Origin of the sequence: Kineococcus lubricus (genome assembly GCF_050871965.1) — a bacterium.
Lineage (GTDB): Bacteria > Actinomycetota > Actinomycetes > Actinomycetales > Kineococcaceae > Kineococcus.
On the sequence record NZ_JBJLSK010000018.1, the window covers coordinates 55840 to 112195 of the forward strand.

At 75.4% G+C, this 56356-nt stretch carries 53 protein-coding genes, 2 tRNA genes and 1 riboswitch (2 of these 56 running past the window's edge); of the genes, 27 read left to right on the forward strand and 28 right to left on the reverse strand.

Annotation, left to right across the window (positions count from 1 at the left end):
* Positions 1–781 carry the 3' portion of a LysR family transcriptional regulator gene (locus ACRYRX_RS14975; RefSeq protein ID WP_432512989.1) on the forward strand. 131 nt of this gene lie to the left of the window's left edge, so 781 of the gene's 912 nt are visible here — the last part of the coding sequence; its start codon lies off the left edge, out of view; the stop codon is at positions 779–781.
* Here ACRYRX_RS14975 and ACRYRX_RS14980 read toward each other — a convergent pair.
* Positions 750–1676, reverse strand: coding sequence for an SDR family NAD(P)-dependent oxidoreductase (locus ACRYRX_RS14980; protein WP_432512991.1), 927 nt, complete (start codon positions 1674–1676; stop codon positions 750–752). The genes ACRYRX_RS14975 and ACRYRX_RS14980 overlap by 32 nt on opposite strands.
* A 90-nt stretch (positions 1677–1766) precedes the next feature.
* Between ACRYRX_RS14980 and ACRYRX_RS14985 the strand changes: the two genes are divergently transcribed.
* From ACRYRX_RS14985 to ACRYRX_RS14995, 3 genes are all read left to right on the forward strand, one after another.
* Positions 1767–2327, forward strand: a complete 561-nt coding sequence (locus tag ACRYRX_RS14985; RefSeq protein ID WP_432512992.1) for a TetR/AcrR family transcriptional regulator — start codon at positions 1767–1769, stop codon at positions 2325–2327.
* Between the two features lie 154 nt (positions 2328–2481).
* Positions 2482–3261, forward strand: coding sequence for an alpha/beta fold hydrolase (locus tag ACRYRX_RS14990; RefSeq protein ID WP_432512994.1), 780 nt, complete (start codon positions 2482–2484; stop codon positions 3259–3261).
* 21 nt (positions 3262–3282) lie between these two features.
* A complete protein-coding gene (locus ACRYRX_RS14995; protein ID WP_432512996.1) occupies positions 3283–3972 on the forward strand; it encodes an O-methyltransferase in 690 nt (229 codons plus the stop codon).
* A 60-nt stretch (positions 3973–4032) separates the two neighbouring features.
* Here the strand turns inward: ACRYRX_RS14995 and ACRYRX_RS15000 are convergent, their stop codons facing one another.
* Together ACRYRX_RS15000 and ACRYRX_RS15005 are read right to left on the reverse strand one after the other, a co-directional pair.
* The gene (locus tag ACRYRX_RS15000; protein ID WP_432512997.1) at positions 4033–4710 is read right to left on the reverse strand and encodes a response regulator; all 678 of its coding nucleotides are present in this window, start codon (positions 4708–4710) and stop codon (positions 4033–4035) included.
* Positions 4711–4741: 31 nt separating this feature from the next.
* Positions 4742–6073: a sensor histidine kinase gene (locus ACRYRX_RS15005; RefSeq protein WP_432512999.1), complete on the reverse strand. Its 1332-nt coding sequence runs from the start codon at positions 6071–6073 to the stop codon at positions 4742–4744.
* A 169-nt stretch (positions 6074–6242) separates the two neighbouring features.
* Between ACRYRX_RS15005 and ACRYRX_RS15010 the strand changes: the two genes are divergently transcribed.
* The 3 genes from ACRYRX_RS15010 to ACRYRX_RS15020 all read left to right on the forward strand — a co-directional run bounded on the left by ACRYRX_RS15010 (position 6243) and on the right by ACRYRX_RS15020 (position 8523).
* Positions 6243–6315: transfer RNA gene (locus ACRYRX_RS15010), tRNA-Glu, on the forward strand.
* A gap of 187 nt (positions 6316–6502) precedes the next feature.
* Positions 6503–8050, forward strand: coding sequence for a methyl-accepting chemotaxis protein (locus ACRYRX_RS15015; RefSeq protein ID WP_432513001.1), 1548 nt, complete (start codon positions 6503–6505; stop codon positions 8048–8050).
* Positions 8051–8154: 104 nt separating this feature from the next.
* Positions 8155–8523 carry a helix-turn-helix domain-containing protein gene (locus tag ACRYRX_RS15020; RefSeq protein WP_432513002.1) on the forward strand — a complete coding sequence of 123 codons (369 nt, stop codon included), beginning with the start codon at positions 8155–8157 and terminating at the stop codon, positions 8521–8523.
* Between the two features lie 87 nt (positions 8524–8610).
* Here the strand turns inward: ACRYRX_RS15020 and ACRYRX_RS15025 are convergent, their stop codons facing one another.
* A complete protein-coding gene (locus ACRYRX_RS15025; protein WP_432513004.1) occupies positions 8611–9207 on the reverse strand; it encodes a ClpP family protease in 597 nt (198 codons plus the stop codon).
* Entirely contained in the window at positions 9207–9809 is a 603-nt protein-coding gene (locus ACRYRX_RS15030) for a ClpP family protease (RefSeq protein ID WP_432513006.1), read from the reverse strand. The genes ACRYRX_RS15025 and ACRYRX_RS15030 overlap by 1 nt, the downstream gene beginning before the upstream one ends.
* Before the next feature lie 210 nt (positions 9810–10019).
* On the opposite strand from ACRYRX_RS15030, the gene ACRYRX_RS15035 reads away from it, so the two are divergent.
* Positions 10020–10805: an acetoin reductase gene (locus ACRYRX_RS15035; RefSeq protein ID WP_432513007.1), complete on the forward strand. Its 786-nt coding sequence runs from the start codon at positions 10020–10022 to the stop codon at positions 10803–10805.
* Between the two features lie 12 nt (positions 10806–10817).
* On the opposite strand, the gene ACRYRX_RS15040 is transcribed toward ACRYRX_RS15035, so the two are convergent.
* From ACRYRX_RS15040 to ACRYRX_RS15050, 3 genes are all read right to left on the reverse strand, one after another.
* Positions 10818–11642, reverse strand: coding sequence for an IclR family transcriptional regulator (locus ACRYRX_RS15040; RefSeq protein ID WP_432513009.1), 825 nt, complete (start codon positions 11640–11642; stop codon positions 10818–10820).
* A 64-nt stretch (positions 11643–11706) separates the two neighbouring features.
* On the reverse strand, positions 11707–12609 hold the full coding sequence (locus ACRYRX_RS15045; protein ID WP_432513011.1) for a phosphatidylinositol-specific phospholipase C/glycerophosphodiester phosphodiesterase family protein: 903 nt from the start codon (positions 12607–12609) through the stop codon (positions 11707–11709).
* A 106-nt stretch (positions 12610–12715) separates the two neighbouring features.
* On the reverse strand, positions 12716–14284 hold the full coding sequence (locus ACRYRX_RS15050) for an MFS transporter (protein ID WP_432513013.1): 1569 nt from the start codon (positions 14282–14284) through the stop codon (positions 12716–12718).
* A gap of 103 nt (positions 14285–14387) precedes the next feature.
* On the opposite strand from ACRYRX_RS15050, the gene ACRYRX_RS15055 reads away from it, so the two are divergent.
* Positions 14388–15059, forward strand: a complete 672-nt coding sequence (locus ACRYRX_RS15055) for a TetR/AcrR family transcriptional regulator (protein WP_432513014.1) — start codon at positions 14388–14390, stop codon at positions 15057–15059.
* Between the two features lie 4 nt (positions 15060–15063).
* Here ACRYRX_RS15055 and ACRYRX_RS15060 read toward each other — a convergent pair whose 3' ends face one another.
* Together ACRYRX_RS15060 and ACRYRX_RS15065 are read right to left on the reverse strand one after the other, a co-directional pair.
* Positions 15064–15819, reverse strand: a complete 756-nt coding sequence (locus tag ACRYRX_RS15060) for an SDR family oxidoreductase (RefSeq protein WP_432513015.1) — start codon at positions 15817–15819, stop codon at positions 15064–15066.
* 45 nt (positions 15820–15864) lie between these two features.
* Positions 15865–16110 (reverse strand): DUF2630 family protein, encoded by a 246-nt coding sequence (locus ACRYRX_RS15065; RefSeq protein ID WP_432513017.1) that lies wholly within the window; start codon positions 16108–16110, stop codon positions 15865–15867.
* Between the two features lie 135 nt (positions 16111–16245).
* On the opposite strand from ACRYRX_RS15065, the gene ACRYRX_RS15070 reads away from it, so the two are divergent.
* Positions 16246–16725, forward strand: a complete 480-nt coding sequence (locus tag ACRYRX_RS15070) for a MarR family winged helix-turn-helix transcriptional regulator (protein ID WP_432513019.1) — start codon at positions 16246–16248, stop codon at positions 16723–16725.
* Between the two features lie 9 nt (positions 16726–16734).
* Here ACRYRX_RS15070 and ACRYRX_RS15075 read toward each other — a convergent pair whose 3' ends face one another.
* Complete coding sequence (locus ACRYRX_RS15075) at positions 16735–17964, reverse strand: MFS transporter (protein ID WP_432513020.1); 1230 nt, start codon at positions 17962–17964, stop codon at positions 16735–16737.
* Positions 17965–18036: 72 nt separating this feature from the next.
* Between ACRYRX_RS15075 and ACRYRX_RS15080 the strand changes: the two genes are divergently transcribed.
* Positions 18037–18222 (forward strand): hypothetical protein, encoded by a 186-nt coding sequence (locus ACRYRX_RS15080; protein WP_432513022.1) that lies wholly within the window; start codon positions 18037–18039, stop codon positions 18220–18222.
* A 25-nt stretch (positions 18223–18247) separates the two neighbouring features.
* On the opposite strand, the gene ACRYRX_RS15085 is transcribed toward ACRYRX_RS15080, so the two are convergent.
* The 5 genes from ACRYRX_RS15085 to dcd all read right to left on the reverse strand — a co-directional run bounded on the left by ACRYRX_RS15085 (position 18248) and on the right by dcd (position 22842).
* On the reverse strand, positions 18248–18889 hold the full coding sequence (locus tag ACRYRX_RS15085; protein ID WP_432513023.1) for a potassium channel family protein: 642 nt from the start codon (positions 18887–18889) through the stop codon (positions 18248–18250).
* Between the two features lie 31 nt (positions 18890–18920).
* On the reverse strand, positions 18921–20318 hold the full coding sequence (locus ACRYRX_RS15090) for a TrkH family potassium uptake protein (protein ID WP_432513025.1): 1398 nt from the start codon (positions 20316–20318) through the stop codon (positions 18921–18923).
* 47 nt (positions 20319–20365) lie between these two features.
* On the reverse strand, positions 20366–20821 hold the full coding sequence (locus ACRYRX_RS15095; protein ID WP_432513026.1) for an ankyrin repeat domain-containing protein: 456 nt from the start codon (positions 20819–20821) through the stop codon (positions 20366–20368).
* Positions 20822–20876: 55 nt separating this feature from the next.
* Positions 20877–22184: an EAL and HDOD domain-containing protein gene (locus tag ACRYRX_RS15100; RefSeq protein WP_432513028.1), complete on the reverse strand. Its 1308-nt coding sequence runs from the start codon at positions 22182–22184 to the stop codon at positions 20877–20879.
* An 82-nt stretch (positions 22185–22266) separates the two neighbouring features.
* Positions 22267–22842: a dCTP deaminase gene (dcd, locus tag ACRYRX_RS15105; protein WP_432513029.1), complete on the reverse strand. Its 576-nt coding sequence runs from the start codon at positions 22840–22842 to the stop codon at positions 22267–22269.
* A 75-nt stretch (positions 22843–22917) separates the two neighbouring features.
* Between dcd and ACRYRX_RS15110 the strand changes: the two genes are divergently transcribed.
* Positions 22918–22988, forward strand: a tRNA-Gly gene (locus ACRYRX_RS15110).
* A gap of 69 nt (positions 22989–23057) precedes the next feature.
* Here the strand turns inward: ACRYRX_RS15110 and ACRYRX_RS15115 are convergent.
* The 3 genes from ACRYRX_RS15115 to ACRYRX_RS15125 all read right to left on the reverse strand — a co-directional run bounded on the left by ACRYRX_RS15115 (position 23058) and on the right by ACRYRX_RS15125 (position 25865).
* On the reverse strand, positions 23058–23786 hold the full coding sequence (locus ACRYRX_RS15115; RefSeq protein ID WP_432513030.1) for a hypothetical protein: 729 nt from the start codon (positions 23784–23786) through the stop codon (positions 23058–23060).
* Between the two features lie 133 nt (positions 23787–23919).
* Positions 23920–25335: a DNA-binding protein gene (locus ACRYRX_RS15120; protein WP_432513031.1), complete on the reverse strand. Its 1416-nt coding sequence runs from the start codon at positions 25333–25335 to the stop codon at positions 23920–23922.
* A 263-nt stretch (positions 25336–25598) separates the two neighbouring features.
* Positions 25599–25865, reverse strand: coding sequence for a hypothetical protein (locus tag ACRYRX_RS15125; RefSeq protein ID WP_432513033.1), 267 nt, complete (start codon positions 25863–25865; stop codon positions 25599–25601).
* Between the two features lie 109 nt (positions 25866–25974).
* Here ACRYRX_RS15125 and ACRYRX_RS15130 point away from each other — a divergent pair, with 109 nt between their 5' ends.
* The gene (locus tag ACRYRX_RS15130) at positions 25975–26952 is read left to right on the forward strand and encodes an NAD-dependent epimerase/dehydratase family protein (protein ID WP_432513035.1); all 978 of its coding nucleotides are present in this window, start codon (positions 25975–25977) and stop codon (positions 26950–26952) included.
* On the opposite strand, the gene ACRYRX_RS15135 is transcribed toward ACRYRX_RS15130, so the two are convergent.
* The 3 genes from ACRYRX_RS15135 to ACRYRX_RS15145 form a co-directional block, all read right to left on the reverse strand.
* Positions 26949–27122: a CsbD family protein gene (locus tag ACRYRX_RS15135; protein WP_432513036.1), complete on the reverse strand. Its 174-nt coding sequence runs from the start codon at positions 27120–27122 to the stop codon at positions 26949–26951. The two genes, ACRYRX_RS15130 and ACRYRX_RS15135, sit on opposite strands and share 4 nt — an antisense overlap.
* Before the next feature lie 82 nt (positions 27123–27204).
* Positions 27205–27507, reverse strand: a complete 303-nt coding sequence (locus ACRYRX_RS15140; RefSeq protein WP_432513038.1) for a DUF4235 domain-containing protein — start codon at positions 27505–27507, stop codon at positions 27205–27207.
* Positions 27508–27522: 15 nt separating this feature from the next.
* Positions 27523–27663, reverse strand: a complete 141-nt coding sequence (locus ACRYRX_RS15145; RefSeq protein ID WP_432513040.1) for a hypothetical protein — start codon at positions 27661–27663, stop codon at positions 27523–27525.
* Between the two features lie 74 nt (positions 27664–27737).
* Positions 27738–27842: riboswitch (TPP riboswitch) on the forward strand.
* 48 nt (positions 27843–27890) lie between these two features.
* On the opposite strand from ACRYRX_RS15145, the gene ACRYRX_RS15150 reads away from it, so the two are divergent.
* The 3 genes from ACRYRX_RS15150 to ACRYRX_RS15160 all read left to right on the forward strand — a co-directional run bounded on the left by ACRYRX_RS15150 (position 27891) and on the right by ACRYRX_RS15160 (position 30800).
* The gene (locus tag ACRYRX_RS15150) at positions 27891–28493 is read left to right on the forward strand and encodes an ECF transporter S component (protein WP_432513041.1); all 603 of its coding nucleotides are present in this window, start codon (positions 27891–27893) and stop codon (positions 28491–28493) included.
* Positions 28486–29940, forward strand: a complete 1455-nt coding sequence (locus ACRYRX_RS15155) for an ATP-binding cassette domain-containing protein (protein WP_432513043.1) — start codon at positions 28486–28488, stop codon at positions 29938–29940. Before ACRYRX_RS15150 ends, ACRYRX_RS15155 begins: the two co-directional genes overlap by 8 nt.
* An 80-nt stretch (positions 29941–30020) precedes the next feature.
* Positions 30021–30800 (forward strand): energy-coupling factor transporter transmembrane component T family protein, encoded by a 780-nt coding sequence (locus ACRYRX_RS15160; RefSeq protein WP_432513044.1) that lies wholly within the window; start codon positions 30021–30023, stop codon positions 30798–30800.
* Between the two features lie 9 nt (positions 30801–30809).
* On the opposite strand, the gene ACRYRX_RS15165 is transcribed toward ACRYRX_RS15160, so the two are convergent.
* Complete coding sequence (locus ACRYRX_RS15165; RefSeq protein WP_432513045.1) at positions 30810–31886, reverse strand: DUF3616 domain-containing protein; 1077 nt, start codon at positions 31884–31886, stop codon at positions 30810–30812.
* A 165-nt stretch (positions 31887–32051) separates the two neighbouring features.
* Between ACRYRX_RS15165 and dnaK the strand changes: the two genes are divergently transcribed.
* The 4 genes from dnaK to ACRYRX_RS15185 are packed head-to-tail and all read left to right on the forward strand — an operon-like array spanning position 32052 to position 36054.
* A complete protein-coding gene (dnaK, locus tag ACRYRX_RS15170) occupies positions 32052–33923 on the forward strand; it encodes a molecular chaperone DnaK (protein WP_432513047.1) in 1872 nt (623 codons plus the stop codon).
* The gene (grpE, locus tag ACRYRX_RS15175; RefSeq protein WP_432513048.1) at positions 33923–34522 is read left to right on the forward strand and encodes a nucleotide exchange factor GrpE; all 600 of its coding nucleotides are present in this window, start codon (positions 33923–33925) and stop codon (positions 34520–34522) included. The genes dnaK and grpE overlap by 1 nt, the downstream gene beginning before the upstream one ends.
* Before the next feature lie 31 nt (positions 34523–34553).
* Positions 34554–35594: a DnaJ C-terminal domain-containing protein gene (locus ACRYRX_RS15180; protein WP_432513050.1), complete on the forward strand. Its 1041-nt coding sequence runs from the start codon at positions 34554–34556 to the stop codon at positions 35592–35594.
* Positions 35595–35631: 37 nt separating this feature from the next.
* Positions 35632–36054 carry a heat shock protein transcriptional repressor HspR gene (locus tag ACRYRX_RS15185; RefSeq protein WP_432513051.1) on the forward strand — a complete coding sequence of 141 codons (423 nt, stop codon included), beginning with the start codon at positions 35632–35634 and terminating at the stop codon, positions 36052–36054.
* Positions 36055–36096: 42 nt separating this feature from the next.
* On the opposite strand, the gene ACRYRX_RS15190 is transcribed toward ACRYRX_RS15185, so the two are convergent.
* Both ACRYRX_RS15190 and ACRYRX_RS15195 read right to left on the reverse strand, forming a co-directional pair.
* Positions 36097–37674 carry a hydantoinase/oxoprolinase N-terminal domain-containing protein gene (locus tag ACRYRX_RS15190; protein ID WP_432513053.1) on the reverse strand — a complete coding sequence of 526 codons (1578 nt, stop codon included), beginning with the start codon at positions 37672–37674 and terminating at the stop codon, positions 36097–36099.
* A complete protein-coding gene (locus ACRYRX_RS15195) occupies positions 37671–38774 on the reverse strand; it encodes a DUF917 domain-containing protein (protein WP_432513054.1) in 1104 nt (367 codons plus the stop codon). Before ACRYRX_RS15195 ends, ACRYRX_RS15190 begins: the two co-directional genes overlap by 4 nt.
* Positions 38775–38847: 73 nt before the next feature.
* Between ACRYRX_RS15195 and ACRYRX_RS15200 the strand changes: the two genes are divergently transcribed.
* From ACRYRX_RS15200 to ACRYRX_RS15230, 7 genes are all read left to right on the forward strand, one after another.
* Positions 38848–40332: a PucR family transcriptional regulator gene (locus ACRYRX_RS15200; RefSeq protein ID WP_432513055.1), complete on the forward strand. Its 1485-nt coding sequence runs from the start codon at positions 38848–38850 to the stop codon at positions 40330–40332.
* Between the two features lie 365 nt (positions 40333–40697).
* Complete coding sequence (locus ACRYRX_RS15205; protein ID WP_432513056.1) at positions 40698–41156, forward strand: hypothetical protein; 459 nt, start codon at positions 40698–40700, stop codon at positions 41154–41156.
* Positions 41143–42303, forward strand: coding sequence for a M64 family metallopeptidase (locus ACRYRX_RS15210; protein ID WP_432513058.1), 1161 nt, complete (start codon positions 41143–41145; stop codon positions 42301–42303). The genes ACRYRX_RS15205 and ACRYRX_RS15210 overlap by 14 nt, the downstream gene beginning before the upstream one ends.
* The gene (locus ACRYRX_RS15215) at positions 42303–45602 is read left to right on the forward strand and encodes a DUF6603 domain-containing protein (protein WP_432513060.1); all 3300 of its coding nucleotides are present in this window, start codon (positions 42303–42305) and stop codon (positions 45600–45602) included. The genes ACRYRX_RS15210 and ACRYRX_RS15215 overlap by 1 nt, the downstream gene beginning before the upstream one ends.
* 9 nt (positions 45603–45611) lie before the next feature.
* Positions 45612–48248: a hypothetical protein gene (locus tag ACRYRX_RS15220; protein WP_432513062.1), complete on the forward strand. Its 2637-nt coding sequence runs from the start codon at positions 45612–45614 to the stop codon at positions 48246–48248.
* Complete coding sequence (locus ACRYRX_RS15225) at positions 48248–52798, forward strand: hypothetical protein (RefSeq protein WP_432513064.1); 4551 nt, start codon at positions 48248–48250, stop codon at positions 52796–52798. The genes ACRYRX_RS15220 and ACRYRX_RS15225 overlap by 1 nt, the downstream gene beginning before the upstream one ends.
* A 2-nt stretch (positions 52799–52800) precedes the next feature.
* Positions 52801–54318, forward strand: a complete 1518-nt coding sequence (locus tag ACRYRX_RS15230; protein WP_432513065.1) for a hypothetical protein — start codon at positions 52801–52803, stop codon at positions 54316–54318.
* Between the two features lie 186 nt (positions 54319–54504).
* On the opposite strand, the gene ACRYRX_RS15235 is transcribed toward ACRYRX_RS15230, so the two are convergent.
* The 3 genes in view from ACRYRX_RS15235 to ACRYRX_RS15245 are tightly spaced (at most 4 nt apart) and all read right to left on the reverse strand, a layout consistent with a single transcriptional unit that may run on beyond the window.
* Positions 54505–55365 carry an alpha/beta fold hydrolase gene (locus ACRYRX_RS15235; protein ID WP_432513066.1) on the reverse strand — a complete coding sequence of 287 codons (861 nt, stop codon included), beginning with the start codon at positions 55363–55365 and terminating at the stop codon, positions 54505–54507.
* A gap of 4 nt (positions 55366–55369) precedes the next feature.
* Positions 55370–56158, reverse strand: a complete 789-nt coding sequence (locus tag ACRYRX_RS15240; protein WP_432513068.1) for an ABC transporter ATP-binding protein — start codon at positions 56156–56158, stop codon at positions 55370–55372.
* Positions 56155–56356, reverse strand: the 3' end of a protein-coding gene (locus tag ACRYRX_RS15245; protein ID WP_432513069.1) for an ABC transporter ATP-binding protein. Its footprint extends 632 nt past the window's final position; 202 of the gene's 834 nt are visible here — the last part of the coding sequence; its start codon lies off the right edge, out of view; the stop codon is at positions 56155–56157. The genes ACRYRX_RS15240 and ACRYRX_RS15245 overlap by 4 nt, the downstream gene beginning before the upstream one ends.

The following is a 56356-nucleotide window of genomic DNA, read 5'->3' on the forward strand; positions in this document are numbered from 1 at the left end:
GACGCAGCTGTTCGTCCGCGGTCCGCGCCGCCACCCCGTGCTGACGCCGTCGGGTCGTGTCCTCCTGCGCGAGGGTCGGCGCGTGCTGGAGGCGCTGGCGGAGACCGAGAACCTCGTGCGGTCCCTGCACCACGAGGTCGAGCCCCTGCGGGTGGGGTGCATCCCCTCGGTGATGTCCGGCCTGATGCCGAAGGTCGTCCCGCAGTTCCAGGCCGAACGGCCCCGTGGGGGGATCCACCTGTACGAGATCGAGGAGGCGCAGCTCCTCGACGACGTCCGCGCCGGGGTCGTCGACGTCGGGCTCTGCCGGTTGCGCGAGCAGGAGCCGGGGCTCGACGTGGAACTGCTGCACCTGGAACCTCTCGTCTGCGCGCTGCCGCAGGCGCACCCGCTGGCCGCCCTGGAGGTCGTGCCACTCGCCGAGCTGGCCGGGGAGGAGTTCGTGATCTTCCGGCGTGAGGACGCTCCGCGGGCCTACGACGCCATCGTCGCGGCCTGCCACCTCGCGGGCTTCTCCCCCCGCAACTCCCTCGTGGGGGTCCACGACCTGTCGGAGCTCTCGATCGTCGCCTGCGGGCTGGCGGTAGCGCTCATGCCGCGGTGCAGCACGGTGATCTCGATGGACGGGGTCGTCCACCGGCCGCTCGCCGAGGAGTTCGCGGTGACGCCGCTGGCGCTGGTGCGGGCCGCGGGGGTGCGGTCGCCGGTCCTGGAGGAGTTCGCCGGGCTGGTCCGCGACGTCCTCGGGGTCACCCCACCCGGTCGGCGTCGGGCGCGGTGACCCCCGCGAGCTCGTGCAGCTGGGCCCAGACCCGGGCGATCCGGGCCGGGTCGGGGCGGGCGGTGTGGGGGTTGGAGGCGACCGGTCCGGGTCGTCCGCGGCGGCCGTCGGGCGGGCCCACGAGCTCCCCGCCGCGCAGGCCGGGGTCGAGCAGGCCGCGGACCCCGGCCCAGGCGGCGGTGTCCTTGCCCTGGGCCCACGGGGTGAACGGGTTGCGCCGGCCCTGGGTGCGGGGGTCGAAGACGCCGTCGCGGGCGGGGGTCCGCGCGTCGACGCCCACGCCGGGGAAGGTGAGGACCGAGGCGACGGGGGAGCCCGCCGCCCGCAGCCGGTGGTCGAGCTCGTGGGCGTAGAGCTCGGTCACGGTCTTGGCCCAGGTGTAGCTGCGGAAGAACCCGCGGTGCGGTGTCGTGACGTCGGTGACGGGCGGTCGCCAGCGCCGGACGAAACCCGTCGTGGTGTGCACGACGCGCCCGCCGCTGCGGGTCAGGGCGGGCAGCAGCGCCGTGGTGAGGGCGACGTTGGCGACGACGTGGGTCCCGAGCAGCTCGGGGTGCCCGTCCTCGGTGGTGGTCCCGCGGGCGGTGCTCATGGAGCCGCCATTGAGCAGGACGCCGTCGAGGCGGTCGAGCCCGGCGATCTCCTCCCCGGCGCGGCGGACCGAGCTCAGCGAGGCCAGGTCGAGGACCACCGTGGAGACGGCGGCGCCGGGCACCTGGTGCCGGATCGAGGCGGCGGCGCGGTCGAGCTTGGCCCGCGACCGCGAGGCGAGCACGACGTGGGCGCCGGTGGAGGCGAGCTGCTCGGCGGCGAAGTAGCCGATGCCGGCGGTGGCGCCGGTGACGGCGAACGTGCGCCCGCGGGCGTCGGGGAGGGCGGTGGGGTCCCAGGTCACGGTCGGCTCCTGACGGTGGTGGATGGAGTATCCGTTCCGGACGCTAGCACGCTGGCGGATGAGTTATCCGCTCACGGGTAGCCTGGTCCCGTGACCCCCCGCCCGGACGCCACCCGCAGCCGCGCCCGCATCCTCGACGCCGCCCGCGACCTGCCTCCCGAGAGCCTGCGGCTCAACGACGTCGCCCACCGGGCCGGCGTCGGGGTGGCGACCGTCTACCGGCACTTCCCCACCGTCCACGCCCTCGTCGAAGCGCTCACCGAGACCGACCTCGCCCGCTACTCCGACCTCGCCCGGCGGGCCTGCGCCGAACCCGACGCGCTGCGCGGGCTCGACCTGCTGGTGCGCGACGGGCTCGCGCTGCAACTGGCCGGCGACGGCCTGCAGGCGGTCCTGCTCGCCGACCGCGACACCAGCGCGGACGTCACCGCGGTCAAGGACGAGCTGCTCGCCGCGGTCGCGGCCGTCGTGACGCGGGCGGTCGCGGCGGGCGTCGTCCGGCCCGACCTGACGCCGGGCCGCCTGCAGCACCTCGTCTGCGGCGTCGAGCACGCCGTCCGCGTCGCCGGCGGCGGCCCGGACGAGCGGGAGTTCCACCTCGCCGCCGCCCTGGCCGGGCTGCGCGCCGGAGCCCCCGCCCCTGAGCGGTGAGCCGCCCCCCCACGGCGATCAAGGACAGCTGTGTCCTTGATCGGCGTGCGGGTGTCCTCGATCGCCGTGCGGGTGTCCTCGATCGGCGGAGGGGTGGCCGGGCGGGCGGGCGATGAGTCGCCCCCGCGCGGGCGGTCACCCCGGCGTGGGGACCGTGAGGACCGAGTACGTGCTCGCACCCGACGGCACCCGCATCGCCTTCGACCGGCGCGGTGCGGGGCCCGTCCTGGTGCTCGTGGACGGTGCGCTCAGCGAGCGCCGCACCGGCCCGATGCGCCCGCTCGCCGAGCACCTCGCGCCGCGGTTCACCGTCGTCACCTACGACCGGCGCGGCCGGGGGCAGAGCACCGACGGCACCGGGCCGGTGCGCGGGTACACGGTCGGGCACGAGGTGGGGGACCTGCGCCGGCTGCTGGAGGAGGTCGGTGCGCCGGGGACCGGCGCGGCCCTGCACGGGGCCTCCACGGGGGCGCTGCTCGCGCTGCACGCCGTCGCGGCGGGGCTGCCCGTGCGGTCGGTGTCGCTGTTCGAACCGCCCTTCGGGGCGGGCGCCCGGCTCGGCGGCGGGTTCGCGCGGACCCTGACGGCGCTGCTGGAGGAGGGTCGGCGGGCCGAGGTCGTCCGCACCTTCCAGCGCGCGGTCGGGGTCCCGGAGGCGGTCGTCGCGGCCGGGGCGGCGGGTTTCGCCGCGAGCGCCCAGACGCTGGTGTACGACTGCGCGCTGACGTGCGCCCTGACGCGCGCGGTCGCGGCCCGCGTCGGGGTGCCGGCGCTCGTGGTGCGGTCCGCGGCGACGGGCGGCCGGTGGCCGCAGGCGGCGCGGGACGCGGTGGCCGCGCTGCCCCGGGGGGAGCTGGTGGCGCTGCCGGCGGTGTGGCACGGGGTGCCGGACGCCGACCTCGCGGCGGTCCTGTCGGCCTTCCACCGGCGGTGAGCCTGCTGGCAGAGTGCGCCCATGCGCACCTCGCCGGTGGACCGTGACCCGTCTGCGGACTGGGCGGAGGTCGACGAGTACCTCGCCCAGACGCTGCTGCCCGAGGACGAGACGCTGGAACTCGTCCTCGACGAGAACCAGGCGGCGGGGTTGCCCGCCATCGACGTGTCGCCGTTGCAGGGGCAGCTGCTGTCGCTGCTGGTGCGGATCAGCGGGGCCCGCCGGGTCCTGGAGATCGGCACCCTCGGCGGGTACAGCACGATCCACCTGGCCCGCGCACTGCCCGCCGGCGGTCGGGTCGTGACGCTGGAGCAGGCGCCCGACCACGCCGAGGTCGCGCGCCGGAACCTGGAGCGGGCCGGCTTCGGCGACGTCGTGGACGTGCGGGTCGGCGCGGCGCTCGACACCCTGCCGGAGCTGGCCGCCGAGGGCGGCGAGCCCTTCGACCTGGTGTTCATCGACGCGGACAAGCCGAACAACCCGCACTACCTGGAGTGGGCGCTGCGGCTCACCCGCCCGGGCAGCCTCATCGTCGGGGACAACGTGGTGCGCGCCGGGCGGGTGGCGCGCGAGGAGGACACCGAACCGGCGATCACCGGCACCCGCGAGTTCCTCACCGCGCTGGGGGAGGACCCGCGGCTGGAGGTGACGGCGCTGCAGACGGTCGGGGCGAAGGGCTGGGACGGGTTCACCCTGGCCGTCGTGCGCTGAGGGCCGGTCCCGGCGGCGCCCCCGGGAACCCCGCCGCCACCCGGCGGCGCGGACGGCCCCTCAGGCGTCGAGCAGCCCCGCGTCGTGGGCGACGATCGCGACCTGCACGCGGTTGTGCGCACCCAGCTTCGTCAGCAGCCGCGACACGTGGGTCTTCACGGTCGCCTCGCTCATGAACAGCTCCCGGCCGATCTCCGCGTTCGACAACCCGCGCCCCACCGCGCCCAGCACCTCGCGCTCGCGGTCGGTCAGCAGCTGCAGCCGCTCGGCGGCCTCCCGGCGGCGCGGGTTCACCGCGTCGGCCGCGTAGTGCCCCACCAGCCGCCGCGTCACCGTCGGCGACAGCATCGCCTCCCCGGCCGCGACGACCCGCACGGCGGCGACCAGTTCCCGCGGCGGGGTGTCCTTCAGCAGGAACCCCGTCGCCCCGGCCTGCAGCGCCTGGAACACGTACTCGTCGAGGTCGAACGTCGTCAGCATCACCACGCTCGGCGCCTGCGGCCGCTCCGTGATGGCCTTCGCCGCGGTCAGCCCGTCCATCACGGGCATCCGGACGTCCATCAGGACGATGTCGGGACGGTGCGCCGCGACACCCTCCACGGCCTGCGCGCCGTTCTCCGCCTCGCCCACGACCTCGACGTCGTCGGCGCTGGACAGGATCATCCGCAGCCCCGCGCGCACCAGCGCGTCGTCGTCCACCAGCAGGACCCTCGTCGGCCTGCCCTGCTGCTCGCTCACGCCCACCTCCACCTCGTCCACCCGCTCGACCTCACTCCTGCCCCCGGCCCGAACCCGCCGGGGTGCGCACGATCCTCGCATCCGGTGGGGTCCACGCCGCCGACGCGCCGGTCCGCGGGCGGTCGTCCGGCGCCGGCCACGGCAGCCGGGCCCGCACCGCGAAACCCCCGCCCGGCTCGGGGCCGGAGGTGATGGTGCCGTCGGCCAGCACCACCCGCTCGGACAACCCGACCAGACCCGACCCGGCGCCGGGCAGCCCCGCCGACCGTCCCCGCGGCGGGGCGTTGACCACCGAGACGATCATGTCGCGGCCCACCTCGCCGGAGACCGTGACCACCGTCTGCGCCGACGGGGCGTGCTTGTGGACGTTCGTCAGCGCCTCCTGCACCACCCGGTAGACCGTCCGCCCCAGCTCGGCGGGGACCTCGGCGTGCACCGGGACGTCGGTGCGGAACTCCGCGGCGACCCCCGCCTCCCGGGTCGACTCCACCAGCCGCCGCACGTCCACCAGCGTGGGCTGCGGCGCCAGCTCGGCCGCCGACTCCGCCGCCGAGACCGTGCTCGGGGCCCGCAGCACGCCCAGCACCCGGCGCAGGTCCTCCAGCGCCGTGCGGGCCGTCTCGCGGATCGTCGCCGCCGTCGCCTCCACCTGGTCCGCGCCCACGTCGGGGCGCACCTCCAGGCCCCCCGCGTGCAGGGCCACCAGCGAGATGCGGTGCGCCAGGACGTCGTGCATCTCCCGCGCGATCCGGGTGCGCTCGGCCAGCCGGGCCTGGTCGGCCCGCAGCACCTGCTCGTGCTCGGCGCGCTCGGCGCGCTCGCGCAGGGACGTGACCAGGTCGCGGCGGGCGCCGACGAAGGCCCCCACGAACACGCACAGCGCCACCGCGACGACCGAGAACGTCAGCGCCACGACGACGCCGTCGTACGTCGTGCGCAGGGCCGTCGTCGTCGCCGCCACCGTGCCGACCGAGGCCAGCAGCACCAGCAGCCGGTCGCGGCGGCGCACCGCCAGCGTCAGCAGCGCGAACAGCAGCGCCCCGTCGAACGCGACGACGAACGCGACGGCCAGCGACACCACGCACAGCAGCACGGGGTGGCTGCGCCGCCACCACAGCGCCACGCAGTTCGCGACGACGACGAGCGCGAGGAGGACGTCGCCCACCCCGACCTGCGACCACCAGCCGAAGGCCTCGGCGAACGACGGCGGACCCTGCACCTGGCTGCGCGACGGGCCCAGGACGGCGGAGCGGAACCACGCCAGCCCCAGGAGCAGGGACGTCAGGACCGCCAGGACGTCGCGCGCGCGGGGCGCGAACCGCCAGCGACTCACCCACGGGTCGGCGGGGGGGACCGTGCTCACCGCCACAGCGTAGGGACGTCCGCGGGCCCGGCACGTCCCCCGATCGTCCCTGGGCGTCTCCCGCGTCCGTCGCACCCCTGCCCGCCGCGGGGGTGCCGTGGTCCACCGCACCCCGCGGCAGCGGGTAGACTCTTCCCCGGCGGTTCCCGCGAGGGGACCTGTCCGCTGGGGCCCCGTTGTGTAGCGGCCCAGCACGCCGCCCTCTCACGGCGGTAGCGCGGGTTCGAATCCCGTCGGGGCTACGCGCACGAGGCCCCCGGTCACCGACCGGGGGCCTCGTCCTTTCCCCCACCTCCTCGTCGCGCGAGCTCAAGACCGGTCCCGTGACCGCCGACACACCCGGTGCGAGCCGCCCGGGCTGCCGCCCCCGCCCGCCGGGGGGGACGACCCCGAGTACCTGAGCCGCCGGTGTCGTCGTGGGGAGTACCAGTGTTCGGACGCAAGCAGGCCGCCGTCGGCCGGTTCCCCGCCGGGCCCGTGCCCCGCGACGTCGAGTCCCTCGAGGCCGTGCTCGCCGCCCTCGACTCCGGTGTCACCACCGAGCTCGACGCGCAGCTGGCCTGCGTCCGCGCCCTCGTCCAGGCCCTCGACCTCAGCTACGGCGGCGTCTGGCTGCCCGGCCCCGACGGCCGGTTCCACCTCGCGGCCGAGGTCGGCCCGCTCGCCCGGGCGCTGGCCGCCACCAGGGACGTCGTCGCCGCCGGGGCCGGTGACGGCTGCGTCGGCAAGGCCCTCTCCACCCGCCAGCCCGTCCAGTGCGACGACTCCGCGCAGGTGCGGGACTGCCCCCGCTGGCGCGCCGCCCGCGCCGCCGGGGCGGGCAGCGGCGGGCACCTGCCCGTCGTGGAGGACGGCCGGGTCGTCGCCGTCCACGAGTACTACGCCGTCGCCGAGCTGCCGTTCTTCGGCGGCCGCGCCGAGAAGTGGCAGGCCATCACCCGGGTCGCCGCCCACGCCCGCCGCCGCGCGCTCGACACCGCCCTGCTCCAGGAGACGCTGAACGACCGCGCCGCCGTCACCACCGTCGTCACCGAGGTCGGCGCCGCCGCCGACCAGGACGGGGCCCTGCGCAAGGCCCTGGAGACCGTCCGCAAGGCGTTCGGCTGGGCGTACGGGTCGTACTGGGCGCTGGACCCCGCCACCGGCACCCTGAGGTTCAAGGTCGAGTCCGGGTCGGCCGGTGAGGAGTTCCGCCGCGTCACCCTGTCCGCCAGCTTCGCCGAGGGCGTCGGGCTGTCCGGCCGCGCCTGGCGCCAGCGGGACCTCGTGTTCGTCCGCGACCTGGCCGAGGTGACGGACTGCGTGCGCGCGCCCGCGGCCCAGCGCGCCGGGGTGAAGTCCGGCGTCTGCTTCCCGATCCTGTCCGAGGGCCAGGTGGTCGGGACGATGGACTTCTTCGCGACCGACGTCATCGAGCTGTCCGAGTCCCGGGCCTCGTCGCTGCGCAACGTGCAGCAGCTCGTCTCCCAGCGCCTGGACGTGCTGCGCCGCGTGGAGGACGAGGCGGCGAACTCCGCCGCCCTGCTCGACACCGTCTCCCGCCTGCGCGACGCCGTCCTGGACGCCGGCCGCGTCGCCGACTCCGCCAACGGGCGCGCGTCGAGCATGACCGGTGAGGTCGACGCGCTGACCGCCGCCTCGGCCGCCGTGGGGGAGGTCATCCGGATCATCTCCGGCATCGCCGACCAGACGAACCTGCTGGCCCTCAACGCGACCATCGAGGCCGCCCGCGCCGGGGAGCTGGGCCGCGGTTTCGCCGTCGTCGCCAGCGAGGTGAAGGACCTGGCGCGGGAGACCGCCGACGCCACCCAGCGCGTCTCGCAGCAGATCGCCGGGATCCAGGCGTCCAGCTCGTCGGTCTCGACGGGCATCACCGAGACCGCCGCGATCATCCACGAGCTCGACGCCGTGCAGGCCCGGATCTCCGACGTCATCGAGGAGCAGGTCGCCATGGCGACCGCCTACGGACGTCGCTGACCCGCCCCCCGACCCGCCGCACCGCCGTCCGCTCGCAGCGGACGGCGGTGCGGCGGCCCCACCCCGGGCGTAGCGTCGGGGGGAACCGACCGCCGGAGGTTGCCGTGCCGAAGCTGGTGCTCGTCCCCGCGCGTCCCGCGCCGCTGCTGCGCAACGCGTTCGGCGCGGTCCTGCGCGCCGAGCGCACCGCGCAGCGCCGGACGCTGTCCGACGTCGCCGACGCGGCGCGGGTCTCCCTGCCGTACCTGTCGGAGGTCGAGCGCGGGCGCAAGGAGCCGTCCTCGGAGGTCCTGGCCGCGATCTGCGGCGCGCTGGACCTGACCCTGGCCGACCTGCTGCTGCGGGCCAGCGCGCACGTCACGGAGCTCACCAGCGCCCCCGCGCGCCCGCTCGCCCCGGTCCGGTCGGCGCGCCCGGCCCCCTCCCGAGCCCCCTCCCGCGCCCCCGACGTGCACCTCTCGCTCGCCGCCTGACCGCCCCGCACCCCTCTCGGCGATCAAGGACTCACGTGTCCTCGATCGCCGTGTGTCCTTGATCGCCGGGGTGGGTCGGCGGGTGGGTCAGCGGGGCAGGGAGGTGGGGGCGATGACGCGGTCCGCGACGCCGTAGGCGACGGCCTCGGCGCCGGGCAGGACGAGGTCGCGGTCGAGGTCGGCGCGCAGCCGCTCCACCGAGTGCCCCGTGTGCCGGGCCAGGACCTGCTCGATCTCCGAGCGGATCCGCAGCACCTCCTTCGCCTGGATCTGCAGGTCGGCCGCCGTGCCCTGCGCACCCCCGGACGGCTGGTGCAGCAGGACCCGCGAGTGCTCCAGCACCGACCGCTTCCCCGGGGCGCCGGCCGCGAGCAGGACGGCCGCCGCCGACGCCGCCTGGCCCACGCAGAACGTCGCGACGTCCGGGGCGATGAACTGCACCGTGTCGTAGACCGCCATCAGCGCCGTCGCCGAACCCCCGGGGGAGTTGATGTACAGGCTGATCTCCGCGGTCGGGGACTCCGAGGCCAGGTGCACCAGCTGGGCGATGACGACGTTCGCGACCGCGTCGTCGATCTCCCCGTGCAGGAACACGATCCGGTCCGACAGCAACCGGCTGAACACGTCCGAGGTGCGTTCCCCGCGCGGGGTCGTCTCCACGACGTACGGGATCGGGTAACCCATCACAGACCCACCTTCCGGGCCGAGCCCAGCCGCACGTCGGAGACGCCGGTGACCACGTGGTCGACCAGCCCGTACTCCTTCGCCTCCGCGGCGGTGAACCAGCGGTCGCGCTGGGAGTCGGCCTCGATCGTCGCGACGTCCTGGCCGGTGTGCTCGGCGATGAGCCGCTGCATCGTGGCCTTCGTGTGCGCGAGGTTCTCGGCCTGGATCGCGATGTCGGCCGCCGTGCCGCCGATCCCGCCGGACGGCTGGTGCATCATGACCCGCGCGTGCGGCAGGGCGTAGCGCTTGCCCGCGGTCCCCGCGCACAGCAGGAACTGGCCCATGCTCGCGGCCATCCCCATGACGAGCGTCGAGACGTCGTTGGGGATCAGCCGCATCGTGTCGTAGATCGCCAGGCCGGCGCTGATGGAACCGCCGGGGGAGTTGATGTAGAGCGCGATGTCGCTGCGCGGGTCGTCGGCCGACAGCAGCAGCAGCTGGGCGGCGATGCGGTTCGCGATCGCGTCGTCGACCTCCTGCCCGAGGACGACGATCCGCTGGAACAGCAGGCGCTGCGACAGCTGGTCGTCGAACGGGCCGGCCAGGGTGGCGGTGGTCATGTCCGATCTCCTCTCCGTGGTGGGGACCGGCGTCCCCGCACCACCACCGTCGTCCCGCCGGCCCGCGACGGGGAGGGGTTTCTGCCCGCAGGAGATCCCCTCCCGGCGAACGGCGGCTTCTCACACGGTGAGAACGGCGCTGGACCCGGTGCCGGACCGGCGGGTTGGCTGCGGCGCACGGCAAGACCCGACTGGTCGAGGAGGACTGGAATGAGTTCGGACGCACGTGTCGCGGTGGTCACCGGAGCGGCTCGCGGGATCGGGCGAGGGATCGCCGAACGGCTCGGGCGGGACGGCCTGCACGTCGTGGTGGCCGACCTGCCCGTCATGAAGGAAGGCATCGACGAGACCGTCCAGGCCATCCAGGCCGCCGGGGGCACCGCCACCGGCGCCGAGGTCGACGTCACCAGCGAGGAGTCGAACGAGCTGCTGGTGCGCGCGGCCGTCGAGGCCGGCGGGCACCTCGACGTGTTCGTCGCCAACGCCGGGATCGCGCAGGTCGAGGAACTGCTGGAGTACGACGCGGCCGACTTCGAGAAGATCTTCGACGTCAACGTCAAGGGGGTGTTCTTCGGCTACCGCGCCGCGGCGAAGCAGTTCATCGCCCAGGGCGGCGGCGGGAAGATCATCGGCGCCGCGTCGATCGTCGCGTTCCGGCCGTTCGCGCTGCTCGGGCCGTACTCGGCGACGAAGTGGGCCGTCCGCGGTCTGACGCAGGCCGCCGCGATGGAGTGGGCCGAGCACGGCATCACCGTCAACGCCTACGGCCCCGGCATCGTCGGCACGGCGATGTGGGACCTCATCGACGAGAAGCTCGCCGCCAAGCACGGGCAGCAGAAGGGCGAGGCGCTGGCCGAGAACGCGCAGTCGATCCTGCTCGGGCGGGTGTCGGTGCCCGACGACGTCGCGAAGATGGTGAGTTTCCTGGCGTCCCCGGACTCCGACTACGTCACGGGCCAGACGATGCTGGTCGACGGCGGGATCCAGTTCTCCTGAGCGGTCCGCGGGTCAGCCGGTGCGCAGCCACCGGCTGACCCGGTTCGCGCTCTCGCGCAGCGCGCGTTCGAGCTCGGCGGCCCGGCGGCGGTCCACCTCGCCGTCCACGGTGCTGATGGCCACCGCCCCCACCACCGACCCCGCGGGACCGTGCACGGCGACGGCCGCGCACGCCGCGCCGGGCACGAACTCCTCGCGCTCCCAGGCCAGGCCGCGCCGGGACACCTCGGCGAGGTGGGCGCTCAGCGCGGCCCGGTCGGTGATCGTCGTCGGCGTCAGCGGCGGGGTGCCGTGCGCGTCCAGGTACTCGGCGGCGTCCTCGGCGGGCATCCCGGCGAGCAGGATCTTGCCGAAGGCCGTCGCGTGCGCGGCCTCGTGGAACCCGAAGCTCATGGGCGTCAGCCGCGGGTGCGCCGGGGAGTCCGCGACGTGGGCGACGACGACGTCGGCCCCCCGGTACACCGCGTAGTACGCCGCGGCCCGGACCGACTCGTGCAGCCGGTGGACCTCCTGCCGCACCGCGGCGGGGACGCCGACCTGGCGGTGCAGGCTGACGCCGAGCCGGTCCAGCTTGTAGCCCAGCTCGAAGCGCTTCTCGGCGCGCAGGTGCACGAGGTAGTCCAGGCCGACGAGGACCTGCAGCAGGCGGTAGGTGGTCGGCAGCGGCAGCCGCAGGACCTCCGAGACCTCCTTGGCGCTGGCGCCGCCGCGCTCGGCGACCACCTCGAGGACCGCCAGGGTCTTCTCGACCGTGGCGACCCCGGTCTCCCGGGCCCGCCGGGGCCGCGCCGCCGGTCCCGCCGCCGGTCCCGCGGTCACGGTGTCGTCGTCGAGCACGCCCGCAGTCTGGCGCGCCCACCCCGGTCCGTCCAGGGCGGGGCGCCGGACCGCGGGGGCGGGATCAGGCCTGCGGCTGGGCGAGCAGGAAGTCGCGCAACCCGTCGAGGTCGTCGGTGTTGATCTGGTCCACCTGCGCGGCCACGAGCTCGGCCCAGACGGCGTCGCGGGCCGGGCCGGGGGTGTCGGGGGTGTTCCAGAACCGGACCTCGCGCCCGGCGAGGTGGGCGGCGGTGACGAAGTCGGCGAGCTTGCTCCGCTCCGCGGCGGGCATCTCGCCCTCCCCGCGCCAGGTGAACTGGTTGGCCCAGTTGTCGCTGACCAGCGGCATGAAGTCGGGGTCGGAGCCGTTGAGCAGGTCCCCCGAGCGGCCGTCGTAGGCCGACCAGCGCAGGTGGTCGCGGGCCATGAGGTCGACCGGGCGGTTGCCGGAGATCACGGCGGTCGCCGCGCGGGGGGTGGCGTCGTAGCCGGTGTCGGTCATGGTGAACGACGTCATGGTCGTGGGGTACTGGGCCAGGACGTCCTCGATCGCCAGCCAGGTCGCGACGGCGTCGCCCTTGACGTCGATGAGCAGCTGGACCGGTTCCCCGTCGCCGTGCACGCTGCCGCCGCCGGCCTCGGCGAGGTCCTCCAGCGGTTCCAGGTAGAGCGACTGGAGGGTGCGGGAGGGGTCGAGGTCCTCGGGGTCGTGGGCGACCAGGAGCTGCCCGTCGACGAGGTACACGTCGGCCTCGACGCTGGTGAAGCCCCGGTCGAGGGCGTCGAGCAGCGGGCGTTCGTGCTCGTAGTCGTTGTGCGCGTGGGCCTGCCGCAGCGGCTGGACGGGGGCGGCCGCGTCGAGGACGACGGGGTCGGCCGCGAGGGGGCGGGTGGTGGCGGCGGCGCCGCCCGCGCCCAGCGGGAGGAGGACGGCGGCGCCGGCCAGGGCCAGGACGAGGGTGGGACGGCGACGGGGGGTGCGCATCGGGGTTCTCCGCTCGGTTCGGTGGTGCCGCGAACCTAGGGAGCGCGCCCCAACCCCCGGCGACGCTGCCGGGAGCGGGCGGTGAACCGCCCGTGACCGCGCCGTGTCAGTGCGCGATGACGGGTGCGGCGTCGGGGTCGACGACCGGGGCGCCGGGGCGCAGCAGCAGCAGCGTCACGACGGCGCCGGCGGCGAACAGGCCCGCCGACCACCAGAACGCGGTGTGGTAGCTGGCGACGGCGGCCTGCGCGGCGTCGGCCGCGGTGGGCGCGCCGGTGACGTTCCCGGCGATCCAGTCCGCCGCCGCGCTGCCGGCGAAGGCGGACAGCAGGGCGGTCCCGATGGACCCGCCGATCTGCTGGGAGGTGTTCGCCATCGCCGAGCCGACCCCGGCGTCGGCGGCCTGCACGCCCAGCGTCGCGGTCGCCATCGCCGAGGCGAACACGAACCCGAGGCCGAGGCCGGTGACGACCAGGCCGGGCAGGATCGTCCCGGCGTAGCCGGAGTCGACCTGGATGCGGGTCAGCCAGGCCATGCCGAGCGCGGCCAGCAGCAGACCGGTGGGGGTGAGGGGTTTGGGGCCGACGCGGGGCATGAGCACCGACCCGACGACGCCGGCGGCGACCGAGATGGCCGCGATCATCGGCAGGAACCCGAGCCCGGTCTGGACGGGGGAGTACCCCAGCGTCGAGGTCATGTAGTAGGTCAGGAACAGGAAGATGCCGAACATCCCCGCGCCCACGACGGCGATGCCGAGGAGCGCGCCCCCGCGGTCGCGGTCGAGGACGACGCGCATCGGCAGCAGCGGGTGCGCGGCGCGGGTCTGCCACCAGCAGAACACCGCGAGCAGGACGAGCCCGGCGGCGAGGAAGCCCCAGGTGGTGGGGGCCGACCAGCCGTTCGACTCGGCGTTCGCCAGGCCGTAGACGACGCCGACGAGGCCGAGGACGGCCAGGGCGGTCCCGGCCCAGTCGAGGGCGGGGCGCTCGCCGGAGCGCTCGTGCTTGAGCAGCAGCGCCCCCGCGACGACGGCGACCACGGCGAGCACGACGTTGATGTAGAGGCACCAGCGCCACGACAGGTGCTCGGTGAGCAGGCCGCCGAGCAGCAGGCCGATGCCGCCGCCGGCGCCGGAGACGCCGCCGAAGATGCCGAACGCCTTGGTGCGCGCGGCGGGGTCGGTGAAGGTGGTGGTCAGCAGGGACAGCGCGGCGGGGGCCAGCAGCGCACCGGAGACGCCCTGCAGGGCGCGGGCGGCGATGAGGACCTCGAAGCTCTGCGCGGCGCCGCCGAGGGCGGAGGCCAGGCCGAAGCCGACGAGGCCGACGAGGAACGTGGGCTTGCGGCCCAGCAGGTCGGACAGGCGCCCGCCGAGCAGCAGCAGGCTGCCGAAGGCGAGGGCGTAGGAGGTGACGACCCACTGGCGGTCCTCGTCGGAGAACCCGAGCGCGTGCTGGGCGGTGGGCAGCGCGATGTTCACGATGGTGGCGTCGAGGACGACCATCAGCTGGGCCAGCGACAGGACGGCCAGGACGACCCACTGCGCCCGTCCGGTGGTGGGGCCGGGTGCGGTGTGCCGGCCCTCGGGGCTGGTGCGCGGGCGGGGGGTGCGGCTCCCGGTGGGGCCGGTCGCGTCGAGGGGCGCGAGGTGCCGGCCCTGCTCGGTGCTGCTCATCCTGGACTGTCCTCCACTCAGCGGAGACGACTTCTCCGCTTCTGTGTCCAGGGTAGCAGCGGAAACGGAGGTGCCACCTCCTCTTGATGGGTACGATGGGCCGGTGACCACCCTCGAGGCGCCGGAGCCGCGACCGCTGCGGCGCGACGCCGAGCGCAACCGCCAGCGGATCCTCGCCGCGGCCGTCGAGGTCTTCGCCGACCGCGGCCTGGCCGCCACCCTCGACGACGTCGCCCACCACGCCGGCCTGGGCGTGGGCACCGTCTACCGCCGCTTCGCCGACAAGGACGCCCTCGTCGAGGCGCTGTTCGAGGAGCGCATCCGCGACCTCGTCGGTCTGGCCGAGACCGCCTGCGCCGCGACCGACCCGTGGGCGGGGTTCGTCGGTTACCTGGAGGCCGCGAGCGCCCGGATGGCCACCGACCGCGGCCTGCGCGAGGCGGTCCTGACCCCCCGGCACGGGCAGGTCGGGGTCACGCTGGCCCGGGCCGAGCTCGGCCCCCGCGTCGAACGGCTCACCGCCCGCTGCCGCGACGCCGGCGTCCTGCGCCCCGACGTCGCCGGCACCGACGTCGCCACCCTCCTGCACGCCGTCCAGGCCGCCGCGGACATCGGCGGCGCCGCCAGCCCGCAGCACTGGCGCCGCACGCTGGGTCTCCTGCTGGACGGCCTGACCCCCGCCCGGACCACCCACCACCCGCTGCCCGGGGCGCCGCTGTCGGACGACGAGCTGCACGAGGCCCTGAGCCCGAGGCGGCGCGCCGGGGGCCGCTGACCCCTCAGGCCTTCCAGCCGCCGTCGGAGGACAGCAGCTGACCGTTGATCCAGCCGCCCTGCTCCGAGAGCAGGAACGCCACGAGGTTCGCGGTGTCCCGCGGCGTGCCGAGCCGGCCCAGCGGGTTGCGGGCCAGCCCGCTCGCGCGGACCTCCTCGTCCATCCAGCCGGTGTCGATCGGCCCGGGGTTGACCACGTTCGCGGTGATCCGCTGGTCCTGCAGCTCCCGCGCGGCCGCCAGGACGATCCGGTCCAGCGCCCCCTTGCTCGCGCCGTAGGGCAGGTTGTGGACGGTGTGGTCGCTGGTGAGGGCCACGATCCGCCCGGCGCCCGGGGCGGCGCGCAGGCGCCGGGAGAACTCCGCGATGAGCAGCCACGGGGCCCGCGCGTTGACCGCGACGTGCCGGTCGAAGCTCTCGACCGTGGTGTCCAGGATCGAGGAGTCCACCGACTCGCAGTGGCACAGCACCAGCGCCGTCACGGGCCCCAGCGCGGCCTCGACCTCGTCGAACAGCCGCGCGGGAGCCGCGGGGTCGGCCAGGTCGGCGGGGACGGCGACCGTGCGGGCCCCGGCCTCGCGCAGCTGCGCGTGCACGTGGCCGGGGTCGTCGGGTTGCCGGCCCCACGGCATCCGGTCGTCGTAGGGGGTCCAGTGGCTCGTCGCGACGTCCCAGCCGTCGTGGGCCAGCCGGGTCGCGATGCCGGCCCCGATGCCGACCCGTCGTCCGACCCCCGTCACGAGCACCACCGGTCGCGTCACGCCCCCACTGTGGACGACGTCGCCGGTGGCCCGCGAGGGGTTTCCCTACTGCTGGTAGTGCTCGACCTCGCTGACGGGCCGCGCCTCGGCGTCGTCGGGGTCCTGCCCGGCGGCGCGGCGGGCGTCGCGCTGGCGCAGCAGGTCCCAGCACTGGTCGAGGGCCTCCTCGGCGGCCCGCAGCTGGGCGTGCTCCTCCTCGGCGCTCAGCTCACCGGCCGCCAGCGCCTCGCGCAGGCGGTGCTCGGTGGCGACCAGGTCGTTGATCTGACGGTGGATGTCGCGCTCGTCCATGGCGGCATCCTGCTCCGCGCCGCGCCGGAGCGCGCGACCGGGTCCGGGACGCAGGATCAGGGGCCCGGGAGCAGGGGTTCGGGAGTTGACCGGACTCACCTCGCGCGCCGCGGCGCGGCCACTAGCATCCGCTGCGTGCCACCACCCGATCAGCAGGTCGACGACGACGTCGAAGCCGTGCTCGCGGGATCCCGTGCCGTCGTGGGCATCAGCGTCCGTTCCCTCGCGGGCGCCATGGAATCCCTCACCCTGCAGCAGTACCGCGTCCTGGTGCTGATCTGCTCCCGCGGCCCGTTGCGCAGCGGTGCGCTGGCCGCCGCCATCGGCGTCCACCCCTCCACGTTCACCCGCGCCGTCGACCGGCTGGTCGCGGCCGGGTGGGTCACCCGCGAGGACAACCCCGACACCCGCCGGGAGGTGCTCGTCGCCCCGACCGCGCGGGCGCGGGTCCTCGTGGCGGAGGTGCTGGAGCGCCGCCGCGCGGAGTTCGAGGCCGTGCTGTCCCGGATGAGCCCGCAGGACCGGGCCGCCGTGGGCGAGGGGTTCGCCCGGTTCGCGCGGGCCGTGGGCGACGCCGACCTGCCCGAGGCGGCGACGCTGGGGTACCCGGCCTGACGGTCCGGTTCAGGCGTCGCCGACGGTCAGGGCCTGCGCCTGCGCCGGGGAGCCCGCGGCGGGGCCGTCGTGCCCGACGGCGAGGTGCCGGCGTCCGGCGAGCAGGACGAGGAGCCCGGCGAGCACGCCGACGGCCCCGAGCGCGAACGGGGACCAGTCGGTGAACACCTCGCCGAGCTCGCCCGCGGCCCAGGCCGCGATCGCCCCGCCGAGGAACCGGACGAAGGAGTAGGCCGCCGACGCCGTCGCGCGCGGGACGGGGGAGACCTCCATGACGAGCTCGGTGACGATCGTGTTGTTCACGCCCAGGGGGATCCCGGCGACGACGGTGCCGACGACGAGGACGGCCTGCGAGTGGACGAACACGGCCTCGACGGCGAGGACGAGCGCGAACGCGGCCAGCACCCCGGCGACGACGGGCGCGGCCCCGAACCGGTGCCGCAGCCGCGGGGCGAGGACGACGGAGGCGAGCGCGAGGCAGACGCCCCAGCCGAAGAACACGAGCCCGAGGTGGACGGGGGAGGTGATGCCGAGCGCGAACGGCGTGTAGGCCAGGAGGGTGAAGAACCCGACGTTGTAGAGGAACGCCGTGATCGCGACGGTGCGCAGACCGGGGTGCCGCAGCGCCCGGACGGGGTCCTTGACGGAGGTGCGCACGGCCGGTCGCGGGGTGGTGGGCAGCAGGGTGGCGATGGCGACGAACGCGACGGCCATGAGGGCGGCGGTGCCGAAGAACGGCCCGCGCCAGGAGACCTCGCCGAGCAGGCCGCCCAGGAGGGGGCCGGTGGCGATGCCCAGGCCGAGGGCGGCCTCGTAGAGGATGATCGCGGCGGCGGTGCCGCCGCTGGCCGCGCCGACGATGGTCGCGAGGGCGGTGGCGATGAACAGCGAGTTCCCCAGGCCCCAGCCGGCGCGGAAGCCGACGATCTGGCCGATGGACCCGGCGGACCCGGCGAGGGCGGCGAAGACGACGATGAGCGCCAGCCCGGCCATGAGCGTCTTCTTGGCCCCGAAGCGGCTGGAGACCCAGCCGGTCAGCAGCATCGCCAGGCCGGTGATGCCGAGGTAGGAGGTGAACAGCAGCAGCGTCTGGGCCTTGGTGGCGCCGAGCTGGCCGGCGATGGCGGGCAGGATCGGGTCGACGAGGCCGATGCCCATGAAGGAGACGACGGCCGCGAAGGCGACGGCCCACACGGCGACGGGTTGCTTCAGCAGGCTCGGCTCCCTATTTAGTTGCATAGGGACACTATAAATCCGTCCGACCGCGCGGACAACGCGACACGGGGCCGCGGGACGTGGTGAGCTTGAGCGGTGAGTGACGAACGGGCGACGGACAGCCACGCTGATGCGGACCGGCGGCGGCGCGTCGACCGGCGCACCACGATCGACCTGACCCGCGCCGAGCGCGGCGAACCCGAACGCCGCCGCCTGCCCGGCGTCGACCGCCGCGACAACGACGACTCCGTCGGCGCCGACCGGGACGACCCGGACCGCTGACCCGGCCGCCGACCCGGCGGCCGGGTCAGGACAGCGCGCTGAAGGCCTCGACGTCGCGGATCTGGCCCGAGACGATGATCACGTCGTCGGCGGCCAGGACGGTCTCCGGGGTGGCGTACGTGAACCCGTCGCCCGCCTTGTGGTGCGCCACGACCGTCACCCGGTAGGTGCTGCGCAGCTTCACCTGGCCCAGGCTCTTGCCCACGATGGGCGTCGGCGGCGTGGTCTTGACCATGGCGTAGCCGTCGTCGAACTCGATGTAGTCGAGCATCCGGCCCCGGACGAGGTGCGCGACGCGCAACCCCATCTCGTGCTCGGGGCGGATCACCTTGTGCGCGCCCAGCTGCGTCAGGATCCGCGCGTGCGACTCGCTGATCGCCTTGGCCCACACGTTGCGGATGCCGAACTGCAGCAACGTCGAGACCGTCAGGATGCTCGCCTCGAGGTTCGTCCCGATGCCCACCACGGCCCGGTCGAACTCGTGCACCGACAGCTGACGCAACGCCTCCTCGCGGGTGGAGTCGGCGACCACGGCGTGCGTCAGGGACCCCGCGAGCTCGTCGACGAGCTGGGGGTCGTTGTCGATGCCGAGGACGTCGACCTGACCGTCCTCCATGAGCTCCAGGGCCAGGGAGCGGCCGAACCGGCCCAGGCCGATGACGACCACCGACCGCGGGCTCGCCAGAGCCGAGCGCTTGCTACCCAATGATCGGCCTTCCTTCCGGGTAGTCGTACAGCCGCGTGCGTTCACGCAGCGCCAGCGCCGCACCGAGCGTGATGGGCCCGATCCGGCCGAGGAACATGAGCAGGGCCAGGATGACCTGCCCGGCGTCCGGCAGCTGCACCAGCAGGCCCGAGCTCAGACCCACCGTCGCGAACGACGACACCACCTCGAACACCACCATGTCGAGCGGGGCGCGGGTCATCTCCACCAGCACGATCGTCGCGACGACCACCACGCCCACCGAGGCCAGCGCCACCGTCAGGGCCTGCCGGACGACGCGGTCGGAGACGCGGCGGTGGAACAGGGTGACGGTGGCCTCCCCGCGGAACTCGGCGTAGACGGCCACGGCGAGCAGCGCGAACGTCGTCACCTTGATCCCGCCGGCCGTCGACGCCGACCCGCCCCCGATGAACATCAGCACGTCCATGACGAGCCAGGACCCGCCGTTCATCTGCGTGATGTCGATGGAGTTGAAGCCGGAGCTGCGCGTCGCGGAGGCTTGGAACAACCCCGCCAGCGGCCGGGCCCACCAGTCCAGCGCACCCAGCGTGGCCGGGTTGCGCCACTCGTTGATCGTCAGGAAGAAGGTGCCGACGACCAGCAGGGGCACGGTCGTGACCAGCGTCAGCCGCGTGTGCAGCGACCAGCGCTGCGGGGACCGGAACTGCTTGCGCAGCTCCAGCAGCACCGGGAAGCCCAGACCGCCGAGGAAGGAGGCCGCCACCACCGGCAGGCACATCCAGGGGTCGGCGACGAAGGCGGTCATGCTGTCCGAGCGCAGCGCGAAGCCTGCGTTGTTGAAGGACGAGACCGCCAGGAAGACGCCCTCCCAGGCCGCCGCCGGGAGGCTGCGGTCGTACCCGAGGAGCAGGCGGGAGGTCAGCAGCACGGCCGTCACCAGCTCGACGACGACGGAGACGCGCACGACGCCGAGCAGGACGCTGCGGACGTCGCCGAGGTCGAGGCCGCGCGACTCGGTCGCGGTGAGCATCCGCGAGCGCAGGCCCAGCCGGCGGGAGGCGAACACGCCCAGCAGGGACGCCGACGTCATGATCCCGAAGCCGCCGACCTGGGCCAGCGCCAGGATGACGACGAGGCCGAAGGTGGACCAGTGCTCACGGGTGTCGACGACGACGTGCCCCGTGACGCACAACGCGCTGACCGCGGTGAACAGGGCGTCGACGGACGCCGCCGCGCCCGCGCCGCGGCGGGCCACCGGCAGCGACAGCAGCGCGGTCCCGAGCAGGACGGCGGCGGTGAACCCCAGCGCGACGACCTGGGCGGGGTGCCGCACCACGAGCGGGCGGCGCCGGGCCCGGACCTGCTCCACGTACGGCCTCCGGCGGTGCGTCTTCGGGGACGACGCGATCACGCCGACCGGATCAGGCTACCGAGGGCCGGGGGGACGGGCGGCCCGGTTCAGTCGACCTCGGGGACCTCCAGCAGGTCCAGCAGGTCGTCGCGGCCGAAGAACCGGGCCGACTCCAGGGCGTTGGGGGACCCCAGGTAGGGGTCGGCGTCGGCGGCGACGAGGGCGGCCACGACCTCCAGCTCGCCCTTGAACACCGCGCCCGTCAGCGGGGTCTGGCCCCGGGCGTTCGTGCGGTCGGGGTCGGCCCCGCGCTCGAGCAGGGCCAGGACCGTGCGCGGGTGGCCGTGGTAGGCGGCGAGCATCACCAGGGAGTTGCCGTCGCGGTCGGTGGAGTTCACCGGGATCCCCAGGTCCAGGTAGCCGCACAGCTCGCGGACCCGGCCGTTGCGGGCGTGCTCGAAGACCCGGTGGGCCAGTTCGAGGGCCCGCGCCTCGCCGTCGTCGGCAGGACCCGCGGGCTCGGTGGTCGAGCCGTCCGGCAGGTCCTCCCGGTTCCCGGTCACCGCGCCAGCGTAGGTCCGGGGCGCTCGCGGGCGCACCCCGGTGACGTGTCCCGGCTCAGGGACGCTCCAAGATTGCACCCACAGTCACCATTGCGCCACTGAGAGCAGCCAAATAGGCGCGGGAGACCTCGTACACCGCGTGCCCCGCGTTCGAGATGACGAACGGCTCGTCCTCCTCGTACGCCAGCACCGCCTGCAGCGCCCGCCCCGCCGCACCGCGCCGGCTCACCAGCGCCGTCCGCACCGACTGCGCCACGCCCGTGGTCGCCACCAGCTCCTCGTCGGCCATCCCCAGCACGCTCGCCAGCCCCGACAGCAGCCCCACCGTGTACCCCAGGTCCGCGTCGTCGTCGGCCAGCCGCGACACCGCCGCCGCCCGCGTCAGCACCATCGTCAAGGACTCGGTGTCCACCGTCGTCACCCCGCCGAGCAGCATCAGCACCACCCACGAGCACAGCTGCCGGGGACCCAGCAGGACGATCGCCTGCCGCAACGACCGGATCTCCCCGCGCGCGCCGTGCGCCACCGAGGACACCGTCCTCAGCACCCGCAGGCTCAGCGCCGGGTCGGAGGCCACCAGCTCCTCGATCTCCCGGATCGGGGCCTCGGCCCCCGTCAGCGCCCGCACCAGCCGCAGGCACACCAGCTGCGACGGCGTCAGGCTCACCACCTCCAGCGTCACCGGCCGCTGCAGCCCGTACCCCTGGAACAGGTCGGCGCCCGCCTCCAGGCACCGGGCGAACATCGCGTCGTCCTCGATGCGCTCCACGACCACCAGGGCCGACGGGGCGTGCTCGCGGGCCACCGCCAGGACGCGCTCGAAGTCCTCCCCCGACGCCTCCAGGTCGATCTTCACGTAGTCGGCCAGCGCCAGCGCCGGCAGCCGCGACTCCTCGCCGTTGAAGTCGTCCACGGCGATCCGGTACCCCAGCTCCCGCAACCGGGCCAGGCCCGCCAGGACCTCCTCGTCGACGACCACGTTCTCCAGCAGCTCCAGCACCACCTGCTGCGGGGAGCACGGCATCGGCAGCTCGCCGGTGAAGAACGGGCGGGTCAGGTTGAGGAACAGCAGCCGGTCACCCGCGATCTGCTCGACGCCGAAGTCGCCGAAGGTCGCGCTGATGACCTGCGACGTCGCGTGGTCCTGCTCGGAGCCCTCCGCCAGCTGCGCGCTGGTGCCGCCGTGGTTGCGGAACAGCAGCTCGTACGCGACCAGGGCGCGGTCGGCGTCGTAGATGCCCTGCCGGCCCACCCGGACCGGTGCGAGCGCACCCACGTCCTCCCCCCGGGGGGAGTCGCCGCGCGCGGCCGGGGGCGCGCTGGAGGCCGGGCGCGCTCCCGCGCCCCCCTCGTCGGTCCTCACCGCAGCTGCCACCCCCGTGACAACGGCGTCCGCGGCCCGCACCTGAAGCGTTCGCCCCCGCGCACTGGGCCGAACGGGGAGCTCAGACCCTCGTGCGGTGGAAGTGCAGCGCCGAACGGCTCGGCGTGGGCCCCCGCTGCCCCTGGTAGCGCGAGCCCGAGGCGTCGCTGCCGTACGGGTCCTGCGCGGGGGAGGACAGCTGGAAGAAGCACAGCTGGCCGATCTTCATCCCCGGCCACAGCGTGATCGGCAGCGTCGCGACGTTCGACAGCTCCAGCGTCACGTGGCCCGAGAAGCCCGCGTCGATGAACCCGGCCGTCGAGTGCGTCAGCAGCCCCAGCCGGCCCAGGCTGCTCTTGCCCTCCAGCCGCGCCGAGATGTCGTCGGGCAGCGACACGACCTCGTACGTCGAGCCCAGCACGAACTCGCCCGGGTGCAGGATGAACGCCTCGTCCGGTGCCGTCTCGACCAGGCGGGTCAGGTCGGGCTGCTCCTGCGCCGGGTCGATGACCGAGTACTTGTGGTTGTCGAAGAGGCGGAAGAAGCGGTCCAGCCGCACGTCGACGCTGCTGGGCTGGACCATCGACGGGTCGAACGGCTCCAGCCCGACGCGGCCGGACTCGAGCTGGGCGCGGATGTCGCGGTCGGAGAGCAGCACGGGCGTGAGGGTACCGCCGGTGCGAGCACCCCCCGGGGTCCGGTACAGTGGTCCCGCTCCTGCTCGCAGGGGTGCGCGGGTGTAGTTCAATGGTAGAACTTCAGCTTCCCAAGCTGATAGTGCGAGTTCGATTCTCGTCACCCGCTCCGCCCGAAGGCCCCGGTCCGCTGGACCGGGGCCTTCGTCGTGTGCGGGGTCCGGCGCAACCGTGCCCGCTACGTGCCCGTAGGGCGTGCGGTGAGGACGGCGGGCACGTCGGAGCGCGCCACCAGCAGAGCGTGCAGGTCCCGGTCCAGCATGGCGGCGAGTCGCAGACAGTCGGCGTACGCCTGCTCCGGGCTCACCCGGCGGTTCTGCCCGGACAGCGGGAAGCCGTTGACGAGGGGCTCGTGGTGGGCGACGCGGTTGCGCAGGTCGTTGATGCGCGACACGACGGCCAGGGCGTAGGCCCGCTCCCACCGCAGGCCATCCGCACGGGCCTGCGCCTTGCCGCCGGGGAACGCCTTGTCCAGGACGCCGCGCCACAGGACCTCGTAGTCGCTGCGGACGCGACGGGGAGGCCGGCCGACGTGGTCGCCCTTGTCGAGCAGACCCCGCCAGAAGCCGAACATGCACTGCGCGACGACCCGGCCAGGTGTCTTCTCGCCGCTGATCCGGCTCCAGGCCTCGGCGAGCTGCCGGGAGGAGCGGTCGTCCAGAGGCACCGACAGGTCGGCGAACCACTCGGCTCCCCACCGCGACGTCAGGCGGGCGTTCATCGCGTTGCGCAGTGCGACCTCCAGCAGGGCCAGGTCGGCGAGGAAGGCCACCGACAGCCGGCGGTCCCACAGGTAGAGGTCCAGCGCCCCGGACTCGCTACCGCCAGCGGCGGTGAGGTAGGTGCCCAACCGGACGGGGGAGATGGAGCGCGTCAACGCCGCGACCTGCTCGGCCGACAGGTCCACTGGACGCTTCCCTTCGTGCGGGGTTACCTTGGTCGGGCAGTCCCCGGCGTACGCCTCTGTCGAACTCGAGTCGGCACGCAGCCGGGGTTTTTTCTTGCCCGCAGTCCGGCAGCTGCCACGGGGTCGTCGACTGTCACGCGCTGCCGTCGAGGTCGACGAGCGAGCGCAGCATCGTGGCATCGGCTCGCTGATCCGGATCGGCGTGCTCCCCGGAGAAGGTGATGCCGGCTGCGGTGAGCACGTCGGTCACGGAGTCGGTGCGCGACGGATCGCTCCACGTGAACCCGGGGCTGACCGTGCCCCTCGCCCGCAGCACCCGCCACGGCCCTGTGCACTGCCGACAGCTGGAGACGTGCGCGCCGACAGCCATCGCACCGCTGCCGATGACGGTCGCCAGGTCTCCGTACGTCGTCCACCGGTTCGGCGGAAGCGCCTTCAGGATCGCGTGCAGGTCGGACCAGTCCCGTCCCTGGTCCCGGACCTCGCTGGACAGGTCGACGAGGTTCCGGCCCGCCAGGACCGACCAGTCCTGGCCGTTGGCCGCTGGGACGTCCTGCTCGTCAGCGACGACCCACCACGTCGTCCCCTGGATGCCGGTGAGGTCCCGGTCCAGGACCTGCCGGCACACCTCCTCAGCCAGTCCCGTCGCGCTGTAGGACACCGCGTCCTTGTCCCACGTCAACGGCTTGGCCGTGTTGTTGCGCCACCGGACCCGGAGGCGAGCGGGCTCCTCAGCGGCCCACGTCGCGATGGCGGTGCGTTGCTCCTCGGTGACACCGCTGCCCGGTTCGAGGAGGAGAACGGTGCCATCAGGGAGGACGCCGGTCTCCACGATCGAGTGGACGGCGTTCTTGGCTCGTGACCGTTGCTCCGCCTTCTGGATCACCGTGGCGGCTTCTTCCCGCGCGGGGGCGAGCGTGAACTCCTCCACCTCCGGGGTCGGGTACAGCTTGGTGAAGCCCGCCACCAGCTGCTCCCCGACCCGCCACAACCTGACCTGGACCAGGTCGATGTCGATGCTCATCTCGGACAGCCACACGACGCTGTGCGTCACCTGCTTGGGGAAGGACGACGCCAGCAGGACCAGACGGGGACGGCGCAGGACCTCCGGCACGAGCTCACCGTCCACGTGGGCGAGCAACCGGTCCCGTGCCGTCTCGACGCCGACCAGTTCCCCCCGACGGGTCAGGAAGTCGCTGTGGGCCGCCGCGAGGGTGTCGAGGGTGAACCTGGACACCAGCGCCGCGTAGGTGATGGCCTGCAGGTGGATGTTCCGCTCCGCGCTGCCACGCTTCAGCTCTGCGACGACGAGGCGGCCCGAGGCGTCGATGCCGAGGACGTCGAGACGGTCGCGTGCGCTGGTGCCGTCGCTCTCCGAGGCCCACCGGTCGTACTCCGCCGTCACGACGAGCACGTCATCGCCCAGCACCTGCGGGTGACTGATGACCCACTCCTGCAGGTGCTGCCGCTCGTGCAGGTTCTCCGCCGGCAGGTCGGTGTCCACCGCGGGCGTCGCCGCGCTGCCGTCGACGACGAACAAGTGGTCCATCGGAGTGCCCCTCTCGGCGATCTGCGCCGCAGCGTATCCGTGGGGGTCGTCGATCACGGCCAGCGGTCGAGGTCGGTGACGGTCCACCAGGACGTCGCTCAGTGCTTCACGCGGTGACCTCACCGCGTTCCGGGCCCACCGAGGACCTCAGGCTCGTCAGCCGGGCCGCACCGCTCGGGAGAGCCCACCCGTTCAGCACTCGTCACCCGCTCCGCCCGAAGGCCCCGGTCCGCTGGACCGGGGCCTTCGTCGTGCCGGTGCGCTCAGCGGGTGCCCTCCGGGCCGTCGTCGGCCGGGACGGCGTCCGCGGCGTCCTCCTCGCTGATCCGCACCCCCGCCGTCGGGTCGCCCTGCCCGGTGCCGTCGGCCGCGTCGTCGGCCAGGCCCAGGGGGTCCTGCGGGTCGCGCGCCGGGCTCGGCAGCGGGCCCGAGCCCGACGCCCGCGCGTTCTCCCGGCTGCCGTGCTCCTGCACGGCCCGCACCTCGGCGTTGTCCCGCGGGTCCACGTGGTCGCTGCTCTGCTCGCTCATCCGGCCACTGTGCGGCCGCGCGCCACCGGCCGCGCGGTGGGACCGGCCCGCCCGTAGGGTCGGGCGCAGCCGACGGTGGCGTCGGCGACGAGGCAGACGGGGGAGTGGCGTGCGCGTCCTGTTCATCGGTGGCACCGGGATCATCAGCTCGGCCTGCGCCGACCTCGCGGTCCGCTCCGGGATCGACCTCACCGTCCTGAACCGCGGCACGGGCCGGCGCCCGCTGCCGGAGGGGGCGCGGTCGCTGACCGCCGACGTCCGCGACCCCGCCGCCGTCCGGGAGGCGCTGCGCGGGGAGGAGTTCGACGCCGTCGTCGACTTCGTGGCGTTCACCCCCGACCACGTCGCCGCCGACGTCGAGCTGTTCAGCGGCCGCACCGGGCAGTACGTGTTCGTCTCCAGCGCCAGCGCCTACGCCAAACCCGTCGCGCACCTGCCGATCACCGAGTCGACGCCGCTGCGCAACCCGTTCTGGGCGTACTCGCGCGACAAGATCGCCTGCGAGGACCTGCTGGCGCGCGCGTGGCGCGACACGGGGTTCCCCGCGTTCGTCGTCCGGCCCAGCCACACCTACGACCGGACCAGCATCCCCCTCGACGGCGGCTGGACCGCGATCGACCGGCTGCGCCGGGGGAAGCCCGTCGTCGTCCACGGCGACGGCACCTCCACGTGGGTCCTCACCCACCACACCGACTTCGCGCGCGGGTTCGTCCCCCTGCTCGGCGAGCCCGCCACGATCGGGGACGTCGTGCACCTGACCGGCGACGAGGTCCTCACCTGGGACGGGATCACCCGTCGCCTCGCGGCGGCCGCCGGGGTCCCCGACCCCCGGATCGTCCACGTCCCCAGCGACGTCCTGGCCCGGGAGGCCCCCGAGCGGGGCCCGAGCCTGCTGGGGGACAAGGCGCACTCGGTGGTCTTCGACAACACCAAGCTGAAGAGGTTCGTGCCGGGCTTCGCGGCCACGACGACGTTCGCGCGAGGGGCGCGGGAGATCGTCGCGCACCACGACGCGCACCCGGACCTGCAGGTCGTCGACCCCGTCGTCGACGCCCTGCAGGACCGGCTGGTGGAGCGGTTCGGCTAGCCCTTGAAGGCGTCCTTGAGGTGCTCGCCGCGCTGCTTGAGGTCGGCCGCGGCCTGGTCCTTCTGACCCTCGCGGCGCAGGGCCTCGTCGTCCTTCGCGCCGCCGGCGGCTTCCTTCGCCTTCCCGGCGAGGTCCTGCGCGGCGTTCCCGATCTTGTCGCTGGCGCTCATCGTTCCTCCAACCCTCGCGACCGGGGGTCTCCCGGTGCGGTCCCACTGCACCACCGCGGCGCGGGGACCGCACCCGGAGCGGTCAGGCGTTGGCCTTCGTCCCGCCGTCGTCCCCGGGCCCCAGCCCGGGGGGCAGCTCGCCGAAGCTCTTGCGGTACCAGACCGCGGCCTGGCGCTCCACGACCAGCCGGGTGACGCCGATGATGGCGCCGGAGGCCAGCGCCCAGATGACGGCCTCCCGCCACGCCACGTCCGGGTCCTCCGGGTTGTCCGGCGGCGGCGACTTGGTCACCGCGACCCACACCTTCTTCGTGACGCGGCTCGCGACAGCGGTCGCGAGGAAGCCGGCACCCGGGCCGACGAACTTCCAGACGAACGAGCTCATGGCCCCGACCCTGCCCTACAGCAGGTCCAGGAGCCAGCCCAGGAGGGGGGTCAGCGCGGCGGCGCTGCCCAGGAGCACCGCGAGGACGACGACGAGCGTCATCAGCTTCACCGCCCGCGAGGGCCCACCGTCCGGTCCGCGCATCATCCTCAGCACACCCCCCATCCTCCCAGCCCCGCCCGCCGCCCCCGCGGCCGAGGACCCCCGGGGCGGGAGGGGGGTAAGGTCGCCCCACACGACAGGGGAGCGCCGTGGGGCGCTGAGAGTGCGGGTTTCCGCAGACCCTCGAACCTGATCCGGTTCAGACCGGCGTAGGGAGTCGGGACGTCCTCGACGCGCGGCCGCGGTGGCGGCGCGTCCCCCTCCTGGACCCAGGAGGAACGATGAGCAGCACCGTCAGCCGCGCCCGCAGCACCCACCGCTGGCGCACCGTCGACCTCGTCACCGCCGCCGTCCTCGGCGTCGCGTTCGGCGTCGTGTTCTGGGGCTGGGGCGTCCTGTACGCCGTCCTCACCCCGGTCTTCACCGCCGTCCCGTTCCTGCAGAGCCTGCTCAGCGGCGTGTGGCTGCTGCCGGCCGTCGTCGCGGCCCTGGTCGTGCGCCGGCCCGGGGCGGCGCTGCTCGCCGAGCTCGTCGCCGCCACCGTCGAGGCCCTGCTCGGCAGCCACTGGGGCTTCGGCGTGCTGATCTCCGGCGCGATCCAGGGCGTCGGCGTCGAGCTCGCGTTCGCGCTGTTCGCCTGGCGCGCCGCCGGCCCGGTCGTCGCCGTCCTCGGCGGGGTGCTGGCCGCCGTCCTGGAGGGCGTCTACGAGCTGTTCGCCTACTACGCCGGGACGTGGACCCTCGGGTTCCAGGTCGTCTACGTCGCCTGCTTCGCCGTCTCCGGCGCGCTGATCGCCGGGCTCGGCGGCTGGGCCCTGGTCCGAGCCCTGGCCCGCACCGGGGCGCTGGCCTCCTTCGCCGCGGGCCGCGAGCACCGTGGCTGACCTGACCCTGCGCGGCCTCACGGTCACCAGCGGGGACCGGACGCTGGTGCGCGACGTCGACCTCGACGTCGCCGCCGGGGAGCGGGTCCTGCTCGTCGGGCCCAGCGGGGCGGGCAAGTCGACCGTCCTGCGGGCCCTGGCCGGGCTCCTGGACGACCAGGTCGACGCCGTCGGCGACGTCCGGCTCGACGGCCGCGCCGCCGCCCCCGGCGAGATCGGCCTGCTCGTGCAGGACCCGCTGGACGCGGTCGTGGCCGAGACCGCCGGGCGGGACACCGCCTTCGGCCCCGAGAACGCCGGGCTCGACCGCGCCGCGACGTGGCGCCGGGTGGCCCGCGCGCACCGCGCCGCCCGCTTCACCGCCGGCCGCGACCGCGAGGTCGCGACCCTGTCCGGCGGTGAGCGGCAGCGGCTGGCGCTGGCCGGGACGCTGGCCGCCGACCCGGCGGTCCTGCTGCTGGACGAACCCACCTCGATGCTCGACGCCCCCACCGCGGCAGCCGTCCGCGCCGCGGTGCTCGACGCCGTGCGCGACCCGGCCCGCACCCGCAGCCTCGTCGTCGTCGACCACGACCTCGCCGGGTGGGCCCCGCACGTCGACCGCGTCGTCGTCCTGGGCGCCGACGGCCGCGTCGCCGCCGACGGCCCGCCCGCCACGACCCGCACCGGCGACGACCTGTGGTGGCCCGGGCGGGGCGCGCCGGACCCCGTCGACGTCCCCGCCGGGCTCCTGGCCCCCGTCCTGGCCGTGAGCGGGGACGCGCTGCGGGGCGAGGGGCTGGGCCTGGTCAGCACCCGGCGGTCGCTGCGCCCCCGGCCGCCGGTGACGGTCCTGGCCGGGGTGGACGTCCGCCTGCCCGCCGGGGCGCTCACCCCCGTCACCGGCGACAGCGGGTCCGGCAAGTCCAGCCTGCTGCGCGTCCTGGCCGGGCTGGTCCGCCCCACCGGGCGGTTGCTGGCGGCCTCCGAGCTGGCCGGGGCCCGCGGCCGGCGCGCCCCGCACGCGTGGACCTCGGCCGAGCTCGCCGCCCGCACCGGGTGGGTGCCGCAGTTCCCCGAGCACACGTTCGTGGCCGCCACCGTGGCCGAGGAGGTCGACGTCACCGCGCGCGTCCTGGGCCGCGGCACCGCGCGCGGGCGGGCCCTGCTGGACCTGCTGGGCCTGGCCGGTCACGCCCACGTCAACCCGTTCCGCCTCTCCGGCGGCGAGCAGCGCCGGCTGGCGCTTGCGAGCGCGCTGGCCGCCGGCCCGGCGGTGCTGCTGGCGGACGAGCCGACGGTGGGTCAGGACCGCGGGACGTGGGCCGTGGTCACGGGGCTGCTGGCGGCCGCGGCGCGGGACGGGGCTGCGGTGGCGGTGAGCACGCACGACGAGCGGCTGGTGGGCGGCGCGCGCGGGGTGCACCTGCGGGCGGGCACGACGGCGGCCCGGGGGGAGGCGGCGTGAACGGCCCGACGCCCGGGACCGTCCCCACCCCCGTCCACACGCCTGTCCACAGCGCTGTGCACAGCGGTGTGGACGAACCTGTGGGAACCGCCCCCGGGGGTGTGGACGACGCGGTCCCGCCGACGGCGGCCGAGCGCCGCGGCGCCGGTCCGGGGCCGCTCGTGCGGCACTGCGGACCGCTGTCGCTGCTCGTGGTCGGCGTGCTCTGCGCGGTCGGCGCGTTCGCCGTGCAGGAGTGGTGGCAGGCCGCCGGAGCCCTCGCGGTGCAACTGCTCTGCCTGCCACTGGTCGCCGCCGGCGTCCGGCCGCTGCTGCGCCGGCTGGTGCCCACGGGCCTGGCGGCGCTGTCGGTGGGCTGGTCCACGGTCCTGGCCGGTGACGCCGCCGACCCCCTGTGGACGGCGCTGACGGCGGCCCTGCGCCTCGTCGTCCTCGTCCTGCCGGGTCTGGTGCTGCTGAGCTGGGTCGACCCGGCCGAGGCGGGGGACCACCTGGCGCAGCGGTGGCGCGTCCCGGCCCGCGTGGTGGTCTCCGCGGTCGTCGCGCTGGGCCGCCTGGACGCCCTGGCCGACTCCTGGGACCAGATCGCCGCCGCCCGCCGGGTGCGGGGGCTGGGTCCGGGCCGGGGCCCGGTGAGCCGCGCGCGGTGGGCCGGGTCGACGGCGTTCGGCCTGCTGGTGGACGCGGTGCGCCGCGCCGGGCGGGTGTCGGTGGCGATGGACGCGCGCGGTTTCGCGGCGGAGTCGGCGGGGCGGCGCAGCTGGGCGCTGCCGGCGCCGTGGCGGCGGGCGGACACCGTGCTGGTGGTGGCCGGGACGGCGGTGGCGGCCGTCCCGGCCCTGCTGCGCGCGGTGTCCTGAGGCGGGTGCTCAGCCCCGGGGCAGCGGCCACACGTCGGCGAGCATCCCGCCCCGGGCGGTGTGCCGGTGCCCGGCGGGGGAGTCGAGGACCACGAGCAGCTCGTCGTCGCCGGTGACGGCGATGCCCTCGGGGTGGTCCTCGCCCTGCCCGTGCGGCAGGTCCAGGACGACGGGCAGCTCGTCGGCGCGCACGACGTCGGCGGCCTCCACGACGCACCCGCCGACCCAGCGGTGCACGCGGACGGGCCCGGACAGGCCCATCGAGGGGCCGGTCAGGACGAGCAGGTCGTCGCCGTCGGGGCACAGGTCGCGGATGCCCAGGCCGCGCAGGTCCAGAAGGTGCGCGCGGTAGGCCGAACCGTCCTCGAACTCCTCCAGCACCAGGCGGCCGGGGTGCTTGCGGTGGGTCCGCGGCCGCAGTTCCAGCAGCACCGCCCAGCCGCGCAGCACGGGGCCGCGCAGGCCCACGTAGAGGCGGGTGCCGTGCTCGGAGCGGTGGACGGCGATGCCCTCGACGTCGAGGCCGTTGTCCTTGGAGGGGATCGACAGGAAGGGGCCGACGAGGTCGTCGTCGCGCAGGTGCCGGGTGAGGTCGTCGTCGTGGGCGCCGAGGACGGCGGCGGTCAGGGTCTGCCCGTCGACCTCGACCTCGCGGGCCGGCAGCCCGGTCGCGGGGTCCACGGGCATCCGCACGAGGACGAACCGGTTGTCCTCGCGCACGACGCGGGACAGGCGCTTGCGGGCCTTGTCGTCGGGGTCCCCGGGGCGGATCCGCTTGCGCTTGAGGCTGTGCGACCCGATCGCCCACAGCCAGGGGCCGCTGCGGGCCAGGCCCTCGACGTCGGCCTCGTCGCCGTGCGCGCCGGGCAGGTCGACGAGGTCGGCCAGCGCGACGGTGACCTGGTGGTCGTAGGAGGTCACCACCCCGTCGGTGGTGACGGCGGTGAGTCGCTCGACGGTTGCGGTCTCGTCGCCGGCGACCCACAGGTGGGGTCCGTCGGTGCGGACGGCGGAGAGGTTAACGTGCGTCCCGCCCGCCCGGGAGGCGTCGTCGAAGTGCAGGGGCACGCGTCGGGTCGGTTCCACCCCTGGGGAGCGTAGGGGGTCCCCGCCCGGGGCGGGGAACAACCGGGCCCTTTCGTGAGTTGAGCCCATCAGACTCAAGTTCGACGCACTCCCGCTTGACAGACGCGGAGCGGTCGGCGAACTTGAGTGGAGAACGCTCAACAGTCGCTCGGGAGGGCATCAACCATGGCACGTGCGGTCGGCATCGACCTCGGGACCACCAACTCCGTCGTCTCCGTCCTCGAAGGCGGGGAACCGACGGTCATCGCGAACGCCGAGGGCGGCCGCACCACGCCGTCCGTCGTCGCGTTCGCCAAGAACGGCGAGGTGCTCGTCGGCGAGATCGCCAAGCGCCAGGCCGTCACCAACGTCGACCGCACCATCCGGTCGGTCAAGCGCCACGTCGGCACCGACTGGAACGTCGCGATCGACGACAAGAAGTACACCCCGCAGGAGATCTCCGCCCGGGTGCTGCAGAAGCTCAAGCGCGACGCCGAGAGCTACCTCGGCGAAGCCGTGACCGACGCCGTCATCACGGTCCCCGCGTACTTCTCCGACTCCCAGCGCCAGGCGACGAAGGAGGCCGGCGAGATCGCGGGCCTGAACGTCCTGCGCATCATCAACGAGCCCACCGCGGCCGCCCTCGCCTACGGCCTGGAGAAGGGCAAGGAGGACGAGCTCATCCTCGTCTTCGACCTCGGCGGCGGCACCTTCGACGTCTCCCTGCTCGAGGTCGGCAAGGACGAGGACGGTTTCTCCACCATCCAGGTCCGCGCCACCTCCGGCGACAACCACCTCGGTGGTGACGACTGGGACCAGCGGATCGTCGACCACCTGCTCAAGAAGGTCCAGGGCGCCTACGGCATCGACCTGTCCAAGGACAAGATCGCCATGCAGCGCCTGCGCGAGTCCGCCGAGCAAGCCAAGAAGGAGCTGTCGACGGCCACCAGCACCGGCATCTCCCTGCAGTACCTGTCGATGACCGAGAACGGCCCCGTCCACCTGGACGAGCAGCTCACCCGCGCCCAGTTCGAGCAGATGACGCAGGACCTGCTGGACCGCACCAAGAAGCCGTTCCACGACGTCATCCGCGACGCCGACGTCAAGCTCGCCGACATCCACCACGTCGTCCTCGTCGGTGGTTCCACCCGCATGCCCGCGGTGACGAACGTCGTCAAGGAGCTGACCGGCGGCAAGGAACCCAACAAGGGCGTGAACCCGGACGAGGTCGTCGCCATCGGCGCCGCCCTGCAGGCCGGTGTCCTCAAGGGCGAGCGCAAGGACGTCCTGCTCATCGACGTCACCCCGCTGTCCCTGGGCATCGAGACCAAGGGCGGGATCATGACCAAGCTCATCGAGCGCAACACGGCCATCCCGACCAAGCGCTCGGAGGTCTTCACGACCGCCGACGACAACCAGCCCTCGGTGCTCATCCAGGTGTTCCAGGGCGAGCGCGAACTGGCCCGCGACAACAAGCCGCTGGGCACGTTCGAGCTCACCGGCATCGCCCCCGCCCCCCGCGGCGTCCCGCAGGTCGAGGTCACCTTCGACATCGACGCCAACGGCATCGTGCACGTGAACGCGAAGGACCGCGGCACGGGCAAGGAGCAGTCGATGACCATCTCCGGCGGCAGCGCGCTGTCGAAGGAGGACATCGAGCGGATGGTCAAGGACGCCGAGCAGCACGCCAACGAGGACAAGCAGCGCCGCGAGGAGGCCGAGGCCCGCAACCAGGCCGAGGCGCTCGTCTACCAGACCGAGAAGTTCGTCGCGGACAACTCCGACAAGCTGCCCGAGGACGGCAAGGCCAAGGTCGAAGCCGCTGTGGCGGAGCTGAAGACGGCCCTGAACGGCACCGACGCGGCCGAGATCAAGGCCAAGTCCGACGCCGTCGCGCAGGCCTCCCAGGAACTCGGGTCGGCCCTGTACGCCGCCCAGCAGTCCGAGGGCGCGGCCTCCGGTGACGCCGGCTCGGCGGGCCCCGACTTCACCAAGCCCTCCTCCAGCGACGAGGACGTGGTGGACGCCGAGGTCGTCGACGACGAGAAGGACAAGTGATGTCGGAGGAGTTCTCCGAACCCGCGGTCATCAGGGACAACCGCCGCATCGACCCCGAGACGGGCCAGGTGCGCGGGGAGACCACGCCGCAGGAACCGGCGCAGACCCCGGCGCAGCCCACGGTCGGCGGCCCGGACGACGGCGCCGACACCTACGGGGCGGACGCCGAGCTCGGCGCCGCGCAGACCCTCGCGGCCGAGCGCCTCGAGGAGCTGCAGCGGCTGAACGCCGAGTACGTCAACTACAAGAAGCGCGTCGACCGCGACCGCGACGTCGCCAAGAACGCGGCGCTCGCGGGCGTGGCCGAGGCGCTGCTGCCGGTCCTCGACGACATCCACCTGTCCCGCGAGCACGGCGACCTCACCGGCCCGTTCGTGGCGATCGCGGACAAGCTGGAGGCGACGCTCACGCGGTTCGGGCTCGAGCGGTACGGCCGGGACGGCGAGCCGTTCGACCCGGCCGTGCACGAGGCCCTCATGCACAGCCACTCCGACGAGTACGAGGTGGCGACGTGCGTGAAGGTGCTGCAGCCGGGGTACCGGTTCGGCGAGCGGGTGCTGCGCCCGGCGCGCGTCGCCGTCGCCGACCCGCAGGGATGAGTTCCAGCAGTTCCGAGGGAGGGGGGCACCGATGAGCATGCAGGACTGGGCCGAGAAGGACTTCTACGCGATCCTCGGCGTCCCCCACGACGCCGACGCGGCCGAGATCAAGAAGGCCTACCGCAAGAAGGCCCGCACGCTGCACCCGGACGCCAACCCGGGTGACGCCCGGGCCGAGCAGCAGTTCAAGGAGGTCGGGGAGGCCTACTCGGTCCTGTCCGACCCCGAGCAGCGCCAGCAGTACGACGGCGTCCGCGCCATGGTCGGCGGCGGTGCCCGGTTCTCCTCCGGGGGAGCCGGCGGCGCCGGCGGCGGCGCGGGGTTCGAGGACCTGCTCGGCGGGCTGTTCGGCCAGGGTCGCGGCCCGGCCCCCGGGGGTGTGCGGTTCGGCACCCCCGGCGGTTCCGGCGGCGGTTTCGAGGACCTGCTCGGGGGGTTGTTCAACCAGGGCGGGGCCGGCGGGGGTTTCCCCGGCGGTTTCGGCGGCCCGCAGACGTCGTCGGCGCGCGGGCAGGACCTCGACGCCTCGGCGCGGGTCTCGTTCCGCGACGCCCTGGAGGGCAAGACGGTCTCCCTGCGGGTCCCGGACCCGCGCGGCGGCCCACCCCGCACCGTCAACGCGCGCCTGCCCCAGGGCGTGCGCGACGGCCAGAAGGTGCGGCTGCGCGGCCAGGGGCTGCCCGGGGCCGGCGGCAACGGCGACCTGCTGGTCACCGTGCACGTCGAACCGCACCCGGTGTTCCGCCGGGACGGCGACGACCTGCGGATGACGCTGCCGGTGTCCTTCGACGAGGCCGTGCTCGGCGCCACCGTGGAGGTCCCCACCCTCGACGGCGCGACCGTGCGGGTGAAGGTCCCGGCGGGCACGCCCTCGGGGCGGTCCCTGCGGCTCAAGGGCCGCGGGGTGAAGCGGTCCCGCTCCACCGACGAACGGGGCGACCTGTTCGTCACCGTGGAGGTCGTCGTCCCGCAGCGGGTCGACGGCGCGGTGCGCGAGGCCGTCGAGGCCTTCGCGAAGGCCACCGCCGGGCACGACCCGCGCGCCGGGCTCGCCGACCGGGCCCGCAGCTGACCGACGCACGACCCGGAAGGGCGGGAGGAGGACGAGCGTGTACCAGGACGACGACCCGTTGTTCGTCATCTCGGTGGCGGCCGATCTCGCGGGCATGCACCCGCAGACGTTGCGGCAGTACGACCGCCTCGGCCTCGTCTCGCCCAGCCGGGCCCGCGGCCGCGGCCGCCGCTACTCGGCGCGGGACATCGCCCAGCTGCGCGAGGTGCAGCGGCTGTCCCAGGAGGACGGCGTGAACCTCGCCGGCATCAAGCGGATCATGGACCTGGAGAACCAGGTCCTCGCCCTCGGCCAGCGGGTCGAGGAGCTCGAGGGCGAGATCGCCCACGTCCGCCAGCAGGCCCGCCGCATCTTCGCCGCGGGCGTCGCCGGGGACATCGTCGCGACCCCGCTGGGGCGGCGGCCGGAGTCGCAGCGCTCCACGGCGCTGGTGGTCTGGCGGCCCGACCGCACCCGCTGAACCCGCCGCGCCCGGTCCCGCAGGGGGCCGGGCGCTGCGCGTTCAGACCCGCGACAGCCCCCGCTCCCCGACCCGGGCCAGCGGTCCGGCGGCCTTGACCGAGACCCGCACCGTGGGGCGGTCGGTGTAGGTCACGGGGGTCTCGAGCACGTCCACGACCGCCACCGCCAGCGGGTCGGCCCCCGCCTGGATCGCCTTGGCCGTCGCGGCCTCCGCGGCGTCCTCGACGGCCCGGTCGCGGTCCTCGAGGGCGGCGATCCGGTCGGCGCGGCCCCCGGCCAGCGAGATCGCCGCGCCCACCGCGTTGGCGACGTCCCCGTGGTCGGGGCGGACGACCGGGCCCAGCCCCGGCAGGTGGTCCGGCACCAGGAACGCGCCGCCGCCGACGACGACCAGCGGGATGTCCGTGCGGCCGAACGACAGCCGCTCCACGGCGTCGGCCAGCCGGGTCCGGGCCAGTTCCAGCCCGTCCCGCAGCGCCTGCTGCACGGACGGCGGCTGGGCGGGCAGCGTCAGCCCGGTGACCGGGGCGCCGGCCAGGACCGCCGCGTCGGTCAGGGTGGGGGTGCTGCCGCCGAACGACAGGCCCTCGCGGGTGATCCGGTACCCGACCGACCCCGGCCCGACGGTCCCGGTCGCGGGGTCGACGATCGTGCCGCCGCCGACGCCCAGGCTCAGGACGTCCGGCATGCGGAAGTTCGTGCGCACCCCGCCGATCTCGCGCGGCAGCGTGGACTCGCGGGGGAAACCCTTGACCAGGACGCCGAGGTCGGACGTCGTCCCGCCCACGTCGACGACGATGGCGTCCTGGGTCCCGGACAGGAACGCGGCCCCCCGGATGGAGTTCGCCGGTCCCGAGCCGATGGTCAGGACGGGGTACTGCGCGGTGTGGTCCAGGGACATCAGGGTGCCGTCGTTCTGGGCGAAGAACGTCTGCGCGTCCAGCCCCTCCTCGGCCACGACGGTGACCAGGGCCTGCGTCACCGACCGCGCCACGCTGTGCAGGGCGGCGTTCAGGATGGTCGCGTTCTCCCGTTCCAGCAGACCCGTCGGGCCGATGTCCTGGCTGAGGAACACGCGGGTGCCCGCCCCGCGGTGCGCGCGGACGAGTTCGGCGACCTCGAACTCCTGGTCGGGGGAGGACGGGCTGAAGATGCCGGTGACCGCGACCGCGTCGAACTCGCCCACCTCGTCCAGGAACCGCAGCACCGCGTCCCGGTCCAGGGGCGCGATGGGGGTCCCGTCGACCATGTGCCCGCCGCGGACCATCGCCGAACCGGCCAGCACCAGCCGGGACAGGTCCTGCGGCCAGCCCAGCAGCGGCGGGTACTCGGTGGCCGCGGGGGCGCCCAGGCGCAGGGCCGCCACCCGGTCCAGCTGCTGGCGGCCGACGATCGCGTTCGTCGCGTGCGTCGTGCCGAGCATGACGCGCGAGACCCGGGAGCGGTCCTCGCCGACGGCGGCCAGCACCGAGGCGATGCCGGCCCGGATGCCGCCGGTGACGTCGGCGGTGGTGGGCTGCTTGGTGCGGGCCAGCACCGCCCCGTCGGCGTCGATGACGACGGCGTCGGTGTTCGTGCCGCCGACGTCGACACCGATGGACAGGTCGCGTGCACTCATCGGGTGCCTCCTTCGAACGGGGTGTAGGGCAGGTCGTAGCCGAACGCCTGCGGCCCGGCCAGTTCCAGGCCGCGCGCCGAGCGCCAGATCGGGTCCGCGGCCCAGGCGAGCACGCAGACCCGCTGCCCGAACCGCAGCATCTCCGTGGTGATGGCGTGGCCCGTCTCGGAGTCGATGACGGTGACGTTGTCGGGGACGCTCACCACGACCTCGCCGTCCTCCAGGACCACGAGGTTCTCGTTCTGCAGTTCCAGCCGCTGCAACCGCCCGCGGTCCTCCCCGGTGCCGGAGATCGTCACCGAACCCCGCGAGAAACCTCCCTCGGTCCGCCGGTCCAGGTCGGTGATCTTCCCGGTGAGCAGGATGGAACCCCCGAGCTCGGCGGCGACGGCCCGCACGGGGTCGGGGGAGGACAGCAGGGCGTGACCGACCCGGACGGCGGCGCTGACGGTTCCCTCCACCACCGCGCCGCGGACCGTCTCTGCCGTCATCGGGTAGTGCGCCCCGAGGCAGATGGACCCGCTGGCGATGGTCAGCGCGCGGGCGTGCCGTTCCAGCCAGTGCAGGTCGACGGTCCGCAGGACCGAGACGTTGCCGACGACGTCGGACAGCACGGCGAACTCGCACGGCAACCCGGCCACGTTCATCGACACCATGGCGGCGTCGGGGAACGCGCGGCCCATGCCGTCGGCGTCCAGGAGCTTCAGACCCAGCCGGGAGGCCCAGCCGACCGGCCCGACGCCGTTGCTGCCGCCGATCTCGGCGGCCATCAGCGTCGTCACCGGCCGGCCCAGGACCCGTTCGGACTCGCGCACCAGGGTTTCGACCTGGTGGGCCGCGGACAGCATCTCGATGCCCACCGTGGGGGCGCCGATGCCGGACAGCAGGATCACCTGGTCCTGCGGGCCGAGGTCGTCGACGCTCACGAGGGGGACGGGGCCGCGCTCGCGGAGCGCGTGCTCGGCGACCATCTGCGAGGTGTGGACGGCGCCGCCGCCGCCGGTGCCGAAGATCGCCGTCCCGGCGGCGAGGGCGGGGACGTCGGCGGCGGTCAGCGCCGTGAGCCGGTCGCGCCCCGGGGCGTCGAGGAGGCTGTGCATGTCGTCACCGTAGGCGGCACCCTCCAGCGGCACCATGTTCCACCGATCCAGAGAATCGGCACATACTGTGCCGGTGGGACAACTGACCATCGACGACCTCGTCGCGCAGTCCGACCGCCTCGGCCTCACCCGCCTCGCCGGCCCGGTGGGCCCGCAGGCGGTGCTGCGCGTCGAGGTCGCCGCGCTGGAACGGCTGGCCGACGTCCCTCCCGGGACCCTCGTCGTCGTGCCCGGGGAGGAGAACCCCGCCCCCTACCGCCTCGACGTCGCGCTGCGGCGGGCCGGGGCCCGGGGCCTGGCGGGCCTGGTGCTGCTGACCGACGGGGTGCTGCCCGAGACGGCCGTGGCGCTGGCCGAGCGCGGCGGGGTCCCGGTGTTCCGCGCGGCGGGGGCGGGCCCGGCCGACGTGGCGATGGCCGTGGACCGGTTGCTGTCCGGCGGGACCTCCGAGGCCGTGCTGCGGGCCGCGACCGCCGTGGAACGCACCTCCGCGCACGCCGCGTCCCCGGACAGCACCGTGGAAACCCTCCTGGCCGCCGCCGGGAACGCCCTGGGCACCGAGCTCCACCTCGTCGACGACCCCGACGTCACGTGGTCGGACCCGCACGCGGTCTGCATCGGCGAGGTCCCCGTCGGCCGGGTCGTCGCCGCCGTCCCCGACGCCGCGACCGCCGTCGCCCTGCCCGTCGTGGCGTCGCTCGCTTCCCGTGCGGCGCAACGCAGGATGAGCGACCGCTACGCGGGCAGCCAGTCCCGGGCCGACCTCGTCGTCGAGCTCGTGCTGGCCGAGTCCTCCCGCGTGGAGGCGTTCGTGGGGCAGGCCGCGCGGCTGGGTTTCCCCCTGCACCACTCCCACGTCGTGGCCTGGCTGGAACCGACGGGCGTGACCGACCCCGGCGCGCAGGCCCCCCGCAGCGTCCAGGCGGCGCTGGAGCTGTTCGCGCTGCAACTCGTCGACGGCCGCCCCGAGACCTGGCACGTCGCGTTCCTGCAGTCCGACGTGCTGCTGGTGAGTTCGGAGGAGCACGGCGCCGCCGACCACCAGCGCCGGCTGCGCGAGGTGGGTGAACGCGTCCAGCGGCAGGCGCGCACCCTCGCCGGGCCCGGCTGGGAGTACACCCTGGGGCTGGGGACCCCGCAGATCGGGGCGGCCGGGTTGCGGCTGTCGGCGGCCGAGGCGCGCATCGCCGCCGAGTCGGCCGTCGCGGCCGGACGCGCCGGGGGCGTGGAACTGACCGACGTGACGGGGTTGCGCCGGGTCCTGCTGGACTTCTTCGCCTCACCCATCAGCCGGCGGCTGCTCGTCGACATCCTGCAGCCGCTGGACGACCTCGGCCCCGAACGGGCCGAGACCGCCGTGCGCACCCTGCTGGCCTACCTGGCCCACCGCAACTCCCTGGCCAACGCCGGCCGCGAGCTGCACCTGCACGCCAACGCCGTGGGGTACCGGCTGAAGTGGATCCGCCAGGCGCTGCGGCTGGACCTGGAGGACCCCGACACCCGGTTCGCGGTGGAACTGGCGTGCCGGGTGCGGATGCTCAGCGCCACCCGGGGGTGAGGACTCCCACGACGAGTCCGCTGCGCGGAAGGTTCCTCCAGCCCGGCCGGCGTCGTCCTCCGGAGGCCGCCCGCAGCGCTCACGGCGCCGGCCCGGCGACGCCCCACCGGTCCCCGGCGGGACACGGGAGAAACCCTTGACGCGCGCACGGCGAGCGCACGACCATGGGCCCAACCGGCCACCGAGCCGGACCGTCATCGGCCTCGACCGATCACCCGCTGCAGCCGTCGGCCGGTCGCCCATCGTCGGGTGACCCGCGACGGGTAGCAGCTCCCAGATCCCCGCCACCGGCGGAGGATGCGTCGCGCCCTCGTAGGCGGGGAGTCCGAGATGTGTCCAGGGCACGAGCACCGGGACCCGGCGCCGTGAGCCCGAACCGCGAGCCGGTGCGCGCGGTCCGGCTGACCTTCGCCTACGACTCCTCCGGGATCCGGCTGATCGACCGGACGCCGGTGGACAAGCGCGTCCCGCCGGGCGAGGACCCCGGCGCGGCGCCGTCCCCGGACACCGTCAGCGCCGAGCTGCGCACCGCGGCGGACCGGCCGACGTTCCGGGTCCGGCTGAGCCCGTACGACATCCCGCAGTCGACGGAGGTCTTCGACCCCGGCACGGAGCGCGGCGTCCACCGCGTCCCGCGCGCCCCGACCCGGGGCGCGTTCTCCGTGATCGTGCCGGACGACGCCGCCGCGCAGGACGTCGTCCTGCTCGCCGGGCCCTCGGTCGCCGCCGGGCCCGGCCCCGCCGACGCGACGGCGCGGACCTCGGGCCCGCAGGAGATCGGCCGCTACCGGCTGCGCGAGGACGGCGGGGATGGGAACGGCTGATGGGACCGTCACCGGCTCGACGAAGGTCGTCGACCACGGGGCGGACGCCGACCGCTACGTCTTCGCCGTGATGGGCGACGGGTTCACCGCGGCGGAGCAGCCCGCCTTCCAGACGGCCTGCACCGGCTTCACCACCGCGCTGCAGGCGACCAGGCCCTTCGACGCCGTCTGGAACCAGATCAACGTCCACCGGATCGACATCGAGTCCCACCAGTCCGGCGCCGACAACCCGCTGGCGTGCGGCGACGGGTCGGCGCCGACCGGCGGGGCCACCACCGCCGACACCTACCTCGACGCCCGCTACTGCGGCGACGGCAGCATCCGCCGGTTGCTGACCGTCGACAGCGGGCTCGCGCAGACCACCGCGAACGCCCGCGTGCCGGGCTGGGACGTCATCGTCGTCATCGTCAACCACGCCGAGTACGGCGGCTCGGGCGGCGGCAAGGTCGCCGTCTACTCGGTCGCCGCCGACGCGCTCGAGGTCGCGCTGCACGAGCTGGGCCACTCGGCCTATGGGCTCGCGGACGAGTACGAGTACTACCAGGGGTGCAGCAGCGGGGAGACCGACCACGACACCTACACCGGGCCGGAGCCGGGCGAGCCGAACGTCACCGCGGTCAGCGACAGGTCGACGCTCAAGTGGCGCCACCTCGTCGCCTCCGCGACCCCGGTCCCGACGACCACCAACCCCGACTGCACGACGTGCGACACCCAGGCGAACCCGGTCGGCGCGAACGACATCGGCGCGTTCGCCGGGGCGAAGTACTTCCACTGCGGCCTCTACCGGCCCGCCCACGACTGCCTCATGCGCACCGTCGGCTCGAGCCTGCCGTTCTGCGCCGTGTGCCAGGAAGCCATCAAGGCGGAGATCACCAGGGGCTCCTCGCCGGCCTGCTTCGTCGCGAGCGCGGTCTACGCCGACACCACCCACCCCGACGTCGTCTGGCTGCGGGACTGGCGCGACCGCCGGCTGCGGCCCGGCGCGCGGGGACGGACCGGCGCGCGGGCGCTGGTCGCGGTCTACGGCCGGGTCGGGCCGCCGGCCGCCCGGCACGTCCAGCGGCACCCCGCCCTCGCGCGCCTGCTGCGCGACCGGGTCCTGGGCCCGGCCGTCGGCCTCGCGCGCCGGCACGGACGGAGGGGCTGATGGCCGGGACCGCCGAAGTCGTGGTGCTGGAGCTCGCCAAGGTGCTCCAGCCGGTGGGCGACCGGCTCGCGGCACCGGGCGGGCTGGAGGCGCTGTTCGCCGACCTCGGGCTGCCGCTGCCGCAACCGGTGCGCGACGCCGCCGACGTCGTCGCCGCCGCCGGCGCCGCGGCCGCCGCCGTCGGCGAGGTGGCCCCGCTGATCGGCCCGCTCGCCGCCGCCGTCGCCGCCCGGGACGAGGGCGCGGCGGCCGCGGCGCTCACCGCGCTGCTGCCCGAGGTGACGGACGCGTTCACCAGGACCAAGGACGTCGCGGTCCGCGTCCGGGCGGCGTACGGCGCGCTCGGGCCCGCGGTCCCCGAGCTCGAGGAGGTGCTGGACCAGCTGCCGGAGCGGCTCGTCGACCTGCTCGTGGTGAGCTACCTGGAGGGCCACCGCCCCGTGGGCGCCCGCACGCTGGCGCTGCTGGGGGTCGTCGAGTCCACCCCGGTGCCCACCACCGGCCAGCGCCCGGCGCACGTGCGGCGCGACCTGCGGCTCGACCGGCTCGCCCGGCTGCTGGACGACCCCGAGGGCCTGCTCGGGGACCTGTACGGGTGGGGTGCGGCGGACCTGGACGACGCCGTCCTGTTCGAGCGCCTGCGCGCGCTGCTGACGGCGGTCGGCGTGCCGGCCGTCGTGGACCCGGCGACGCGCGAGCTGCGGGCGCTGATCCTCGTCCTGCGCGAGGCGGGCACCGTCCCGGACGCGCTCGACCTGCTCCTCGGGCTGTCGGACCTCACCGGCGCCGACGTGCAGGTGCCGATCGGCCGCGGCGGCTGGCGGCTGCGGCTGGAGGTGACCGGCGCCTTCCAGGCGGCCGCCGGGCTGCGGGTGTCCCCGCCGTTCGAGATCACGCCGCTCGCGCCCGGCGTGGCCGCGGACGCCACCCTCGGCGTCGCGCTGGAGCGCGTGGCGCCGGCCGGCGGGACCGGGACGGTCTTCGGCCGGCACGACGGGACCCGGCTCGAGGCCGCGGCGGCACGCGTCGGTGTCGGTGCCCGCTTCCAGACCGACGGCGCCGGCGTGACCGCCGTCGCGAGCGTCGAGGGGGCGATCGAGGAGGGGCGGCTCGTCGTCTCGTTCGCCGGTGCCGACGGCTTCCTCTCCTCGTTCTTCCCCACCGGCACGTCCCTGGACCTCGACGTGGCCGTCGTCTGGGACCAGGAGCGCGGCGTCTCGCTGAACGGCGGCGCCGGCCTCGCCACCGTGGTCCCCCTGGCGCTGGGGCTGGGCCCGCTGCGGATCGAGGAGGCCGAGGTCGCCTTCCGGCTGCTGACCACCGGCCTGACGCTCGAGGTGCGCGCCACCGGCGGCATCGACCTCGGCCCGATCTCCGCCTCGGTGGACCGTGTCGGGGCGGCCGCCGACCTGGCGTTCCGCGACGGCAACCTCGGCATCGCGGACCTGACCTCCCGGTTCCTGCCGCCGACCGGGCTGGGCCTGTCCATCGACGCCGGCCCCGTCAGCGGCGGCGGCTCCCTCGGGTTCGACGAGCCGAACGGCCGGTACGGCGGCACGTTCGAGGTGTCCATCGGCATCGTCGGGGTGCAGGCCACGGGGCTGCTGGACACCAGGCTCCCGGGCGGGGGCCGGGGCTACGCGCTCCTGGTGCTGATGCGGGCGAGCTTCCCGCCGATCCAGGTGGGCTTCGGGTTCGCCCTGTCGTCCGTCGGCGGCCTACTGGCGCTGAACCGGCGCATCGACGTCGACGCGCTGCGGGAGCGCATGGCGACCGGCACCGCCGGCCGGATCCTGGCCCCGGAGGACCCGGTGCGCAACGCGCCGCTGCTGCTGGCCGACCTGTCGGCGGTCTTCCCGCCGGCGGAGGGCGTCGTCGTGGTCGGGCCGACGCTGCAGATCTCCTGGGCCGAGCTGGTGCGGTTCGACATCGGGGTGTTCATCGAGCTGCCCGGTCCGCGCAAGGTCGTGCTGCTGGGGTCGGCGCGGGCCGCCGTGGAGAACCCCGGCGGCGGCCGCCCCTACCTGCAGATCCGGCTGGACGTCCTGGGCGTGGTCGACATCGCCCGGCAGGTGCTGGCGTTCGACGCGGTCCTCGTCGACAGCCACCTGCTGGAGATCCTCCAGCTCAGCGGCGGCGCGGCCTTCCGGCTGTCCTGGGGCGCCGAGCCCTACGTCGTGCTCACGGTCGGCGGCTTCCACCCCGCCTACGACCCGGCGCCGCTGGTGCTCCCGTCGAGCCTCACCCGCGTCGCGATGGTCCGCGGGGCGCCGACGGACCTGCTGTACCTGCGGTTCGAGGGCTACTTCGCGGTCACCACGAACAGCCTGCAGCTCGGTGCGAGCGTCGAGGCGATCATCAACCTCGGGCCGTTCAACATCCGCGGGTTCCTCGGCTTCGACGCGCTCATCCGCTTCCAGCCGCTGCACTTCCGGTTCTCCGTCGAGGCCTCGGTCAAGGTCCGGTGGAAGAGCCACGACGTCGGCGGGCTCGAGCTGCGCGGCGAGCTGTCCGGCCCCGGGCCGGTCGTCTTCCGCGGCAGGGTCTGCTTCGAGATCCTGTGGTTCGACATCTGCTTCGAGGAGACGATCACCCTCGGCTCCTCCAGCCCGCCCGCCGTCACCCCGGTCGCCTCGGCGCTGGCCGAGCTGCTGGGTGAGCTGGAGGACCCCCGCAACGTCCGCGCCGTGGACGCCGTCGACCGCTGGGTCGTCGTGGAGCCGGCCGACGGCGCCTCGCTGCCGGTGGTCTCCCCGCTGGGCCAGGCGGTCTGGAGCCAGGAGCGCGCGCCGCTGGGCCTGCTCCTGCAGCGGTTCGAGGGTGCGCCGCTCCTGCAGGCCGAGACGGTGACGGCGACCGGGCCGCAGGTCACCGGTCCCGAGGTGGACTGGTTCGCCCCGGGCGGCTTCACCGAGCTCGGGGACGCCGACGCGCTGAACCGGAGGGCGTTCGAGCGGCTCACCGCCGGGGTCCGGCTCGGGGTGCCCGGCACCGACGACGGCCCCGCGGCCGACGAGGTCGTCGACGTGAAGGTGGTCCGGCTGCCCGCGCCGGCGGTGCTGCTGCGCGCGCTGACCCTGCCGGCGTGGCTCCTGCGCGCGGCGGCCGGCCGCACGGGGGCGGTCGAGCGCGACGTCGTCGCGCCCCGCGTCGCGGTGCGGGACGAGGAGTGGGCCGTGCACTCCGCGGGCGCCGTCACCGGCGGGCTCTCGCAGGCCCAGGCGCACCAGCTGGCGACCGTGGCGGGCGGCGGTGCGGCCGTGGCCGCCGTCGACACCGTCGGCCCGATGGCGTTCTAGGGAGGCGACGTGGTCGACCAGAGGCTCGTGTTCCACGGGTGGACGCGGGAGCGGATCGCCGGGCTCGCCACCGGCGTGCAGGACGGCCGCGCCCGGGTCGAGGCGACCGTCCAGCTCAGCGGCACCGCGCCGTCCGGCGCCGGCACCGGCACCGGGTCCCGGCCGGTGAGGTTCCTGCTCAGCGGCCCGGGTGACGTCGTCGGGCTGGCGCCCGGAGCCGTGACCAAGCGCTACCCGTCGCCGGGCGCGCTCGACCACGAGTCCGACCGCTGCCCGTACGTCGAGCTCGCCGACCCGGCGCTGCCCTGGCGTTACACCCCCGCCCCCAAGCCGGCGGCGGGCACCGGCGCGCTGCACCCGTGGCTGGTCCTGGTCGTCGGCACCGAGGACGAGCTCGCCCTGACCGCCGACCGGGTGACGCTGGGCCTCGCCGTCCAGGAGCTGCACCCCCTGGGAGGCCCGTCCGACCCCCACCCCTGGGCGCACGTGCAGGTCGACGCGGAGGGCCGGCGCGTCTCCCGCGTCCTGTCCGGGCGGCGGCTCGACGCCGGCGTCGACCACGTCGCGGTGCTCGTGCCGGCGTTCGACGCGGCCGGCCAACGGCTGTGGACCGGTGCCGCGGCGGTGACGGTGCCCCTCTTCGACCACTGGCGGTTCCGGACGGCGACACCGCCCGGGAGCTTCGAGGACCTGGCCGCCCGGCTCGAGCCGGGCGTCGCGCCCCGGGACACCGGCCGGGCCCCGCTGGACTACCCGCGCGTGCCCACCGCCGGGGACCTGGAGGTCCGTGGTGCGCTGGCCCCGCTCGGGGTGGGGGACGACCCGCTGCCGGGCGACGTCGCGGCCGACCTCGACGGGCTGCGCACGCCCGCACGAGACGCCGCGGGGCGGCCGATCGTGGGGCTGCCGCGCTACGGGGAGGCGTGGCGGGCCGGGGCACCCGAGGAGACGACCTGGGGGACCGGGCTGAACACCGACCCCCGCGACCGCGGCGTCGCCGGGCTCGGGCTCGAGCTCGGCACCCGGCTGCAGGAGGAGCTGGCCGCGGAGGCCAGCGCCTCCCTCGGGGCGCTCGCCGAGGCCCGTCAGCGCGTCCGCGACCTCGTCACGGGGCTGCGCGCCTCCGGTGGCCTGTGGCGGCGGCGCCTGCCCCGCGACCCGGTCGACGCGCTGTGGCTGCTCGGACCCGGTCTCGGGCGCGTGGTCACGCCGCAGGGAACGGTCGCGCAGCTCGCCACCGCCCCGGACCGCGCGCTGCCGGCCGGGATCTTCTCCACCGCGGCACGGCGCGCGCTGCGCGTGCGGACCGCCCGCACCGGCCCGCTCGTCCAGGCGCCGACCCCGCGCGCGCTGCTCGCCGCCGCCAACCGGTGCCCGCCCGCACCGAAGCCGCGCGACGACGGCGTCCCGCTGGCCGCGCTCGGCATCGACGGGCAGACCCTCCTCGAACGCCTGCGCGCCGCGGCCCGGACCGGCGAGGTCGACGTGCGCGCGATCGCCGACCGTGCCGCCGAGCTCGCCGGCCACGCCGTCGACCAGCTGCGCGACTTCGCGGGGGAGGTCGCAGCCCGCCTCGGCCGGTCGGCGGACGAGGGCACCCCCGCACCGTGGGCGCAGGGGCTGGCCCTGCTGGTCGCGGCGGCCGCCGTCGACCCGCAGGACGAGGACGAGGTCCGTCGCCTGGCCGTCGAGCTGCGCACGTTCCTGGCCCGGTACCCCGAGCCGGCGGGCGAGCTCGACCTGCCCGACCTCGTCGTCGCGGTCGACGAGCCGAAGCCCGAGGAGCCCCCCTGCCGGCCGGTCGACCTCGACGCGCTGGCGGCCGGCGTGCTGGCCGCCTTCGACCCCACGCGCGAGGACGGCGCCGCCCGCGTGCGCGTGCTGGCGACCGTCGACGGCCTGGACCCGGCTCAGCCGCTCGCGCCGCCGGAGGTCTGCGTCGGGCTGGACCGGCCGGTGTGGGCCGACGTCGAGGACGCCTTCCCCGAGTGGCTGCTGCCGGGCGTCGCCGCCCTGCCGGAGGACTCCGTCATCGCGGTCGAGACGAACCCGCGGTTCGTCGACGCCCTCCTCACCGGGCTGAACACCCAGCTGCTCGGTGAGCTGCGCTGGCGCAACGTCCCGGTGGCCACCGGCTGCACGCCGCTGCGGGTGTTCTGGGACCGTGCCGACACCGGCGACGGCACCCGGGTGGACGACGTGCGCGGCATCGCCGCCTGGGCGGACGACACCGGGCTGGGCGACCCGCAGCACCGCCCGGCCGGCGCGAGCGGACGCGACCTGGTCGTCCTGGTGCGCGGGCACCTGTTCCTGCGCTACCCCGCCACGGTCGTCTACCTGACCCCGGCCCGCACCACCGGGGGCGTCCCGGACTTCGGTGTGGACCCGGACCCGGACCCGGCGGTCCGCGTCCTGCCCTCGTTCCAGGGCCGCATCGGCCGGGACGTGAGCTTCTTCGGGTTCCAGGGGTTCGCCCCGGAGGACGTGCTGACGCACTGGGTCGTCTTCGAGGAGCCGCCCGCCGGCTACCGGTTCGGCAACGACGTGTCCACCGCGGAGCAGCCGCACACCTGGGCCCGGGCCGCCTTCGCCTCGCCCGTGCGGGTGCTCATCCGCGGCGACCGCCTCGACCCGGAGGGACCGTGATGAGCCCGACCGGCACGTCCGACGAGCCGTTCGACCCCGGACGCGAGGCCGCGCGACGTCGTCGGTCGCTCGTCGCGGCACTCGCCGAGCTGGACGAGGCGGTCGAGCTGGAGCGGGCCCGGGTGCACGACCTGCCGGGGCTGCCGGTCGCCGGGTCGCCCCGGGAGGTGACCGCGGCGCCGGTGGGCGGCCACGACCTCGGTGCGGCGCGACAGGCGGCCCGGCGCCTGGGGGACCTGGCCGCGCGGCGCGATGCCCTCGCCGTCGAGCTGAGGGGGGTGGACCTGGCCGCCCGCTCGCCGGAGGAGTGCGCGGCGCGCGCCGTCACGTGGCTCAACGGGCTGGGCGGCGCCGAGCAGCTCCGCGCCGAGCTGCGTCCCGACCCCGGCCGGGGGCGGCCCCCGCTCGGCCGCCCCCCGCTCGACCGACCGCCGTTCCCCCAGCCTCGGCCGGACCCGGTGACGCTCCGGGTCGCCGCGGCGGTCCTGGCGTTCCGGGACGCCCAGCCCGGCGGCGTGCTGCTGTCGCTGACGGACCTGCAGGGGGTCCGCGGGGTGACGGCCGAGGTGCTGCGCCACCTGCTCCACACCGGGCGCGTGCTGCTCGAGGAGGAGCAGCCCGAGCCCGAGCCGGAACCCGTGCCCGTCGAGGTGGCGGTGCTGCTGCCGCTGCGGATCGAGACGCGGTTCAAGCCCGGCACCCTGCTGCTGCGGGTCGTCCCCGACGAGCCGTGGTTCACCCGCCACGACGACCTGGTCTCCGAGGGCGAGCTGACCGCGCTGGGGCGCTACCTCGAGGCCGCCGCACAGGCGCCGGACGAGGCGACCCGGGGGCAGGCCTGGCGCGAGCTCGCCGGCCAGGTCGGCGCGCCGCGGGCCGCGTTCCTCGTGCGCAGCCGGGCGGTCGCGCGCGCCGACGGCACCGTCGTCGTGCGTCCACCGGCCGCCGGCGAGCTGCGCACGGGACCCACCTTCCCGCGCATCGAGGGGTTCCCCGAGACGCTGACGGTCTGGCTCGCGCGGGGCGGCGCGGCGCCGGTGCCGGTGCTCACGCTGCCCGTCGACCGGGCCCGGCTGCTCGCCGACTTCCCCGACCCCGAGGCTCCCGCGGACCGCCGCTGGTGGGAGAGCTGGGACGAGGCCGTGCGGGCCGGCCTGGCCGGGACGATCCCGCTGGACGGCGACCCGGACGACATCGACGTCCTCTACGTCACCGGGCTCGGCGACGGCGACCCCGCGGCGCTGTTCCGCGACCAGGCCGACGACGGCCGGCTCGCCGTGCTGGCACCCGGGACGGCGACGAACACGGTCGAGGGGGCGCCGGCGGCCCCGCTCGGCACGGACCCGGACACGTGGTGGGAGGTGCTGCAGTCCGCGCCCGGGGAGACCGACCGCGTCGTGTCCGCGGCCCTCACGGGCGACCCGGAGCTGCTCGGCCACCTGCCCGGGTCCCAGGACCCGCACCAGCGGTGGAACAGCGCGATGGTCGCCGGCCTGTGGCCCGCGCTGTGGGGGTTCGCCGCCCGCGACGTGTGGGCGCTGCCCCGCGGCGCCGACGACGCTCCCTCCTGGGCGCGGCACGCGCTGTTCCCCGAGGGGCCCTACCCGACCCTGCGGGTGGGCCAGCAGCCCTACGGCCTGCTCCCCGCCAGCGCGCTGTCCCGCTGGGTGCCCGGTCCCGGCGACCCACCCCTCGAAGCCGGGCTGCTGGACCACCTGCGCCGGCTGCGGGAGGCCTACCGGGACGCCGCCGAGCGGCGCGGCACGGTCGACGGCGCCACGACGGAACAGCTGCTGGACCTGATCGGCCAGGTGCCGGCGTCCCCGCTGCTGCGGCACCGCTGCGCCTGGCCGCTGGAGCTGTGGTGGTACTTCCTGGTGCTGTCCGGTTCCGGGCTGCCCTGGGAGGAGCTCGACCGGGCCTGGCACGACCGGTACCCCACGGTGGGGAAGTCGGGGCTGCGGCCCGCGCGCCGGTACGGCACCACCACCGGCTCGCGCCGGCTGGAGCTCCCGCTGGTCGTCCCGCCGGAGCTGCCGGGCGACCGCACCGTGGGCGGCGTGCTCGCGGACCTCGTCGGCTACGCCCGGGAGATCCCGAGCATCTTCGCCCGGACCGAGGTCCTCGAGCTGGAGATGCTCCGGTTCCCGCCGGACAGCCTGCTGCTGCGGCTCGCCGTCCGGTCCCTGCAGGTCGCGATCGGCGACCGGGGGCGCGCCCTGCTCGGCGAGGACCCTCCCGGCCCCGAACCGGTGGTGCGCGACGCCGGGACCCCGGGCCGGCTGCAGAGGTGGATCGAGAGCACGGGCTCCGACGCGCTCCGCGACGGCTCCCCGGAGGCCGAGCGGTTCGAGCTGGTCGCGGACGGGCTGCGGGAGCTGGCCACGATGGTCGACGACCACCCGGACCGGGCCGCGCGTGCGCTCACGGCCACGGTCGACACCGCCGCGCTGCGCATCGACCCGTGGCTCACCGGCCTGCCGGCCCGCCGGCTGCAGGCGCTGCGCGACCGTGGCGCGACCTCCGGCCTGGGCGCGTACGGCTGGGTGGACCGGCCCTGCCCCGGGACGCCCGGACCGACGGCCGCCGGCCTGCTGCACGCGCCGTCGCCGGGCCAGGCGGTCACCGCGGCGATCCTGCGCGACCGCGCGGTCAACGACCCGGCCGACCACCGCTGGGACCTGGACCTCACCTCCCGCAGCGTCCGGGACGCCGACGCGGTCGCCGAGCACGTCCGCGTCGGCGCGCACCCGGGTGAGGCGGTGGGGCGCGAGGTGGAGCGCGTCGTCGGTGACCCGGCGGTCGTCGCGCGCCTGCGCCGCGAGCACCCGCTGCGGAGTGAGCACGCGGGCCGGCGCGTGTGCGACGGCCTGGCCGTGCTCGACGCCGACCCCGCCACCCTGGGGCTGACCGAGCCCGCGCTGGCGGGGCTCGCGCGCCTGCGCGCCGCGCTGGACACCTACGGCGACGTGCTGGTGGCCGAGGCCGTCCACCACGTGACCGAGGGGCGGCCCGAGGTCGCCGGGGCCGTCATGGACGCTGCCGCCGGGCTGTCCCGCCCCCCGCACCTCGGTCTGCTGCGCACCCCGCGGGAGGGCAGGGCGGTGACGACCAGCGTCGTCCTCGTGCTGCCCGACGTGGCCGCGCCGGCCGACCCGCCCACCGGTGCCGAGCGGGCGCTGGTCGCCCCCGCGGCCGTCGCCGACCCCGCGGCGGCGGCGTGGCTGGCGCGGCAGGTCGGCGAGGCCGCGGACTGGGTGTTCGAGGTGGCCCCGGTCGACTCCGGCGGCGTCGCGACCGGGGCGCCGGTGCCGGTGCCGCTCGCCGACCTCGGGCTCGCGCCCGCGGACGCCCTCGCGCTGCCCCGCACCGACCTGGAGCGGCTCGCCGCCACCGCCGGCGCCGTCACCCTCGGGGCCGACCCCGCGCAGGTCGCCGTCGTGGGCGGCGACGCGGGCGGGCGGTACGAGGCCGCGGCCCGGCTGGTGGCGCTGGTCGGGCGCCGGCCGGCGGGGCCGGACGCGGTGGTCGAGGACGCCCGGACCGACGTCGACCTGCGCCCGCTGCGGGCCGACGTCCTGGCCCGCTACACCCGGCTGCGCTCCACCGCGACCCTGCTCCGGTCCGAGCTGGACGCCCAGCTCGCGGTGACCGGCCCCGACGGCGGGCTCGGGGCCGCGGACGCCGCGACCCTCGACCGGCTCGTGCGCGCGGCGCGGGCGTGGGGCGTCGCGCCCGAGCCCGCGGGTCCACCGCGGGGCACCGGCGTGGACCCCGGGCAGTGGCGGCTGGTCGCGACCGCGGCGCGTGCCCGGGACCTGCTGGCGGCCCGCGTGACGGCCGCGCCGTCCACCGACCCGCCGGGTGGCGGCGAGCCGTCGCCCGCCGCCGCGCTCGCCCCCGAGGACCTGCTGGACGCCCTCGCGGCGCTCGTCTCCCCGACGGGTCAGGTCGCCGTCACGGGCCGCCTGCCGCGCGCGGACCTGCCCGCGATGTCGGTGGACCCGGCGCTGGCGACCGCGTGGCTGCCGACCGTCTCGGCGGTGCGCGAGACCCTCGCCCACGTCGACGTCCACCGGCTGGCCGCCGGGACCGCCGCGGGCGCGGCGGACGCGCTGGCGCTGTGGACCACGAAGCCCGGGGACGTGTGGCAGCGGGCCGCGGCCGACGCGCGCGGCATGGTCGTCGCGTGTGCCGACCCGACGCTGGACCTGGCGGCCCCGGACGGCGCGGGGAGCGTCGCCGTCGGCGTCGTCGACCGCTTCGCCGAGGTGGTGCCGAGCCAGGAGCAGACCACGGGCGCGGCCTTCGGCTTCGACGCCCCGGCCGCCAGGGCGCCGCAGGCGGTGCTCCTGGCGGTGCCACCCGATCCGGCCGCCGCGCTGGACGAGGCCACCCTCGTCGACGTCGTCGCCGACGTCCGGCTCCTCGCCCGCGTGCGCACGGCGCGGCTGGTGGACCTCGGCGACGACCTGCGGGGTCTGCTGCCCACGTCGCTGCTGCCCGCCACCGGCGCGACCGCCGTGCCGCTCGAACCGACCCGGAGGTAGCCGTGGCCCTGGTGTTCGACTCCGTCCGCCGGCTCGAGGCCGACCCCTGGCAGACCGACCTGGCCCTGGGGTTCCGCGCCGAGGTCGCCGACCCCGCCTGGCTCCTGGGGCGGCAGTGGCAGCTCGGCGAGCACCGCGGGGAGGACGCGTCCTCGCCGGTGCGCGTCACCTACCGCGCCCGCCTCACGCCCATCGACCCGATCGCCGGCCAGACGCACCTGGACCCCCGGACGACGCCCGCGGAGGCCGTCGTGGAGTCCGAGCCGGGGCAGTGGTGGACGCCCGGGCGCCGGGTGAGCGCCGGCCGCGCGGTCGCGGCGGCGGCGGCCGGGGCCGGCACCCCGCTGCCCGCCGAGGAGGGCCTCCTGCTCGCGGCGCTGCCGGTGCCCTACGACGTGCTGGACGGCACCGGGTACGACGGGCGCGCGCTGTGGCGCGAGCGCGCGCGCCTCGGGCTGCCCGACCCCTGGTTCGGCCCCGACCGGGCGCCGGACCCCGAGCCCGCGGACCTGTGGGACTCCGCCGAGCTGACCCACGGCGCGGACTTCCACGCCGGCGGCGTCACCCTCGCGCTGCGGCGGCACGACGGCGGCGACCTCGACTGGTACTCGGTGGACGCGACGGCGCCCCTGCCCCCGCCGGCCGAGCCGGCGCCGGAGCGGTCGCTGTACCCCGGCCGGGTCCGCTTCCGCGGCGCCCCGCTGCCGCGGTGGTGGCAGATCGAGGACGCGGCCGTCGACGTCGGCGGGTACCCGCCGGACCGCGCGCACTTCGCGACCCTGCTGCTCGTCGACCTCCTGGTCAACCAGTCCGACGACTGGTTCTCCTTCCCGGTCCAGGCGCGCGCCGGGCACGTCGTCACCCTCGACGAGGTCGTCGTCCTGGACTCCTTCGGCGACCCCTGGACGCTCGAGGCGCCGACCGACTGGAGCATGTTCGCCACCGACGGTCTCGACCGCAGCTCGCTCGTGGTGTGGGGGACCGCGGCCACGCCGCTGGTCGGACCGGTGCTGGACGAGGTGGTCATCGGGGTGGACGAGGACGCCAACCTCGTCTGGGCGGTCGAGCAGCGGCTGCGGGGCCGCGCCGTGCCCAGCGACGACGACCCGCCGCCGGAGCCGCCCGCGCACCTGGACGCCACCGGTCGCGCCGGGTTCGCCTACCGCCCGATGACGCGGGTGCCGCCGCGGTGGCACCCCTACGTCGTGGAGGAGGTCGCCGGACGCCGCCGCTTCGTCCAGGGCCGGGCCGCCGACCTGTCCGGGCCGACCGCGGTCCTGCTGCCCGAGGCCGAGAGCGACCTGCTCGTGGACCCCGCCTCGGGCGGCGTCCACCCCACGCACCAGCTGGAACCGGCCGCCGTCCCGCAGGACGGCGTGCGCGTCGAGCGGCGCGCCGTGCTGGCGCGCGCGACCGACGGGTCCCCGGTGCTGTGGACGCAGCGACGCCGTCAGCCGCTGCTCACCCCGCCGGCGCTGCGGCTGCGGTTCGACACCGTGGAGGCCGTGCCCCCCGCCTGAGCGCACCGGCCGACCGGTGACGCGGTCAGCTCCCGGACCGCCCACCGCCACCTGCGGGAACACCGTCAGCACGGCGGTCCCGTCCAGGTCGTCACCGGTCCGGACGGGCCACCGGGGCGGGCAGGTCCTCGACCGCCGCACACGGGGCGGGAACTCCTGCGGTGACGCCGCACGTGCTCCGGCGATTCACGCGACCCGCTCGGCGCGGCGCGCGGTGCGGGCCAGGGCCAGCACGAACTCCGGCCACAGCTCCCGCGGGACGTCGTGCCCCATCTCCTCGTACACGTGGACCTCGGCGTGCGGCAGGAGCTCGGCCGTGACCAGCGCCGAGCGCCAGTGCACGCTCTGGTCGCCGCGGCCGTGCAGGACGACGGTGGGCACGGTGACCCGCGCGAGCTCGGCGCGGCGTTCCAGCGGCCCGCGGATCATCGCGTTCCACTGCCGCAGCAGCCCGTCGGGCCGGTAGACCCGGTCGTAGTAGCGCCTCCCGAGCTCGGCCGACTCCTGCGCGTCGAAGGGGAACCCGGGGGAGGCGTAACCGCGCTGGCCGCGGACGAACATCTCGACGTACGCCTCGCGGGTGAGCAGCTCGGGCAGCTCGGTGAGGGGTTCCACCTCCCCGGCGGGGCCGACCAGGAACTCCGGCTCGCTGGAGGGGCACGTCGACATCAGCCCCAGGCTGGCGACGCGCCCGGGGTGGCGGATCGCGACGAGCTGCACGATGAAACCCCCCATCGACATCCCGGTCAGGTGCGCGGCCGGGAGGCCAAGGTGGTCGAGCAGGGCCACCACGTCGTCGGCCATGTCGGCCAGGTCGTACGTCGCGGTGAGGTCGTCGGGGCCGGCGGTCATCTGGCTCAGGCCCACGTCGCGGTTGTCGGGCCGGACCACGAAGAACCCCGCCGCGGCGAGCTGCTCGACGAACCCCTCGGGCCAGCCGATGAGCTGGGCCCCACCGCCGTGCACGAGCACCAGGGGGCGTCCGCCGGGGTCCCCGGTGGTCTCGTAGTGGATCGTCACGCCGGTGGGGGTGGTCGTCGTCGGCACGGGCTCACGCGTCCTCGAGGTCGAGCGCGGCACCCATGACGGGCACCGAGCGCAGCAGTTCACGGGTGTAGGGGTCGGACGGGTCGGCCAGCACGGCCTCGGTGGGGCCGTGCTCGACGATGCGCCCCGACCGCATGACGCTCACCTCGTCGCTGACGTAGCGGACGACGGCCAGGTTGTGCGAGATGAACAGCATCGTCAGCGACAGTTCCGCCTGGAGCTCGCGCAGCAGGTTCAGCACGACGCCCTGCACGCTGACGTCGAGGGCGGAGGTGATCTCGTCGGCCACGAGCACGGCGGGTTCGGCGGCCAGCGCCCGGGCGATGGTGATCCGCTGCCGCTGCCCGCCGGAGAACCGCGCGGGGAGGTCGGCGCCGCGCGCGGGGTCGATGTGCACCAGGTCCAGCAGTTCACGCACCCGGGCCTCCCGGACCGCGCGGGTGAACGTCCGGCCGGTGGCGAGCAGGCCCTCGGCGACGGACCGCCCGACGGGCACCCGGGGGTCGAGGGCGGACGCCGGGTCCTGGAACACCATCTGCACCCGGCGCCGCGCGAGCCGGGCGGCGCGGGAGCGGTCGGCGATGTCCACCCCGTCGAGGCGGACGGTCCCCGCGCTGACGCGCTCCAGCCCCACGGCGACGCGCGCCACCGTCGACTTGCCCGACCCGGACTCCCCGACCAGACCGTGCGTCGTGCCGGGGCGGACCCGCAGCGTGGCGTCCTCGACGGCCGTGACGGCGGTGCGCCCGCGGCCGTACCGGACGGTGACGCCGGAGAACTCCAGTTCGCTCACGTGAGGACCTCCTGCTCCTCGGCGCCCAGCACCGGCAGCGGCCGGGTCCGGTCGGTGGTCATGTCCGGCACGCAGGCGATGAGCCCCTGCGTGTAGGGGTGCCGGGCGCCGGCCAGCTCACCCGCGCGCAGCTGCTCCACCACCGCGCCGTCCTTCATGACGACGACGCGGTCGCAGAACCCGCTGACCAGGGCGATG

Bases quoted from the DNA above. Each gene is read 5' to 3' on its own strand.
- ACRYRX_RS15210 (WP_432513058.1), top strand. From the start codon at position 41,143: ATGGGAACGGCTGATGGGACCGTCACCGGCTCGACGAAGGTCGTCGAC.
- ACRYRX_RS15135 (WP_432513036.1), bottom strand. From the start codon at position 27,122: ATGAGCGCCAGCGACAAGATCGGGAACGCCGCGCAGGACCTCGCCGGG.
- ACRYRX_RS15030 (WP_432513006.1), bottom strand. From the start codon at position 9,809: ATGACCACCGCCACCCTGGCCGGCCCGTTCGACGACCAGCTGTCGCAG.
- ACRYRX_RS15190 (WP_432513053.1), bottom strand. From the start codon at position 37,674: ATGAGTGCACGCGACCTGTCCATCGGTGTCGACGTCGGCGGCACGAAC.
- ACRYRX_RS15035 (WP_432513007.1), top strand. From the start codon at position 10,020: ATGAGTTCGGACGCACGTGTCGCGGTGGTCACCGGAGCGGCTCGCGGG.
- ACRYRX_RS15215 (WP_432513060.1), top strand. From the start codon at position 42,303: ATGGCCGGGACCGCCGAAGTCGTGGTGCTGGAGCTCGCCAAGGTGCTC.
- ACRYRX_RS15050 (WP_432513013.1), bottom strand. From the start codon at position 14,284: ATGAGCAGCACCGAGCAGGGCCGGCACCTCGCGCCCCTCGACGCGACC.
- ACRYRX_RS15195 (WP_432513054.1), bottom strand. From the start codon at position 38,774: ATGCACAGCCTCCTCGACGCCCCGGGGCGCGACCGGCTCACGGCGCTG.
- ACRYRX_RS14995 (WP_432512996.1), top strand. From the start codon at position 3,283: ATGCGCACCTCGCCGGTGGACCGTGACCCGTCTGCGGACTGGGCGGAG.
- ACRYRX_RS15125 (WP_432513033.1), bottom strand. From the start codon at position 25,865: ATGAGCGAGCAGAGCAGCGACCACGTGGACCCGCGGGACAACGCCGAG.
- grpE (WP_432513048.1), top strand. From the start codon at position 33,923: ATGTCGGAGGAGTTCTCCGAACCCGCGGTCATCAGGGACAACCGCCGC.
- dnaK (WP_432513047.1), top strand. From the start codon at position 32,052: ATGGCACGTGCGGTCGGCATCGACCTCGGGACCACCAACTCCGTCGTC.
- ACRYRX_RS15120 (WP_432513031.1), bottom strand. From the start codon at position 25,335: ATGGACCACTTGTTCGTCGTCGACGGCAGCGCGGCGACGCCCGCGGTG.
- ACRYRX_RS15150 (WP_432513041.1), top strand. From the start codon at position 27,891: ATGAGCAGCACCGTCAGCCGCGCCCGCAGCACCCACCGCTGGCGCACC.
- ACRYRX_RS15180 (WP_432513050.1), top strand. From the start codon at position 34,554: ATGAGCATGCAGGACTGGGCCGAGAAGGACTTCTACGCGATCCTCGGC.
- ACRYRX_RS15025 (WP_432513004.1), bottom strand. From the start codon at position 9,207: ATGGGTTACCCGATCCCGTACGTCGTGGAGACGACCCCGCGCGGGGAA.
- ACRYRX_RS15140 (WP_432513038.1), bottom strand. From the start codon at position 27,507: ATGAGCTCGTTCGTCTGGAAGTTCGTCGGCCCGGGTGCCGGCTTCCTC.
- ACRYRX_RS15075 (WP_432513020.1), bottom strand. From the start codon at position 17,964: ATGCAACTAAATAGGGAGCCGAGCCTGCTGAAGCAACCCGTCGCCGTG.
- ACRYRX_RS15045 (WP_432513011.1), bottom strand. From the start codon at position 12,609: ATGCGCACCCCCCGTCGCCGTCCCACCCTCGTCCTGGCCCTGGCCGGC.
- ACRYRX_RS15065 (WP_432513017.1), bottom strand. From the start codon at position 16,110: ATGGACGAGCGCGACATCCACCGTCAGATCAACGACCTGGTCGCCACC.
- ACRYRX_RS15225 (WP_432513064.1), top strand. From the start codon at position 48,248: ATGAGCCCGACCGGCACGTCCGACGAGCCGTTCGACCCCGGACGCGAG.